This is a genomic window from Bacillus sp. FJAT-27231 (assembly GCF_001183975.1).
Lineage (GTDB): Bacteria > Bacillota > Bacilli > Bacillales > Domibacillaceae > Pseudobacillus > Pseudobacillus wudalianchiensis.
In genome coordinates, this window is the sequence record NZ_LFZU01000001.1 from 4,187 (window position 1) to 59,625 (window position 55,439).

At 42.6% G+C, this 55,439-nt stretch carries 70 protein-coding genes, 1 rRNA gene and 5 other annotated features (1 of these 76 cut by a window edge); of the genes, 70 read left to right on the forward strand and 1 reads right to left on the reverse strand.

Annotated features, from left to right (window positions below; all coding sequences use genetic code 11):
* The first annotated feature begins 12 nt into the window (after window positions 1-12).
* Window positions 13-158 (forward strand) — a sequence feature (23S ribosomal RNA rRNA prediction is too short).
* A 19-nt stretch (window positions 159-177) separates the two neighbouring features.
* Window positions 178-337, forward strand: a sequence feature (23S ribosomal RNA rRNA prediction is too short).
* A 19-nt stretch (window positions 338-356) separates the two neighbouring features.
* Window positions 357-618: a sequence feature (23S ribosomal RNA rRNA prediction is too short), on the forward strand.
* A 120-nt stretch (window positions 619-738) separates the two neighbouring features.
* The 67 genes from rrf (at window position 739) to rpsI (ending at window position 52,549) form a co-directional block, all read left to right on the forward strand.
* Window positions 739-854, forward strand: a 5S ribosomal RNA gene (gene rrf, locus AC623_RS00015).
* Window positions 855-1,145: 291 nt separating this feature from the next.
* A complete protein-coding gene (locus tag AC623_RS00020) occupies window positions 1,146-1,610 on the forward strand; it encodes a CtsR family transcriptional regulator (protein ID WP_442853519.1) in 465 nt (154 codons plus the stop codon).
* Window positions 1,611-1,632: 22 nt separating this feature from the next.
* Window positions 1,633-2,175 carry a UvrB/UvrC motif-containing protein gene (locus tag AC623_RS00025; RefSeq protein ID WP_049659301.1) on the forward strand — a complete coding sequence of 181 codons (543 nt, stop codon included), beginning with the start codon at window positions 1,633-1,635 and terminating at the stop codon, window positions 2,173-2,175.
* Window positions 2,175-3,230 carry a protein arginine kinase gene (locus AC623_RS00030; RefSeq protein ID WP_049659304.1) on the forward strand — a complete coding sequence of 352 codons (1,056 nt, stop codon included), beginning with the start codon at window positions 2,175-2,177 and terminating at the stop codon, window positions 3,228-3,230. The genes AC623_RS00025 and AC623_RS00030 overlap by 1 nt, the downstream gene beginning before the upstream one ends.
* A 20-nt stretch (window positions 3,231-3,250) precedes the next feature.
* A complete protein-coding gene (gene clpC, locus AC623_RS00035) occupies window positions 3,251-5,689 on the forward strand; it encodes an ATP-dependent protease ATP-binding subunit ClpC (RefSeq protein ID WP_049659306.1) in 2,439 nt (812 codons plus the stop codon).
* Window positions 5,690-5,817: 128 nt separating this feature from the next.
* Window positions 5,818-7,191 (forward strand): DNA repair protein RadA, encoded by a 1,374-nt coding sequence (radA, locus tag AC623_RS00040; protein WP_049659307.1) that lies wholly within the window; start codon window positions 5,818-5,820, stop codon window positions 7,189-7,191.
* 110 nt (window positions 7,192-7,301) lie between these two features.
* Entirely contained in the window at window positions 7,302-8,396 is a 1,095-nt protein-coding gene (locus AC623_RS00045; RefSeq protein ID WP_049659309.1) for a PIN/TRAM domain-containing protein, read from the forward strand.
* Window positions 8,397-8,410: 14 nt separating this feature from the next.
* Window positions 8,411-9,097: a 2-C-methyl-D-erythritol 4-phosphate cytidylyltransferase gene (ispD, locus tag AC623_RS00050; protein ID WP_049659311.1), complete on the forward strand. Its 687-nt coding sequence runs from the start codon at window positions 8,411-8,413 to the stop codon at window positions 9,095-9,097.
* A 19-nt stretch (window positions 9,098-9,116) separates the two neighbouring features.
* Window positions 9,117-9,614, forward strand: a complete 498-nt coding sequence (ispF, locus tag AC623_RS00055) for a 2-C-methyl-D-erythritol 2,4-cyclodiphosphate synthase (protein ID WP_049659313.1) — start codon at window positions 9,117-9,119, stop codon at window positions 9,612-9,614.
* 57 nt (window positions 9,615-9,671) lie between these two features.
* Window positions 9,672-11,132: a glutamate--tRNA ligase gene (gene gltX / locus AC623_RS00060; protein ID WP_049659316.1), complete on the forward strand. Its 1,461-nt coding sequence runs from the start codon at window positions 9,672-9,674 to the stop codon at window positions 11,130-11,132.
* A 44-nt stretch (window positions 11,133-11,176) separates the two neighbouring features.
* Window positions 11,177-11,406 (forward strand) — a binding site (T-box leader).
* A 45-nt stretch (window positions 11,407-11,451) separates the two neighbouring features.
* Window positions 11,452-12,123, forward strand: coding sequence for a serine O-acetyltransferase EpsC (gene epsC, locus AC623_RS00065; RefSeq protein ID WP_197090930.1), 672 nt, complete (start codon window positions 11,452-11,454; stop codon window positions 12,121-12,123).
* Window positions 12,104-13,507 (forward strand): cysteine--tRNA ligase, encoded by a 1,404-nt coding sequence (cysS, locus tag AC623_RS00070; protein ID WP_049659318.1) that lies wholly within the window; start codon window positions 12,104-12,106, stop codon window positions 13,505-13,507. The genes epsC and cysS overlap by 20 nt, the downstream gene beginning before the upstream one ends.
* On the forward strand, window positions 13,507-13,911 hold the full coding sequence (locus AC623_RS00075) for a Mini-ribonuclease 3 (protein ID WP_049659320.1): 405 nt from the start codon (window positions 13,507-13,509) through the stop codon (window positions 13,909-13,911). Before cysS ends, AC623_RS00075 begins: the two co-directional genes overlap by 1 nt.
* An 18-nt stretch (window positions 13,912-13,929) precedes the next feature.
* Window positions 13,930-14,673, forward strand: coding sequence for a 23S rRNA (guanosine(2251)-2'-O)-methyltransferase RlmB (rlmB, locus tag AC623_RS00080; RefSeq protein ID WP_049659322.1), 744 nt, complete (start codon window positions 13,930-13,932; stop codon window positions 14,671-14,673).
* A 2-nt stretch (window positions 14,674-14,675) separates the two neighbouring features.
* Window positions 14,676-15,185 carry an NYN domain-containing protein gene (locus tag AC623_RS00085; protein WP_049659324.1) on the forward strand — a complete coding sequence of 170 codons (510 nt, stop codon included), beginning with the start codon at window positions 14,676-14,678 and terminating at the stop codon, window positions 15,183-15,185.
* A 71-nt stretch (window positions 15,186-15,256) separates the two neighbouring features.
* On the forward strand, window positions 15,257-15,901 hold the full coding sequence (gene sigH, locus AC623_RS00090; protein ID WP_231603325.1) for an RNA polymerase sporulation sigma factor SigH: 645 nt from the start codon (window positions 15,257-15,259) through the stop codon (window positions 15,899-15,901).
* Window positions 15,902-15,969: 68 nt separating this feature from the next.
* Complete coding sequence (rpmG, locus tag AC623_RS20840; RefSeq protein WP_077247259.1) at window positions 15,970-16,116, forward strand: 50S ribosomal protein L33; 147 nt, start codon at window positions 15,970-15,972, stop codon at window positions 16,114-16,116.
* A gap of 191 nt (window positions 16,117-16,307) precedes the next feature.
* On the forward strand, window positions 16,308-16,493 hold the full coding sequence (secE, locus tag AC623_RS00095) for a preprotein translocase subunit SecE (protein WP_049659328.1): 186 nt from the start codon (window positions 16,308-16,310) through the stop codon (window positions 16,491-16,493).
* Window positions 16,494-16,640: 147 nt separating this feature from the next.
* A complete protein-coding gene (gene nusG, locus AC623_RS00100) occupies window positions 16,641-17,174 on the forward strand; it encodes a transcription termination/antitermination protein NusG (RefSeq protein WP_049659330.1) in 534 nt (177 codons plus the stop codon).
* Window positions 17,175-17,340: 166 nt separating this feature from the next.
* Window positions 17,341-17,766, forward strand: coding sequence for a 50S ribosomal protein L11 (gene rplK, locus AC623_RS00105; RefSeq protein ID WP_041101809.1), 426 nt, complete (start codon window positions 17,341-17,343; stop codon window positions 17,764-17,766).
* Between the two features lie 116 nt (window positions 17,767-17,882).
* Entirely contained in the window at window positions 17,883-18,584 is a 702-nt protein-coding gene (gene rplA, locus AC623_RS00110) for a 50S ribosomal protein L1 (RefSeq protein ID WP_049659332.1), read from the forward strand.
* Window positions 18,585-18,628: 44 nt separating this feature from the next.
* Window positions 18,629-18,772, forward strand: a sequence feature (ribosomal protein L10 leader region).
* Between the two features lie 71 nt (window positions 18,773-18,843).
* Window positions 18,844-19,344, forward strand: a complete 501-nt coding sequence (rplJ, locus tag AC623_RS00115; RefSeq protein WP_049659334.1) for a 50S ribosomal protein L10 — start codon at window positions 18,844-18,846, stop codon at window positions 19,342-19,344.
* A 65-nt stretch (window positions 19,345-19,409) separates the two neighbouring features.
* On the forward strand, window positions 19,410-19,775 hold the full coding sequence (rplL, locus tag AC623_RS00120) for a 50S ribosomal protein L7/L12 (protein ID WP_049659336.1): 366 nt from the start codon (window positions 19,410-19,412) through the stop codon (window positions 19,773-19,775).
* Window positions 19,776-19,947: 172 nt separating this feature from the next.
* Window positions 19,948-20,556, forward strand: coding sequence for a class I SAM-dependent methyltransferase (locus tag AC623_RS00125; RefSeq protein ID WP_049659338.1), 609 nt, complete (start codon window positions 19,948-19,950; stop codon window positions 20,554-20,556).
* Window positions 20,557-20,796: 240 nt separating this feature from the next.
* Complete coding sequence (rpoB, locus tag AC623_RS00130) at window positions 20,797-24,351, forward strand: DNA-directed RNA polymerase subunit beta (RefSeq protein ID WP_049659341.1); 3,555 nt, start codon at window positions 20,797-20,799, stop codon at window positions 24,349-24,351.
* 107 nt (window positions 24,352-24,458) lie between these two features.
* The gene (gene rpoC, locus AC623_RS00135) at window positions 24,459-28,052 is read left to right on the forward strand and encodes a DNA-directed RNA polymerase subunit beta' (RefSeq protein ID WP_049659343.1); all 3,594 of its coding nucleotides are present in this window, start codon (window positions 24,459-24,461) and stop codon (window positions 28,050-28,052) included.
* Between the two features lie 174 nt (window positions 28,053-28,226).
* A complete protein-coding gene (locus AC623_RS00140) occupies window positions 28,227-28,478 on the forward strand; it encodes a 50S ribosomal protein L7ae-like protein (protein WP_049659346.1) in 252 nt (83 codons plus the stop codon).
* A 94-nt stretch (window positions 28,479-28,572) separates the two neighbouring features.
* Window positions 28,573-28,995, forward strand: coding sequence for a 30S ribosomal protein S12 (rpsL, locus tag AC623_RS00145; protein WP_049659348.1), 423 nt, complete (start codon window positions 28,573-28,575; stop codon window positions 28,993-28,995).
* Window positions 28,996-29,043: 48 nt separating this feature from the next.
* Window positions 29,044-29,514, forward strand: a complete 471-nt coding sequence (rpsG, locus tag AC623_RS00150; RefSeq protein WP_049659349.1) for a 30S ribosomal protein S7 — start codon at window positions 29,044-29,046, stop codon at window positions 29,512-29,514.
* A 45-nt stretch (window positions 29,515-29,559) separates the two neighbouring features.
* Complete coding sequence (fusA, locus tag AC623_RS00155) at window positions 29,560-31,638, forward strand: elongation factor G (RefSeq protein ID WP_049659351.1); 2,079 nt, start codon at window positions 29,560-29,562, stop codon at window positions 31,636-31,638.
* A gap of 128 nt (window positions 31,639-31,766) precedes the next feature.
* Window positions 31,767-32,954, forward strand: a complete 1,188-nt coding sequence (gene tuf, locus AC623_RS00160) for an elongation factor Tu (protein ID WP_049659352.1) — start codon at window positions 31,767-31,769, stop codon at window positions 32,952-32,954.
* Between the two features lie 294 nt (window positions 32,955-33,248).
* Entirely contained in the window at window positions 33,249-33,557 is a 309-nt protein-coding gene (rpsJ, locus tag AC623_RS00165) for a 30S ribosomal protein S10 (RefSeq protein WP_019394071.1), read from the forward strand.
* Between the two features lie 37 nt (window positions 33,558-33,594).
* Complete coding sequence (rplC, locus tag AC623_RS00170) at window positions 33,595-34,221, forward strand: 50S ribosomal protein L3 (protein WP_049659355.1); 627 nt, start codon at window positions 33,595-33,597, stop codon at window positions 34,219-34,221.
* Window positions 34,222-34,251: 30 nt separating this feature from the next.
* Window positions 34,252-34,875 carry a 50S ribosomal protein L4 gene (gene rplD / locus AC623_RS00175; protein ID WP_049659357.1) on the forward strand — a complete coding sequence of 208 codons (624 nt, stop codon included), beginning with the start codon at window positions 34,252-34,254 and terminating at the stop codon, window positions 34,873-34,875.
* Window positions 34,875-35,159 carry a 50S ribosomal protein L23 gene (gene rplW / locus AC623_RS00180; protein WP_049659359.1) on the forward strand — a complete coding sequence of 95 codons (285 nt, stop codon included), beginning with the start codon at window positions 34,875-34,877 and terminating at the stop codon, window positions 35,157-35,159. The genes rplD and rplW overlap by 1 nt, the downstream gene beginning before the upstream one ends.
* A gap of 31 nt (window positions 35,160-35,190) precedes the next feature.
* Complete coding sequence (gene rplB, locus AC623_RS00185) at window positions 35,191-36,021, forward strand: 50S ribosomal protein L2 (RefSeq protein ID WP_049659360.1); 831 nt, start codon at window positions 35,191-35,193, stop codon at window positions 36,019-36,021.
* A 60-nt stretch (window positions 36,022-36,081) separates the two neighbouring features.
* On the forward strand, window positions 36,082-36,360 hold the full coding sequence (rpsS, locus tag AC623_RS00190; RefSeq protein WP_049659362.1) for a 30S ribosomal protein S19: 279 nt from the start codon (window positions 36,082-36,084) through the stop codon (window positions 36,358-36,360).
* Between the two features lie 18 nt (window positions 36,361-36,378).
* Window positions 36,379-36,720 carry a 50S ribosomal protein L22 gene (gene rplV, locus AC623_RS00195; RefSeq protein ID WP_049659365.1) on the forward strand — a complete coding sequence of 114 codons (342 nt, stop codon included), beginning with the start codon at window positions 36,379-36,381 and terminating at the stop codon, window positions 36,718-36,720.
* 3 nt (window positions 36,721-36,723) lie between these two features.
* Window positions 36,724-37,380 (forward strand): 30S ribosomal protein S3, encoded by a 657-nt coding sequence (gene rpsC, locus AC623_RS00200; RefSeq protein ID WP_049659366.1) that lies wholly within the window; start codon window positions 36,724-36,726, stop codon window positions 37,378-37,380.
* Window positions 37,381-37,382: 2 nt separating this feature from the next.
* Window positions 37,383-37,817: a 50S ribosomal protein L16 gene (gene rplP / locus AC623_RS00205; RefSeq protein WP_049659367.1), complete on the forward strand. Its 435-nt coding sequence runs from the start codon at window positions 37,383-37,385 to the stop codon at window positions 37,815-37,817.
* Entirely contained in the window at window positions 37,807-38,010 is a 204-nt protein-coding gene (gene rpmC / locus AC623_RS00210; protein ID WP_049659369.1) for a 50S ribosomal protein L29, read from the forward strand. The genes rplP and rpmC overlap by 11 nt, the downstream gene beginning before the upstream one ends.
* A gap of 19 nt (window positions 38,011-38,029) precedes the next feature.
* The gene (gene rpsQ, locus AC623_RS00215; RefSeq protein WP_049659371.1) at window positions 38,030-38,293 is read left to right on the forward strand and encodes a 30S ribosomal protein S17; all 264 of its coding nucleotides are present in this window, start codon (window positions 38,030-38,032) and stop codon (window positions 38,291-38,293) included.
* Window positions 38,294-38,340: 47 nt separating this feature from the next.
* Window positions 38,341-38,709: a 50S ribosomal protein L14 gene (gene rplN / locus AC623_RS00220; protein WP_041101762.1), complete on the forward strand. Its 369-nt coding sequence runs from the start codon at window positions 38,341-38,343 to the stop codon at window positions 38,707-38,709.
* A 47-nt stretch (window positions 38,710-38,756) separates the two neighbouring features.
* A complete protein-coding gene (gene rplX / locus AC623_RS00225; RefSeq protein WP_049659372.1) occupies window positions 38,757-39,068 on the forward strand; it encodes a 50S ribosomal protein L24 in 312 nt (103 codons plus the stop codon).
* Between the two features lie 30 nt (window positions 39,069-39,098).
* A complete protein-coding gene (gene rplE / locus AC623_RS00230) occupies window positions 39,099-39,638 on the forward strand; it encodes a 50S ribosomal protein L5 (RefSeq protein ID WP_049659374.1) in 540 nt (179 codons plus the stop codon).
* Between the two features lie 25 nt (window positions 39,639-39,663).
* Complete coding sequence (gene rpsN, locus AC623_RS00235; RefSeq protein ID WP_001085700.1) at window positions 39,664-39,849, forward strand: 30S ribosomal protein S14; 186 nt, start codon at window positions 39,664-39,666, stop codon at window positions 39,847-39,849.
* 29 nt (window positions 39,850-39,878) lie between these two features.
* Window positions 39,879-40,277, forward strand: coding sequence for a 30S ribosomal protein S8 (rpsH, locus tag AC623_RS00240; protein ID WP_049659376.1), 399 nt, complete (start codon window positions 39,879-39,881; stop codon window positions 40,275-40,277).
* A 30-nt stretch (window positions 40,278-40,307) separates the two neighbouring features.
* Window positions 40,308-40,844, forward strand: a complete 537-nt coding sequence (rplF, locus tag AC623_RS00245) for a 50S ribosomal protein L6 (RefSeq protein WP_049659377.1) — start codon at window positions 40,308-40,310, stop codon at window positions 40,842-40,844.
* A 32-nt stretch (window positions 40,845-40,876) separates the two neighbouring features.
* Window positions 40,877-41,239, forward strand: coding sequence for a 50S ribosomal protein L18 (rplR, locus tag AC623_RS00250; protein ID WP_049659378.1), 363 nt, complete (start codon window positions 40,877-40,879; stop codon window positions 41,237-41,239).
* 21 nt (window positions 41,240-41,260) lie between these two features.
* Window positions 41,261-41,761 carry a 30S ribosomal protein S5 gene (rpsE, locus tag AC623_RS00255; RefSeq protein ID WP_049659380.1) on the forward strand — a complete coding sequence of 167 codons (501 nt, stop codon included), beginning with the start codon at window positions 41,261-41,263 and terminating at the stop codon, window positions 41,759-41,761.
* 13 nt (window positions 41,762-41,774) lie between these two features.
* Window positions 41,775-41,957 (forward strand): 50S ribosomal protein L30, encoded by a 183-nt coding sequence (gene rpmD / locus AC623_RS00260; RefSeq protein WP_049659381.1) that lies wholly within the window; start codon window positions 41,775-41,777, stop codon window positions 41,955-41,957.
* Window positions 41,958-41,989: 32 nt separating this feature from the next.
* Window positions 41,990-42,430, forward strand: coding sequence for a 50S ribosomal protein L15 (rplO, locus tag AC623_RS00265; protein WP_049659383.1), 441 nt, complete (start codon window positions 41,990-41,992; stop codon window positions 42,428-42,430).
* The gene (gene secY, locus AC623_RS00270) at window positions 42,430-43,731 is read left to right on the forward strand and encodes a preprotein translocase subunit SecY (RefSeq protein ID WP_049659384.1); all 1,302 of its coding nucleotides are present in this window, start codon (window positions 42,430-42,432) and stop codon (window positions 43,729-43,731) included. Before rplO ends, secY begins: the two co-directional genes overlap by 1 nt.
* Before the next feature lie 47 nt (window positions 43,732-43,778).
* Complete coding sequence (locus tag AC623_RS00275; protein ID WP_049659387.1) at window positions 43,779-44,432, forward strand: adenylate kinase; 654 nt, start codon at window positions 43,779-43,781, stop codon at window positions 44,430-44,432.
* The gene (map, locus tag AC623_RS00280) at window positions 44,429-45,175 is read left to right on the forward strand and encodes a type I methionyl aminopeptidase (RefSeq protein ID WP_049659388.1); all 747 of its coding nucleotides are present in this window, start codon (window positions 44,429-44,431) and stop codon (window positions 45,173-45,175) included. The genes AC623_RS00275 and map overlap by 4 nt, the downstream gene beginning before the upstream one ends.
* 101 nt (window positions 45,176-45,276) lie before the next feature.
* Window positions 45,277-45,495, forward strand: a complete 219-nt coding sequence (gene infA / locus AC623_RS00285) for a translation initiation factor IF-1 (RefSeq protein ID WP_049659390.1) — start codon at window positions 45,277-45,279, stop codon at window positions 45,493-45,495.
* Between the two features lie 34 nt (window positions 45,496-45,529).
* Entirely contained in the window at window positions 45,530-45,643 is a 114-nt protein-coding gene (gene rpmJ / locus AC623_RS00290) for a 50S ribosomal protein L36 (RefSeq protein WP_000868344.1), read from the forward strand.
* A 24-nt stretch (window positions 45,644-45,667) separates the two neighbouring features.
* Window positions 45,668-46,033: a 30S ribosomal protein S13 gene (gene rpsM, locus AC623_RS00295; RefSeq protein ID WP_049659392.1), complete on the forward strand. Its 366-nt coding sequence runs from the start codon at window positions 45,668-45,670 to the stop codon at window positions 46,031-46,033.
* A gap of 25 nt (window positions 46,034-46,058) precedes the next feature.
* The gene (gene rpsK, locus AC623_RS00300) at window positions 46,059-46,448 is read left to right on the forward strand and encodes a 30S ribosomal protein S11 (RefSeq protein ID WP_041101845.1); all 390 of its coding nucleotides are present in this window, start codon (window positions 46,059-46,061) and stop codon (window positions 46,446-46,448) included.
* Between the two features lie 171 nt (window positions 46,449-46,619).
* Window positions 46,620-47,564: a DNA-directed RNA polymerase subunit alpha gene (locus tag AC623_RS00305; protein ID WP_049659393.1), complete on the forward strand. Its 945-nt coding sequence runs from the start codon at window positions 46,620-46,622 to the stop codon at window positions 47,562-47,564.
* 41 nt (window positions 47,565-47,605) lie between these two features.
* A complete protein-coding gene (rplQ, locus tag AC623_RS00310; protein WP_049659394.1) occupies window positions 47,606-48,001 on the forward strand; it encodes a 50S ribosomal protein L17 in 396 nt (131 codons plus the stop codon).
* A 270-nt stretch (window positions 48,002-48,271) separates the two neighbouring features.
* The gene (locus AC623_RS00315) at window positions 48,272-49,111 is read left to right on the forward strand and encodes an energy-coupling factor ABC transporter ATP-binding protein (protein ID WP_049659396.1); all 840 of its coding nucleotides are present in this window, start codon (window positions 48,272-48,274) and stop codon (window positions 49,109-49,111) included.
* Window positions 49,087-49,956: an energy-coupling factor ABC transporter ATP-binding protein gene (locus tag AC623_RS00320; protein WP_049659397.1), complete on the forward strand. Its 870-nt coding sequence runs from the start codon at window positions 49,087-49,089 to the stop codon at window positions 49,954-49,956. Before AC623_RS00315 ends, AC623_RS00320 begins: the two co-directional genes overlap by 25 nt.
* A complete protein-coding gene (locus AC623_RS00325; RefSeq protein ID WP_049659400.1) occupies window positions 49,953-50,750 on the forward strand; it encodes an energy-coupling factor transporter transmembrane component T family protein in 798 nt (265 codons plus the stop codon). Before AC623_RS00320 ends, AC623_RS00325 begins: the two co-directional genes overlap by 4 nt.
* Before the next feature lie 13 nt (window positions 50,751-50,763).
* Window positions 50,764-51,501: a tRNA pseudouridine(38-40) synthase TruA gene (gene truA / locus AC623_RS00330; RefSeq protein WP_049659402.1), complete on the forward strand. Its 738-nt coding sequence runs from the start codon at window positions 50,764-50,766 to the stop codon at window positions 51,499-51,501.
* A 195-nt stretch (window positions 51,502-51,696) separates the two neighbouring features.
* Window positions 51,697-52,134, forward strand: a complete 438-nt coding sequence (rplM, locus tag AC623_RS00335; protein WP_049659403.1) for a 50S ribosomal protein L13 — start codon at window positions 51,697-51,699, stop codon at window positions 52,132-52,134.
* A 22-nt stretch (window positions 52,135-52,156) separates the two neighbouring features.
* A complete protein-coding gene (gene rpsI / locus AC623_RS00340) occupies window positions 52,157-52,549 on the forward strand; it encodes a 30S ribosomal protein S9 (RefSeq protein WP_049659405.1) in 393 nt (130 codons plus the stop codon).
* A 121-nt stretch (window positions 52,550-52,670) separates the two neighbouring features.
* On the opposite strand, the gene AC623_RS00345 is transcribed toward rpsI, so the two are convergent.
* Window positions 52,671-53,942 (reverse strand): cation:dicarboxylate symporter family transporter, encoded by a 1,272-nt coding sequence (locus AC623_RS00345; protein WP_049659407.1) that lies wholly within the window; start codon window positions 53,940-53,942, stop codon window positions 52,671-52,673.
* A gap of 275 nt (window positions 53,943-54,217) precedes the next feature.
* Between AC623_RS00345 and AC623_RS00350 the strand changes: the two genes are divergently transcribed.
* The 3 genes from AC623_RS00350 to cwlD form a co-directional block, all read left to right on the forward strand.
* The gene (locus AC623_RS00350; protein WP_331456971.1) at window positions 54,218-54,688 is read left to right on the forward strand and encodes a staygreen family protein; all 471 of its coding nucleotides are present in this window, start codon (window positions 54,218-54,220) and stop codon (window positions 54,686-54,688) included.
* Between the two features lie 118 nt (window positions 54,689-54,806).
* Window positions 54,807-54,971, forward strand: coding sequence for a hypothetical protein (locus AC623_RS21660; RefSeq protein ID WP_176713644.1), 165 nt, complete (start codon window positions 54,807-54,809; stop codon window positions 54,969-54,971).
* A gap of 104 nt (window positions 54,972-55,075) precedes the next feature.
* Window positions 55,076-55,439 carry the 5' portion of an N-acetylmuramoyl-L-alanine amidase CwlD gene (gene cwlD, locus AC623_RS00355; protein ID WP_049659408.1) on the forward strand. Its footprint extends 341 nt past the window's final position, so the window shows 364 of its 705 coding nt (coding positions 1-364); its start codon is at window positions 55,076-55,078; its stop codon lies beyond the right edge, outside the window.

The following is a 55,439-nucleotide window of genomic DNA, read 5'->3' on the forward strand; positions in this document are numbered from 1 at the left end:
AGTAACGGAGGCGCCCAAAGGTTCCCTCAGAATGGTTGGAAATCATTCGCAGAGTGTAAAGGCACAAGGGAGCTTGACTGCGAGACCTACAAGTCGAGCAGGGACGAAAGTCGGGCTTAGTGATCCGGTGGTTCCGCATGGAAGGGCCATCGCTCAACGGATAAAAGCTACCCCGGGGATAACAGGCTTATCTCCCCCAAGAGTCCACATCGACGGGGAGGTTTGGCACCTCGATGTCGGCTCATCGCATCCTGGGGCTGTAGTCGGTCCCAAGGGTTGGGCTGTTCGCCCATTAAAGCGGTACGCGAGCTGGGTTCAGAACGTCGTGAGACAGTTCGGTCCCTATCCGTCGCGGGCGCAGGAAATTTGAGAGGAGCTGTCCTTAGTACGAGAGGACCGGGATGGACGCACCGCTGGTGTACCAGTTGTCTTGCCAAAGGCATCGCTGGGTAGCTATGTGCGGACGGGATAAGTGCTGAAAGCATCTAAGCATGAAGCCCCCCTCAAGATGAGATTTCCCATAGCGCAAGCTAGTAAGATCCCTGAAAGATGATCAGGTAGATAGGTTCGGGGTGGAAGCGTGGCGACACGTGGAGCTGACGAATACTAATCGATCGAGGACTTAACCAAGAACTAAACGCCGCACGGCGTAAAAGCAATAAACCATGGCACGGTATTGCCGGTTACTGAAACATATTATCCAGTTTTGAAAGAATAAACTCTTTCAACTTTATAGAGTCTGGTGGCGATAGCGAAGAGGTCACACCCGTTCCCATCCCGAACACGGAAGTTAAGCTCTTCAGCGCCGATGGTAGTGAGGGGCTTCCCCTTGTGAGAGTAGGACGTTGCCAGGCACCTGAAAAAAGAACAGCATTTAGCTGTTCTTTTTTTGTTGTTTTTAAAATTTTGTCGAATACCCTAAACTTGTCGAATTTTATCAAGCGCCTTTTCTAAAAATTTTATAAGTTTCTTTTTAGGTTTAGTTTGTCTTAAGGAGTGGAATATAGAAATATATTTTTAAAGAGGTTAAATTTTTTAAAAAGGGTCAAAAATGAACATCAAGTACATACATTAAAATTGCAAATCCTTCAAGTTTTCATGTATAATTAACGTCAAATATAGTCAAAGTCAGAAATGGAGGAGGTTTGATGCGTAATATATCTGATATTATCGAGGACTACTTAAAAAGGGTACTGGAAATGAGTGGAAGTGAAATCGTAGAAATTAAGAGAAACGAAATAGCTGAAAAGTTTCAGTGCGTTCCCTCGCAGATTAATTACGTGATCAATACACGCTTTACCATTGAAAAAGGATATGTGGTAGAGAGTAAGAGGGGTGGCGGAGGTTATATCCGTATTATTAAAGTAAAAGTGCATGACCAGTATGATTTAATTGAACAACTTGTTTCACTAGTAGGCAGCCAAATTTCACAGTCTGCGGCAGAAAATTTAATTTATCGCTTGGTGGAAGAGAAAGTAATCTCAGAGCGTGAAGCAAAAATTATGATTAGCGTAATGGATCGTTCTGTTTTATATATTGATCTTCCTGAAAGAGACGAACTACGGGCAAGAATGATTACTTCTATGCTAATGGCCTTGAAATATAAATAATCTATAAGGGAGGTGGTTCTCTTTGATTTGTCAAAGCTGTAAAGAGAGACCTGCTTCACTTCATTTCACTAAAGCAGTAAATGGTGAGAAGACAGAACTGCATTTATGTGAAAAGTGTGCACAAGAAAAAGGAGAGCAATATATGTTTAGCGAGCATCCTGATTTTTCTATAGGTAACTTGCTTGGGGGCTTATTCAACCTCAATACCCCTTTTTCATCGCAGCCTGCTCAGTATCCACAACAGAAGGTTTTAAAATGCGATAGCTGCCAAACTACTTTTCAACAATTTGTGAATAGAGGAAAGTTTGGCTGCGCTCATTGCTATGAAGCCTTTCAAGATCAACTTACTCCCATACTAAAAAGGTTGCAAAATGGCAATACCTTACACACAGGAAAAATACCAGCTAGAATTGGCGGTACCCTTTATTTGAAAAGGGAAATAGCTGAATTAAGAGGAAGACTTCAACAGGCGATCGCCGATGAAGAGTTTGAATTGGCAGCTGACATTCGCGATCAAATCCGCTCTCTCGAAAAAAAAGTGCTTTCTGAAGGAGGAGAGTCGTGATGTCTCTAGAAAAGTTTATTAACCAGGCTGTCAGCTCCTGGATGAACAATGAAGGGCCTCAGGCAGATATTGTTTTAAGCTCTAGAGTTCGTCTAGCGCGAAATCTAGAGGATTATCATTTCCCTTCACTTTTAAAAGCAGACCAAGCTGAAGAGATGATTGCCAGGATCAGTGAGGGGGTCCAGGAAGAGTATCTCCTGGAGTTATTAAAGATGGAGGACTTATCTTCATTACAACAAAGAGTGCTCGTAGAGAAGCATTTAATTAGTCCTTATTTAGCCGATACCTCTGCTTATGGCGCTGTTCTTCTTTCAGAATCAGAAGACATTAGTATTATGATTAATGAAGAAGATCATATTCGAATTCAATGCCTTTCTCCGGGCTTACAGTTAAAAGAAACACTCAAAAAAGCAAATGATCTTGATGATGCAATTGAAGCGAAAGTTAAGTATGCTTTTGATGAACAGAGAGGGTATTTAACGAGTTGTCCAACCAACGTGGGCACAGGCTTACGGGCATCTGTTATGATCCATTTGCCGGGACTCATATTAACTCAGCAGCTTAACCGGATTGTTCCTGCGATTAGCCAGCTTGGATTTGTGGTCAGAGGTATATACGGAGAAGGCAGTGAAGCTTTAGGCAATATTTTTCAAATATCGAACCAGTTAACACTGGGCAAGTCAGAAGCGGATATAGTAGAAGATTTGATCAGTATTGTCCACCAGATTATCGCGCATGAACAGTCAGCAAGAGAAGCGTTAGCCAACACATCTTCTATCCGTTTGGAAGACAAAGTATTCCGTTCTTATGGTGTATTAACAAATAGCCGCATTATCGAAACGAAAGAAGCTGCTCAGTGCTTATCAGATGTAAGATTAGGAATCGATATCGGTTATATTGATAATGTTTCTAGAAGTATTTTAAATGAGTTAATGATTTTGACACAACCGGGCTTTTTACAACAATATGCCGGCGGACCGCTCCGTCCTGAAGAAAGGGATATCCGGCGTGCAGCCTTGATAAGAGAGCGGCTACAGTTAGAAGAAAATTGTTGATGTAAAGGAGATGGATGGATATGATGTTTGGTCGTTTTACGGAAAGAGCACAGAAAGTATTAGCGCTTGCACAGGAAGAAGCACTTCGTCTAGGACACAGCAATATTGGCACAGAGCATATTTTATTAGGTCTAGTGCGTGAAGGAGAAGGCATTGCAGCGAAAGCACTTTATGGGCTTGGACTCAGCGCAGAGAAAATTCAAGAAGAAGTCGAGAATTTAATCGGCAGAGGAGAAGGAAGCTCTCAAACGGTTCATTACACTCCTCGCGCTAAAAAGGTAACAGAATTATCAATGGACGAAGCAAGAAAGCTCGGTCATTCTTATGTTGGAACAGAACACATATTACTTGGATTAATCCGCGAAGGAGAAGGTGTAGCGGCTCGTGTTCTGAGCAACTTGGGTGTTAGCTTAAATAAAGCACGGCAGCAGGTTCTTCAGCTGCTCGGCAACAATGAAACAAATGGCCACCAAGGCGGCTCTACATCGAATGCTAATACGCCTACACTTGATGGCTTGGCTCGCGATTTAACCGTCATTGCAAGAGAAGGCAGCTTAGACCCTGTAATTGGGCGCAGCAAGGAAATACAGCGTGTTATTGAGGTTCTAAGCAGAAGAACGAAAAATAACCCAGTCCTGATTGGGGAGCCTGGTGTAGGTAAAACAGCGATTGCCGAAGGTCTCGCTCAACAAATTGTTAATAATGAAGTACCGGAAACGCTTCGTAATAAGCGTGTCATGACACTTGATATGGGTACTGTTGTAGCAGGAACAAAATATCGCGGTGAATTTGAGGATCGCTTAAAGAAAGTAATGGACGAAATCCGCCAGGCAGGCAATATTATTTTATTCATTGATGAGCTTCATACGTTGATTGGAGCAGGCGGCGCAGAAGGAGCTATTGATGCTTCTAACATTCTGAAACCGTCTCTCGCTCGCGGTGAATTGCAATGTATCGGTGCGACAACGCTTGATGAATACCGCAAATACATTGAAAAAGATGCAGCTCTTGAACGACGCTTCCAGCCAATCCAAGTGGATGAGCCAACATTAGAAGAGTCAATTCAAATATTAAAAGGATTAAGAGATCGCTACGAAGCGCATCACCGTGTTTCGATTACGGATGAAGCGATCGATGCAGCTGTTAAAATGTCTGACCGTTATATTTCCGACCGCTTCCTTCCTGATAAAGCGATCGACTTAATTGATGAAGCTGGTTCAAAAGTTCGTTTGCGCTCGTTTACTACTCCCCCTAATTTGAAAGAGCTGGAGGTAAAACTAGAAGGCATTCGCAAGGAAAAAGATGCGGCTGTTCAAAGCCAAGAGTTTGAAAAGGCGGCTTCTCTCCGTGATGCCGAGCAAAAGCTGCGGGAAGAGTTAGAGAAAACGAAAAATAGCTGGAAAGAAAAGCAAGGTAAAGAAAACAGTGAAGTAACAGTAGAGGATATCGCCAAGGTTGTATCAAGCTGGACGGGAATCCCGGTTTCGAAATTAGCTCAAACAGAAACAGAGCGCTTGCTTAAGTTGGAAGAAATCTTGCACTCTCGCCTGATTGGTCAAGAAGAGGCCGTAAAAGCTGTTTCTAAAGCTGTCCGCCGGGCAAGAGCAGGATTGAAAGATCCGAAACGTCCAATTGGTTCTTTCATCTTTCTGGGACCTACAGGAGTCGGTAAAACCGAGCTCGCTAAAGCGTTAGCTGAATCCATGTTTGGTGATGAAGATGCGATGATTCGTATCGACATGTCCGAGTACATGGAGAAACATTCGACATCCCGACTCGTCGGATCACCTCCAGGTTATGTAGGTTATGATGAAGGCGGCCAGCTTACTGAAAAAGTTCGCCGCAAACCATATTCCGTTATTTTGCTCGATGAAATTGAAAAGGCTCACCCGGATGTTTTCAACATTTTATTGCAAGTATTAGAAGATGGTCGTTTAACGGATTCGAAAGGGCGCACAGTAGACTTCCGCAATACCGTATTGATTATGACATCAAATGTTGGAGCGGATTCATTACGCCGCAATAAATTTGTCGGATTCAACATTCAAGATGATGAGCAGGATTTCAAAGATATGAAAGGAAAAGTAATGGAAGAATTAAAACGGGCATTCCGTCCTGAATTCATCAACCGTATTGATGAAATCATCGTCTTCCATGCTTTAGAGAAGAAGCATCTAAAAGAAATTGTTACGTTAATGGCTGACCAATTGACGAAGCGTCTGAAAGAACAAGATATCATTGTCGATTTATCTGATCGTGCGAAGGAGAAAATTGCCGATGAGGGCTATGATCCAGAGTATGGAGCACGCCCATTGCGTCGTGCCCTGCAAAAGCAGGTGGAAGACCGCTTGTCAGAAGAATTGCTGAAAGGTAAGGTTTTAGCAGGCCAGCAAGTATTAGTAGATGTAGAAGACGGCGAATTTGTTGTAAGAACTAAAGAACCATCGACTGCAAAATAAAGAGGCTGTCCCATAATGCCCGGCTCCTCCTATACGAGTTGCTATTTATAGCAGCGCTAGGGGGCGCCAGGCTTTTTGTTATGGAGCCGGCTTCTTTGGAAGGAATTATATAAAGAGGTGGAACAAACATGGCGAAGAAAAAAACAAAATTCATTTGCCAATCTTGTGGTTATGAGTCGGCAAAGTGGATGGGGCGCTGTCCAGGTTGTGGCGAATGGAATCAAATGGTGGAGGAAGTAGCGATTACTGGAACGCCTAAAAGGACTTTTATGCATTCAGAACAGACGACTGCTTCCAAACCAACGAAGCTCTCAAATGTAGAAACGATTCAAGAACCCCGTGTGAAAACGAAGCTAAAAGAATTTAACCGAGTGCTCGGTGGAGGAGTCGTTCCTGGTTCACTCGTTTTAATTGGCGGCGACCCAGGGATCGGGAAATCTACCCTGTTGTTACAAGTTTCTGCTCAACTATCAGCAAATAAAAGCAGGGTATTATACATTTCCGGCGAAGAATCTGTTAAGCAGACTAAATTAAGAGCGGAAAGATTAGCTGTAAGGGAAGAAGAACTCTTTATCTATTCAGAAACGAATCTACAGTTAATTCACACGGCGATTGAGCAGCTCTCCCCATCCTTCGTGATTATTGACTCTATTCAGACGGTCTATCACCCAGAGGTAACCTCAGCGCCTGGAAGTGTCTCTCAAGTAAGAGAATGTACGGCCGAGTTAATGAGAATAGCTAAAATGAATGGCATTGCCATTTTTATCGTGGGGCACGTTACGAAAGAAGGATCTATTGCTGGACCCAGATTATTGGAGCATATGGTGGATACTGTGTTATATTTTGAGGGAGAACGTCATCATACGTACCGAATTTTAAGAGCGGTGAAGAATCGCTTCGGTTCTACGAATGAAATGGGGATCTTTGAAATGAAAGAGGAAGGATTAGAGGAAGTAGAAAACCCTTCAGAAATCTTTCTTGAAGAGCGTTCCCAAGGTTCTTCGGGGTCAACGGTAGTGGCTTCTATGGAGGGAACAAGACCGGTCCTCGTTGAAATTCAGGCCCTCGTTTCACCAACTGTTTTTGGAAATCCAAGGCGAATGGCGACTGGAATCGATCATAACCGTGTAACACTTTTAATGGCTGTTCTGGAAAAGCGTGTGGGGCTTTTATTGCAAAATCAAGATGCTTATTTAAAAGTGGCCGGTGGTGTAAAGCTTGATGAACCAGCGATTGATCTTGCTGTTGCTGTAAGTATTGCTTCTAGCTTTCGTGATCAGCCGACGAATCCAGCTGATTGTTTTATAGGGGAAGTTGGCCTGACAGGAGAAGTAAGACGTGTTTCAAGAATAGAACAAAGAGTCAATGAAGCAGTCAAACTTGGATTTACTAGAATTATTCTTCCTGCTAATAATCTTGGTGGCTGGAAAGTACCAGAAGGAGTAGAAACAGTCGGCGTTTCTACTGTTAACGAAGCATTACAGTTTGTATTTGGCAAGTGATCTTGCAGATTGGCCTGTAGGGCTATCCGCAGGCTTTTAGGCATTTTTTCAAAAAAACGATTGTATCTGGAAGAAAGTGTTTATAATAATAACAGGGAGGTGAAGTCAGGATGTTGAAGCGTCTCGTGCAGGCGGGTTTTATTATTTTAGGGGGAACACTTGGCATTATTCTTATTCCGGACTTATTAAGGCTTATTCATTTAGATCATTTAACTTTAATTAATAATCCATACGTTGCAGTCGTCATAGGGGCGATCATTTTCTATATGCTAACGTTTTGGGCTGTAGATTATATTATTGATTTTGTTAAATGGATGGAAGATCGAATTGTCACGGCCCCGTTAACTGACATTCTTTCAGGGAGCTTAGGGCTTATTTTAGGATTGATCGTGGCTTTTCTAGCCGGAAATACATTGAACTCCATCGAAATACCGATCGTCAATACAGTAGCCCCCATTTTTTTAACAATATTATTGGGGTATCTTGGCTTCCAGGTTGGCTTCAAGAAACGTGATGAAATGACGAATTTATTCACGATTAATAGAGGTAACAGGAAGAAAGAAGCAGAGACGATGGATAACCCGCCTTTGGAACAAAAGTCATTTAAACTATTGGATACGAGCGTTATTATTGATGGCAGAATCGCTGACATCTGCCAAACAGGTTTTTTAGAAGGCTGCTTAATTATCCCGCAATTTGTATTAGAAGAGCTGCAGCACATTGCAGATTCCTCTGATACACTTAAGCGTACGAAGGGCCGGAGAGGGCTTGATATTTTGAATCGCATTCAAAAAGACATCCCGGTCGATGTAGAAATTGTGGAGAGGGACTTTGAAGATGTTCAGGAAGTGGACAGCAAGCTGGTGAAGCTGGCAAAAGAAATGAACGGCATTGTCGTCACGAATGACTTTAACTTAAATAAGGTGTGTGAGCTGCAAAAGGTACAGGTCCTAAATATTAACGATCTCGCTAATGCGGTAAAACCATTGGTCATCCCGGGAGAAGAAATGAAAGTTCTCGTGATTAAAGACGGAAAAGAACAGCGGCAAGGAATTGCTTATTTAGATGATGGAACGATGATCGTCGTAGAAGAGGGCCGTGATTACATTGGCAAGCAAATCGATGTAATTGTGACAAGTGTGCTGCAAACATCGGCTGGCCGAATGATCTTTGCTAAGCCGAAGCTAATAGAAAAAGCGCTTTAAAGGAGCAGGGGAATATGAATTATCAAGTAGTCATTCCAGCTGCCGGCCGGGGAACGAGAATGAAAGCAGACAAAAACAAGCTGCTGCTCTTGCTGCGTGGCCGTCCAGTTATCATTCATACGCTGGAGGTTTTTGAGAAAGATCCTAGTTGTAATGGCATTATCCTTGTTGTTCAGCCAGAGGAAGCATCTATGTTCGCGAATTTAGTTTCTGAGTACGATGTTTCTAAAGTAAAGAAGTTAGTTCATGGCGGTGCTGAGCGGCAGGAGAGTGTGTATAACGGCTTAAAGGAAGCAAACTTGACTGATATTGTACTTGTTCATGATGGAGCAAGACCCTTTATCACGATACCGATCATTAGCCGGCTAGTAGAAAAAGCAGCGCAAGCAGGAGCAGCCATTGCGGCTGTTCCTGTAAAAGATACGATTAAGCGTGTAGAAGGCGGAATAGTTGCTGAGACAGTTGAACGCTCAAGCTTGTGGTCCGTTCAGACACCACAAGCTTTTCGTATGCCATTGATTATGCAGGCTCATGAAAAGGCTCAGGTGGACCACTATGTTGGTACAGATGAGGCCTCCTTGGCCGAAAGAGCTAACATACCGGTTCAAATTGTAGAAGGTGACTATGATAATATAAAATTGACAACACCAGAGGATCTGGTTTTTGCAGAAGCGATTATTCAAAAAAGAAAATCACTATAGAGGTTGAAGGAGAAAAAGTATGTTTCGAATTGGACAAGGCTTTGACGTACATGAATTTGCGGAAAATCGCCCGCTAATTGTTGGGGGAGTAACCATCCCGCATGAGAAAGGGTTAATTGGCCACTCAGATGCGGATGTTCTATTGCACACGGTAACAGACGCTGTTCTTGGAGCGATAGGAGAGGGGGATATTGGCCGTCATTTTCCGGATACAGATCCGACGTTTAAAGACGCTGACTCGGCTGTTTTACTTGAGCATGTATGGAAGATCGTGAAGGAAAAAGGATTTGTTCTCGGTAACGTAGACTGTACGATTATGGCGCAAAGACCTAAAATGGCACCTTATATCGGACAAATGCGGGAAAGAATCGCCGGGTTACTAAAAGCAGATATTTCCCAGGTAAATGTGAAGGCAACGACAACAGAGAAACTAGGATTTGTTGGCAGGGAAGAAGGAATAGCTGCCCAGGCGGTTGTTTTATTAATAGCAAAAGAAGGGCAACCCTCTTCCTTCTAAGAAAAGCTGGTGGTAAAATAAAAAAAGTTACACGAACGATTTGAGGAGGAACATAAGATGGCAAACGATATTCGCGTGCGTTATGCGCCAAGTCCGACAGGTCATTTACATATTGGTAACGCGCGCACGGCGCTTTTTAACTACTTATTTGCCCGGAATCAAGGCGGGGAGTTTATTATCAGAATTGAAGATACCGATCAAAAGCGAAACATTGAGGGCGGGGAAGAAAGCCAGCTCAAGTATTTGCAATGGCTCGGTATCGATTGGGACGAAAGTGTCGACAAAGAAGGCGAATTTGGTCCTTACCGCCAATCGGAGCGGAATGATATTTATAAAAAATATTATGATCAATTGTTAGAAGAAGGAAAAGCCTATAAATGCTATTGTACGGAAGAAGAGCTTGAAGCCGAACGGGAAGCGCAGCAGGCAGAAGGAAAAGACATGGCTGGCTACTCTGGCAAGTGCCGCCATTTAACGCCTGAAGAAAGAGCTGAAAGAGAAGCGGAGGGACGAAAGCCAAGTATCCGTATTAAAGTCCCTGCCGGGGAAATGCTCACATTCAATGATATGGTAAAAGGACAAGTTTCCTTTGAATCGGATGGTATTAGCGATTATGTTATCGTGAAAAAAGACGGAACACCGACTTATAACTTTGCTGTAGCGATCGATGATCATTTAATGAAGATGACTCATGTACTGCGTGGAGATGACCATATTTCTAATACACCAAAACAACTGCTCGTTTATAATGCGCTTGGCTGGGAGCCGCCAACTTTCGGTCATATGACATTGATTGTGAACGAAAGCCGTAAAAAGCTAAGTAAGCGTGACGAGTCTATTATTCAATTTATAGAGCAATATAAAGAGCTTGGTTATTTGCCAGAAGCGCTGTTTAATTTTATTGCCTTATTAGGCTGGTCTCCCGCTGGTGAAGAAGAGATTTTCTCTAAAGAAGAGTTTATTGAGATGTTTGATGCCAACCGCTTGTCTAAGTCTCCGGCTTTATTCGATCAGCAGAAGCTGGCATGGATGAATAATCAATACATGAAAAAGGTAGATTTAGACCGTGTGGTAGAGCTTGCGGTGCCTCACCTTGTAAAAGCCGGCCGGATTGCCGCCGAACGTTCTCCTGAACAAGAAGAATGGGTACGCGAGTTAGTCGGGCTTTACCAGGAAAAAATGAGCTTTGGTGCAGAAATTGTAGAAATGTCAGAGCTGTTCTTTAGAGAGGACATTCGTTATGAAGACGAAGCAAAGACTGTTCTTGAAGAAGAGCAAGTGCCTGAAGTGATGGCTTCATTCTTGGAAAAAGTTGAAGCGATGGATGAATTTAAAGCAGAAGAAATTAAGAAAGCCATGAAGGCCGTTCAAAAAGAAACGGGCCATAAAGGCAAAAAATTATTCATGCCGATCCGTGCAGCTGTTACGGGCCAAACACATGGACCTGACTTGCCAAAAGCGATTGAATTGCTTGGCAAGGAAAAAGTTGTCGAGCGTCTTCGTAAGATAGGTAGTTAACATTTTAACCAAAATATAATATATTAAAGATACACCATATTTATACACTAGCGTTGATGAGGAGAAGTAAATAATTGATGCTTTACAGAGAGAACCGTCACCGGCTGCGAACGGTTTAAGCCGCTCAATTATTGAAATGCCCCTCTGAGTCCGCTGCTGAAAGGTATACGAGTAAGCAGCGGCGGGAACACCCGTTATCAGTTTAGAGTTGAATAAACGGACAGTAGTCTGTTTTTCAAACAGAGTGGAACCGCGTCGATAAAACGCCTCTGTCTATACAGAGGCGTTTTTATTTTGTTTTTCTAAAAGGAGGATAGCAATGGGAGTGTTTAAAGTACTGAAAGAAGACATTGATACGATTTTTGAGCAGGATCCTGCTGCGCGCAGTTATTTGGAAGTGATCTTAACCTATTCTGGATTGCATGCGATTTGGGGGCATCGGCTGGCTCATGGTTTTTATAAAAGAAAATTTTTCTTTCTTGCCCGCCTTATTTCTCAAATTAGCCGCTTTTTTACCGGTATAGAAATTCATCCGGGTGCTCAGATTGGCCGCCGTCTCTTCATTGACCATGGGATGGGCGTTGTGATTGGAGAAACGTGTGAAATAGGTGACAATGTAACCTTGTACCAAGGTGTTACACTTGGAGGTACAGGTAAAGAAAAAGGGAAGCGGCATCCAACGGTTAAAGACAATGCGTTAATTGCATCAGGTGCCAAAGTGCTTGGTTCTATTACAATTGGGGAAAACTCTAAAATTGGAGCAGGTTCGGTTGTTTTAAGAGATGTGCCTCCAAACTCAACGGTTGTGGGGATCCCAGGGAAGATTGTTATCCGTGATGGGAAAAAGGTACAAAAAGATCTTAATCACCATGACTTACCGGATCCAATTGCAGACCGCCTTTCTTCAATGGAAAGAGAAATCACCAGACTGCAGCAAGAGCTTCAAGAAGCAAAGAAGGGAGAGCGTGTAAATGACCATTCGCCTTTATAATACATTGACGAGGCAAAAAGAGGATTTTGTTCCTTTAGAAGAGGGAAAAATAAAAATGTATGTATGCGGCCCGACCGTATATAACTATATTCACATAGGTAACGCCCGTCCAGCTATCGTATTTGATACGGTCCGCCGCTATTTTCAATACAGCGGTTACGACGTTACGTATGTTTCTAATTTCACCGATGTCGATGACAAGCTGATCAAAGCAGCTAATGAATTAGGCGAAGAAGTTCCGGTAATCGCTGAACGCTTTATCAACGCTTATTTTGAAGATACAGGAGCGCTTGGCTGCCAAAAAGCTGACGTGCATCCGCGTGTAACTGAAAATATTGATATCATTATTGAGTTTATTGAGACTCTAATCGAAAAAGGCTACGCCTATGCTTCTGAAGGAGACGTATATTATCGCACAAGAAAGTTTGCAGAGTACGGAAAGCTCTCTCACCAATCGATAGACGAATTAAAGGTTGGGGCAAGAATTGGGGTAGGCGAAAAGAAAGAGGATGAACTAGATTTTGCTTTATGGAAAGCAGCAAAAGAAGGCGAGATTTATTGGGAAAGCCCATGGGGAAAAGGACGCCCGGGCTGGCACATTGAGTGCTCCGCCATGGCAAGAAAATACTTGGGCGATACAATAGATATACATGCCGGAGGACAGGACTTAACTTTCCCTCATCATGAAAACGAGATTGCGCAATCAGAGGCACTAACGGAAAAGCCATTTGCCCGCTACTGGCTGCACAATGGTTATATCAACATCGACAACGAAAAAATGTCAAAATCACTTGGCAATTTTGTTCTCGTACACGACATTATTCAACAAATTGATCCGCAAGTACTTCGCTTTTTCATGTTGTCTGTTCATTACAGACACCCGATTAATTACAACGAAGAATTGCTGGAAAATGCTAAGACAGCTCTCGACCGCTTAAGAACTGCTTATGAAAATTTAAAGCACCGTAAGCAATCGAGCACGAACCTAACAGAGAATGATGAGCAATGGCTAGAGAAAATAAAGGAGCTTCATCAAGCGTTTACGAAGGAAATGGATGATGATTTTAATACAGCGAATGCCATCTCTGTCTTATTTGAACTTTCTAAGCAGGCCAATTATTATTTGATGGAAAAAAATACGTCCGAACAGGTTATTGATGCTTTTCTAAAAGAATTTGAAGATTTATTCTTCGTACTTGGCTTAAAGTTGGAAGTAGAAGAAGCGCTTTTAGATGAAGAAGTGGAAGCCTTAATCGAACAACGTATTCAAGCGAGAAAAGACCGTAATTTTCAGCTTGCGGACGAGATTCGTGATAAGCTAAAAGAAATGAACATTATTTTAGAAGACACACCGCAAGGCACGCGTTGGAAAAGAGGATCATAATGCTGGAGTTTAAACCATTAAAAGAGGCTGCTCAGATGAATAGCCTTGCTCTTGCCTATATGGGGGATGCGATTTATGAAGTATATATCCGCCATCACTTATTGGAGCTTGGGAAAGTGAAACCGAATCAACTTCATAGAGGGGCGACCCATTATGTTTCTGCAAAAGCGCAAGCGACTTTGCTGTATCGCATGATCGAAAGCGGCTTTTTATCGGAGGAGGAGCTGGCTATCGTTAAAAGAGGACGAAATGCAAAGTCAGGGACCATACCGAAAAATACAGACGTGCAAACCTACCGGCACAGCACCGCCTTTGAAGCGCTGATTGGCATGTTATTTTTAACAGGAGAAGAACAACGGCTTGCGGAAATCATCGATTTTTGTCTGCAACCCGAAAATAAATAAGAAAGGAGGAGACTTGAGGTGTCCAAAGAGTTTATTGCAGGCAGAAACCCTGTGCTGGAAGCGTTAAGATCTGATAGAGAAATCAACAAGATCTGGATAGCGGAGGGTGCACAAAAAGGACCGGTACAACAAATTATCAAAAAAGCGAAAGAAAGAAATGTTCTCGTTCAGTTTGTACCGAAACAGAAGATTGACCAAATGAGTGATGAGAATCATCAAGGTATTGTGGCTTCCGTGGCCGCATATGACTATGCGGAGCTTGATGATTTATTTGCCAATGCTGAAAAGAGCGGAGAGGAACCGTTTTTTCTTCTGCTAGATGAAATTGAAGACCCGCATAACTTAGGATCAATTATGCGAACGGCTGATGCAGTAGGTGTTCATGGGATTATTATTCCAAAGCGCCGGGCAGTAGGATTAACAGCTGCCGTCGCAAAAGCATCCACCGGAGCGATTGAATATATTCCGGTTGTGCGGGTAACTAATTTGTCACGTACCATTGATGAATTGAAAGAGCGCGGTGTATGGATTGCTGGCACAGATGCAAAAGGAGCGGAGGACTACCGACGATTTGACGGAAAGATGCCGCTCGGGTTAGTCATCGGCAGTGAAGGAAAAGGAATAGGGCGCTTAATTAGAGAAAAATGTGACTTCTTGATTCAGCTTCCAATGGCTGGGCGTGTCACATCTCTTAATGCCTCTGTAGCAGCTGGCGTATTGATGTATGAAGTGTACAGAAGGCGGCATCCTCTAGGGGAGTAACGATGAACATCCTCATAGTTGACGGCTACAATATTATTGGTGCTTGGCCGGAACTTCAAAAGCTAAAAAAACACGATCTTGCCTCTGCCCGTGACCGTCTCGTTCAGCTGATGGCTGAATACCAAGGGTTCACGGGCCGACGGGTCATTGTTGTTTTTGATGCTCATTATGTTAAAGGAACAGAAAAAAAGTATAAGGATTCCAAAGTAGAAGTCATTTTTACAAGGGAGAATGAGTCGGCCGATGAGCGCATTGAAAAACTAGCCATCGAATTAAATAATATTAAAAATCAAATTTCTGTAGCGACTTCTGATTTTACAGAACAGTGGGTTATTTTTGGCCAAGGTGCTTTGCGTATTTCTGCACGAGAACTGCTGGTAGAATTAGAACATACAAACAAAAAGATCGGGAAAAGCGTTAAGAAATTTAATGAAAAAAAGGTGAATTCAAAAATTTCTCTTACCGACGAGGTGGCAGAAATTTTCGAAAAGTGGCGTCGTGGTGAGAAATGAAAGATTGACGTTCGAAAAATTCGTACTGTATAATGTTGCTATCTATGGCTTTGCAGGCGGAGGGGATGTGTGTGGGTTTGAACCGTTCAAGCAATACAACATTGGAAACGCTTCAAGATGAGCACCTCATAGAACTTGTTCATAATGGGAATAGCGATGCTCTAGATTATTTGATTCATAAGTATAAAAATTTTGTCCGTGCAAAAGCACGCTCATATTTTTTAATTGGAGCCGATAGGGAAGATATTGTCCAAGAGGGGATGATTGGACTTTATAAAGCTATCCGCGATTACCGGGAAGACAAGCTTACCACGTTTAAAGCTTTTGCTGAACTTTGCATTACAAGACAAATTATTACTGCCATTAAAACAGCCACAAGACAGAAGCATATTCCATTAAATTCCTACATTTCACTTGATAAGCCAATTTATGATGAAGAATCCGATCGAACGTTAATGGACGTCATCACAGGCGCAAAGATTATGAATCCCGAAGAATTGATCATTAATCGTGAACAGTTTAATAGTATTGAAGATAAGATGAATGAACTATTAAGCGACCTGGAGCGAAAAGTGCTCGCTTTATATTTGGATGGGCAGTCGTATCAGGAAATCTCTGAAGAGCTTAACCGCCACGTCAAATCAATTGATAATGCGCTGCAGCGGGTTAAGAGAAAGCTCGAGCGTTATCTTGAGTTTAAAGAAATCACGTTGTAGGCAATGACTTGACTAGTTCCACTGATAATGTTATTTTTTACAATTGAGATAGATAAGGTGGACTTAAAATGACAAAAAAGAGAATATTAGCTTGTTCCGAGTGCGGTTCAAGAAATTATTCCACTCACAGCAAAGCCAACAGCGAAGAACGTCTAGAGATAAAGAAATTTTGCCGAACATGTAACAGCCATACAATCCATAAACAGACTAAATAAGTGGAGCCGCTGTTCAAATCTTGGCAGAGATTGAAAGAATCGCTGAAAAGGTCATCTTTGCCGCGTGTGCTTAGACTTAAATTTTTGGCCGCTGCGGCTAGGTGGAGTGAAAGCGAACAAGCTGGCGTTCATAGCCAGCCAACAACTAATCACCTTTGAGAAAAGTTGATTTCACCTTTGGAGGGTTCGAAATGTCGAGCATAACACAATTTTTCCGCAACGTTGGGTCGGAAATTAGAAAAGTCAGCTGGCCAAAGAAAAAAGAGCTGACAGGATATACGATCACAGTTATCACAACTGTGTTTTTCTTGGCCATCTTTTTTACGGTGGTTGATTTAGGTATCTCATCTCTTGTACGATGGGTTTTGTCTCTATAATTTTCAACTTTGCCGTTTAGTTTTGAATATACTGTTTTTTGATATGGTATAATGAAACATCATAGAGAAGAAAAAAAAGCCCGCTTCAACGGGTTTTTTCATTTGCTTTTCAAAAGTAAAGGAGGGAAGGACGCTTAGTCCCTTTCTATGGAGAAGAATTGGTATGTTGTACACACATATTCAGGATATGAAAATAAAGTAAAAGCTAACCTGGAAAAACGCGTAGAATCCATGGGTATGCAAGATAAAATCTTCCGTGTGATCGTTCCGGAAGAAGAAGAAACTGATATTAAAAACGGCAAAAAGAAAGTAACAAAGCGAAAAGTATTCCCGGGATACGTTTTAGTTGAAATTGTCATGACAGATGATTCCTGGTATGTTGTTCGTAATACACCTGGGGTAACTGGATTTGTTGGTTCTTCTGGTCATGGGTCAAAACCAACGCCATTGCTGCCGGATGAAGTGAAGAATATTTTAAAACAAATGGGTATGGATGAAAAACGTAAGGACGTTGACTTTGAAGTGAACGAAACAGTAGTGGTAAACGAAGGCCCATTTGCAAACTTCGAAGGAACAGTAGAAGAAATCGACTATGACAAAGCCAAATTGAAAGTGCTCGTAAATATGTTTGGCCGCGAAACTCCAGTTGAGCTTGATTTTAACCAAGTAGATAAATTATAATGGAAAACATCTTGAAATATTAAGGAAATAATGATAATATTTTTAAGTCAGTATGTCTTAAAGACAGACTAATTCTAATTGACCATCTTTATTATATATAAAGGTGTTATTGAGTGGGAGGGGAAATCCCCAAATACCACATCACGGACTTAAGGAGGTGTGTCTCGTGGCTAAAAAAGTTATTAAAGTTGTTAAGTTGCAAATCCCTGCAGGCAAAGCAAACCCTGCGCCGCCGGTTGGTCCTGCACTTGGTCAAGCTGGTGTTAACATCATGGGATTCTGTAAGGAGTTTAACGCACGTACAGCGGATCAAGCTGGTTTGATCATTCCAGTTGAAATTTCGGTTTTTGAAGACCGTTCATTTACATTCATCACAAAAACTCCGCCGGCTGCTGTACTTCTTAAGAAAGCAGCAGGTATTGAGTCTGGTTCCGGTGAACCAAACCGCAATAAAGTAGCGACAGTAAAACGCGATAAAGTTCGCGAAATCGCTGAAACAAAAATGCCTGACCTTAACGCAGCTAGTGTTGAAGCAGCTATGCGCATGGTTGAGGGAACTGCCCGCAGCATGGGTATTGTGATTGAAGACTAATTGTTCTTAGACGTTGTTCAAGGGTTGCGCTGTGAATGTATTTCGTAATTACTTCACACGCAACCTTTATTCGTGGGAGGTTATTCCGCTAAAACCACATAAGGAGGAAGTTTTAAATGGCTAAAAAAGGTAAAAAGTTTCAAGAAGCAGCGAAGCTTGTTGATCGTACAGCAACTTACGCTATTGACGAAGCAGTTGAATTAGTAAAGAAAACAAACTTTGCGAAATTTGATGCAACAGTAGAGGCAGCTTTCCGTCTTGGAGTAGATCCAAAGAAAGCTGATCAACAAATCCGTGGAGCAGTTGTGCTTCCAAACGGAACTGGTAAAACACAAAAAGTTTTAGTGTTTGCGAAAGGTGAAAAAGCGAAAGAAGCAGAAGCAGCTGGAGCAGATTATGTAGGAGATGCAGACTATATCAACAAGATTCAACAAGGTTGGTTCGAGTTTGATGTAATCGTAGCTACTCCTGACATGATGGGTGAAGTTGGTAAGCTTGGTCGTGTGCTTGGACCTAAAGGTCTTATGCCAAACCCTAAAACTGGAACAGTTACTTTTGATGTAACGAAAGCTGTTCAAGAAATTAAAGCAGGTAAAGTAGAATACCGTGTTGATAAAGCTGGTAACATCCATGTGCCAATTGGTAAAGTTTCTTTTGACAACCAAAAGTTAATTGAAAACTTCAACACAATTTTTGACACAATGTTAAAAGCTAAACCATCTGCAGCAAAAGGCACATACATGAAGAATGTTACAATCACTTCAACAATGGGTCCTGGCGTCAAGGTAGATCCTTCTTCTGTAGCTGTTGCAAAATAAGTTGACAACAGATTTCGAATTTGATATAATTCATTTTGTTGCAAAATAATTGAACATTTATACCGTAGACAGCAGGTGCTGAAAAGCTTAATTTCCCGCCGAGGTAATACGAATATATAGAGTGTGGCTCTGTGCTGTACTTTTCGTAACCTCCATGTCTACTGACGTGGAGGTTTTTTACTTTCATCTAAGGTATGAATGGACAAGCAGAATAGCAAATTATTTGTTTTGCTATAGAAATCTACAGGAGGTGTAAAAGATGAGCAGTGTAATCGAGCAAAAGAAACAGTTAGTAAACGACATCGCTGACAAGTTTAAAAACAGTGCATCTACAGTAATCGTAGACTACCGTGGATTAACAGTTAGCCAAGTAACTGAACTTCGTAAGCAGCTTCGTGAAGCTGGTGTTGAATTTAAAGTATACAAAAACACTTTAACTCGCCGTGCAGCTGAAACTGCGGAGATTTCTGGATTAGATGAATTCTTAACTGGCCCGAATGCAATTGCATTCAGTACAGAAGACGTTATCGCACCAGCAAAAATTCTTAACAGCTTCGCTAAAGCAAACGAAGCATTGGAAATTAAAGCGGGTGTTCTAGAAGGAAACGTTGTAACGGTAGAAGAAGTGAAAGCTCTTGCTGAACTTCCATCTCGCGAAGGACTTCTTTCTATGCTACTCAGCGTACTACAAGCTCCAATGCGCAACTTCGCTCTTGCAGCGAAAGCAGTTGCAGATCAAAAAGAAGAACAAGGCGCGTAAGCTGATTTTTTCAGAAACAGCCTAAACGAATAAAAAGAAAGTAAAAACAAGGAGGAAACTTTAAAATGACTAAAGAACAAATCATTGATGCGATTAAAGAAATGTCCGTTCTTGAATTGAACGACTTAGTAAAAGCAATTGAAGAAGAATTTGGTGTAACTGCAGCTGCTCCAGTAGCAGTAGCAGGCGGAGCTGCTGGCGGAGAAGCTGCAGCTGAGAAAACTGAGTTTGACGTTGTGCTTACTGAAGCAGGCGCTCAAAAAATCAAAGTTATCAAAGTTGTTCGTGAAGTTACAGGTCTTGGCCTTAAAGAAGCGAAAGAGCTTGTTGATAACACTCCGAAACCAGTTAAAGAAGGAGCTTCTAAAGAAGAAGCTGAAGAAATCAAAGCTAAACTTGAAGAAGTTGGCGCTGGCGTAGAAGTTAAGTAATTAAGTAGTAAAGATACAAAGCCCGCTGGATCCAGCGGGCTTTTATTTATGAACGGGCGCTTCTGTTTTCTGTTGTGTAGCTGTTCAAAGTCATGAGCCTGTCTTATGCCTGTTGCAGCGAGTCAAGGCGCTTCCGCTTTTCTAAATAAATTGTTAGGATGGAGGGGCAGATATGACCAATCATTATTTTTCACAGACACCCGGCAGTGAGAGTGATCCGCGGTTTTGGGAATATACTTTAAAGGGCCGGAAATTTCGCTTTAAAACAGATACAGGTGTTTTCTCTAAAAAAGAAGTAGATTTTGGTTCGCGTCTTTTAATTGAAACGTTTGAGTCTCCTGAAGTAGAAGGGCCATTTCTTGACGCTGGTTGTGGATATGGGCCGATCGGTCTTTCTATTGCTTCCGCTTTTCCTGATAGAACTGTTCACATGATCGATGTAAATCAGCGAGCTCTTTCATTAGCGAAGGAAAATGCAGCTCTTAACCAGATTGGGAACGTTAAAATTTATGAAAGCGACCGCCTAGAAGAAGTTAATGAACAGGGGTTTGCTGCTGTGCTGACAAATCCGCCTATACGGGCAGGTAAAAAAGTGGTGTTTGATTTTTTTCATCAAAGCTATGAGAAGCTTGCTGAAGGTGGAGTGTTGTGGGTTGTTATTCAAAAAAAGCAAGGGGCTCCTTCTGCTTTGAAAGAAATAGAATCACTCTTTGGAAATGCTGAAATGATTGATCGTTCAAAAGGGTATTATATTATCAAGGCGGAAAAAGTTGACTCGTAAATGGCTCTATGTTATTATTATAAAATGCCAGAATAATAATTGTGACCATTTTTGCTATAATTTCTTTTAGATAGTATAATTAGTGGTTGAAATGGCTACGATGCTAAAATAATAGTTCATCACGCGTAAAATGAGGTTTTCTTTGAAAAAACCTTTTTCTTTTTGTCTTACAGTAAGGCTGAATGCCTGCTATAAGAAGCATATAGGCAACTAAAACGCTTGATTTGAGGGGTGAATCAGTTGGTAGGTCAACTAGTTCAGTATGGACGACACCGCCAGCGCAGAAGCTATGCGCGCATTAGTGAAGTTTTAGAATTACCAAATCTCATTGAAATTCAAACATCCTCCTATCAGTGGTTTCTTGATGAGGGCTTGAGAGAGATGTTTCAGGATATTTCTCCTATTGAAGATTTCACTGGTAACCTTGCATTGGAGTTTATCGATTACAGTCTCGGAGAACCGAAATATCCGGTGGATGAGTCTAAGGAGCGCGATGTCACGTATTCTGCTCCGCTTCGAGTAAAGGTCCGTCTTTTAAATAAAGAGACTGGTGAAGTGAAGGATCAGGAAGTGTTCATGGGGGACTTCCCACTCATGACTGAAACAGGAACATTTATTATTAATGGAGCAGAGCGCGTTATCGTCTCCCAGCTTGTTCGTTCCCCAAGTGTGTATTACAGCGGGAAAATGGACAAAAACGGGAAGCGCGGATTTACTGCTACTGTTATTCCGAACCGCGGAGCCTGGTTGGAGTATGAAACAGATGCAAAGGATATTGTATATGTTCGTATTGACCGTACACGTAAATTACCAGTTACTGTGTTGTTGCGTGCTCTCGGGTTTGGCTCTGATCAAGAAATCATTGATCTTATAGGTGACAACGAATATATCCGCAATACGCTCGAAAAAGACAATACGGAGAGCACGGAAAAAGCACTTATTGAAATTTATGAGCGCTTGCGTCCGGGCGAACCGCCAACAGTCGAAAATGCTAAGAGTTTGCTGATTTCTCGTTTCTTTGATCCGAAACGCTACGATTTGGCTAGTGTGGGACGCTACAAAATGAACAAAAAACTCCACACAAAAAATCGTCTCTTCGGACAACGTCTTGCTGAAACATTGGCAGACCCAGAGACTGGTGAAATTATTGCGGAAAAAGGAACGCTTCTTGACCGCCGCGCACTTGATAAGATTATACCAAACCTTGAAAACGGTGTAGGCTTCAAAACTTATCGTCAATCAGGCGGGGTAGTAGAAGAAGATGTTGTTGTTCAATCTATTAAGATTTATGCCCCGAACAATGAAGATGAAAAGATCATTAATGTTATTGGAAATGGCTTCCCAGATGTGAATGTAAAACATATCACACCAGCTGATATCATCGCATCTATCGGTTATTTCTTTAACTTGCTATATGGAGTAGGGGACACAGATGACATTGATCACCTGGGTAACCGTCGTCTTCGTTCTGTCGGCGAATTGCTCCAAAATCAATTCCGTATTGGATTATCTCGTATGGAGCGTGTTGTTCGCGAACGGATGTCCATTCAGGATACAAACACGATTACACCACAGCAGTTAATTAATATCCGGCCGGTTATTGCGTCGATCAAAGAGTTCTTTGGAAGCTCTCAGCTTTCACAGTTCATGGATCAAACAAATCCGCTGGCAGAATTAACACATAAGCGTCGTTTATCAGCGCTTGGACCTGGTGGATTAACAAGGGAACGTGCAGGCTTTGAAGTGCGTGACGTTCACTATTCCCACTATGGCCGTATGTGTCCGATTGAAACGCCTGAGGGACCGAATATCGGATTGATTAACTCATTATCTACTTATGCAAAGGTTAATCGTTTCGGCTTTATTGAAACGCCATACCGGAAAGTAGATCCTGATACAGGAAGAGTTACAGACCGAATTGATTATTTGACAGCTGACGAAGAAGATAACTACGTAGTAGCGCAAGCGAACGTCCGGCTTAACCCAGACGGCTCGTTTGCCGATGAAGAAGTAGTTGCCCGCTTCCGAAGTGAAAACACAGTGGTGAAACGTGAGCGTGTAGACTATATGGACGTATCACCAAAACAGGTAGTATCTGCTGCGACAGCTTGTATTCCGTTCTTGGAAAACGATGACTCGAACCGTGCATTAATGGGAGCGAACATGCAGCGTCAAGCCGTGCCTTTAATGCAGCCGGAAGCCCCAATTGTCGGTACTGGAATGGAGTACGTTTCAGGTAAAGACTCTGGAGCCGCCGTTATTTGTAAACGAGCAGGAATTGTTGAGCATGTAGAAGCGAGAGAAATCTGGGTACGTCGTATAGAGGAAGTAGACGGAAAAGAAGTAAAAGGTGACCTTGATAAGTATCGCCTGCTTAAGTTCATCCGTTCTAACCAAGGTACATGTTACAACCAGCGCCCAATCGTAAGCGTAGGTGACCGCGTAACAAAAGGTGAGATTCTTGCTGACGGACCTTCTATGGAAAAAGGCGAGCTTGCTTTAGGACGCAACGTAATGGTCGGCTTCATGACTTGGGACGGCTATAACTACGAGGATGCCATCATCATGAGCGAACGTCTTGTGAAAGATGATGTCTATACGTCTATTCATATTGAAGAATATGAATCAGAATCACGTGATACAAAACTTGGACCAGAAGAGATCACTCGTGATATTCCAAACGTTGGAGAAGATGCGCTTCGCAATCTTGACGAACGTGGAATTATCCGTATTGGAGCCGAGGTAAAAGATGGCGATCTTCTTGTTGGGAAAGTAACGCCAAAAGGTGTCACTGAATTAACTGCAGAAGAACGGCTTTTACATGCGATCTTCGGAGAAAAAGCACGTGAAGTGCGTGACACGTCTTTACGGGTACCACATGGAGGCGGCGGAATCGTCCTTGATGTGAAAGTATTCAACCGTGAAGATGGTGACGAATTGCCACCAGGCGTTAATCAGCTTGTTCGTGTGTATATCGTCCAAAAACGTAAAATCTCTGAAGGGGATAAAATGGCCGGACGTCACGGAAACAAAGGGGTTATCTCCCGAATTTTACCGGAAGAAGACATGCCTTATCTTCCTGACGGCACGCCAATCGATATCATGTTAAACCCATTAGGGGTACCTTCACGTATGAACATCGGACAGGTAATGGAGCTGCACTTAGGTATGGCTGCCCGTTATTTAGGAATGCACGTAGCAACTCCGGTATTCGATGGAGCAACAGAAGATGATGTATGGGAAACAATTGAAGAAGCAGGCATGTCACGTGACGCGAAAACTGTCCTTTATGATGGTCGCAGCGGAGAGCCGTTTGATAACCGTGTATCTGTCGGTATCATGTATATGATCAAACTGGCTCACATGGTTGACGATAAACTTCATGCCCGTTCAACAGGTCCTTACTCTCTCGTTACTCAGCAGCCGCTTGGAGGTAAAGCTCAATTCGGTGGTCAGCGTTTTGGAGAGATGGAAGTGTGGGCGCTTGAAGCTTATGGTGCTGCTTATACACTTCAAGAAATTCTTACTGTCAAATCCGATGACATTGTTGGTCGTGTAAAAACATATGAAGCGATTGTCAAAGGCGAAAATGTTCCGGAGCCAGGAGTTCCTGAATCATTTAAAGTCTTGATTAAAGAACTTCAAAGTTTGGGAATGGACGTTAAGATTATGTCTGGAGACGACCAGGAAATTGAAATGCGTGATTTGGAAGACGAGGATGACATTCAACAGGCAGATACATTAAATATCGCCCCCGAAGAAAACTTGTCTGAAAAAGTAAGTTCAACGGATTAATCTATTAGCAGGCCGGGGAATTCCAACAGCTTTCTCCGGCTGTCTTTAATAAATAGCAGTTTAAGCATACTGGTTAGAACCTGTAGACTGAAAGGGAGGTAGGCCCCTTGCTAGATGTAAACAATTTCGAATACATGAAAATCGGTCTGGCATCACCTGATAAAATTAGATCTTGGTCATATGGTGAAGTGAAAAAACCGGAAACGATTAACTATCGTACATTAAAACCAGAAAAAGATGGATTGTTTTGTGAGCGTATTTTCGGACCTACAAAAGACTGGGAATGTCATTGTGGGAAATATAAGAGAGTTCGTTATAAAGGCGTTGTCTGTGACCGCTGTGGTGTAGAAGTAACAAAAGCCAAAGTGCGTCGTGAACGTATGGGTCACATTGAATTGGCGGCTCCTGTTTCACATATCTGGTATTTTAAAGGAATTCCAAGTCGTATGGGACTCGTTCTCGATATGTCCCCGCGTGCGCTGGAGGAAGTGATCTACTTTGCTTCTTACGTAGTAACAGAAGCTGGTGATACGGCGCTTGAGAAGAAGCAGCTGCTTTCTGAAAAAGAATACCGTGCGTACCGTGAAAAATACGGAAATAAGTTCCAAGCATCTATGGGTGCAGAAGCGATTAAAAAGCTGCTTCAAGATATTGATCTTGAAAAAGAAGTAGATTTTCTTAAAGAAGAATTAAAGAGTGCACAAGGCCAGCGTCGTACAAGAGCGATTAAGCGTCTAGAAGTGATTGAGGCGTTCCGTCACTCTGGAAATAATCCAAGCTGGATGATTTTAGACGTGCTTCCTGTTATCCCGCCAGAACTTCGTCCAATGGTACAGTTGGATGGCGGTCGTTTTGCGACTTCCGATTTAAATGACCTGTATCGTCGGGTAATCAACCGGAACAATCGTTTGAAGCGTTTGCTTGATCTTGGTGCACCAAGCATCATCGTGCAAAATGAAAAGCGGATGCTGCAAGAAGCAGTAGATGCTCTAATCGATAATGGTCGTCGTGGTCGTCCTGTTACAGGTCCTGGTAACCGTCCGTTAAAATCACTTTCACACATGTTGAAAGGAAAGCAAGGCCGTTTCCGTCAAAACTTGTTAGGAAAGCGTGTTGACTACTCAGGCCGTTCCGTTATCGTCGTTGGACCTAACCTGAAAATGTATCAGTGTGGTCTTCCGAAAGAAATGGCACTTGAATTGTTCAAGCCATTTGTTATGAAGGAGCTTGTTGAAAAAGGACTTGCTCATAACATTAAGAGTGCAAAACGTAAAATTGAACGCGTACAGCCAGAAGTATGGGATGTACTTGAAGAGGTTATTAAGGAACACCCAGTTCTTTTAAACCGGGCACCAACTCTTCACCGTCTCGGTATTCAGGCGTTTGAGCCTACACTAGTAGAAGGGCGTGCAATTCGTCTTCATCCGCTCGTTTGTACAGCATACAATGCTGACTTCGATGGAGACCAGATGGCCGTTCACGTACCGCTATCAGCAGAAGCACAAGCAGAAGCGCGTATGCTCATGCTAGCAGCCCAAAACATCTTGAATCCAAAAGACGGAAAGCCAGTTGTTACTCCATCTCAGGACATGGTATTAGGAAACTATTACTTAACTCTTGAGCGTGAAGACGCAATTGGTGAAGGCATGATTTTTAAAGATGTGAATGAAGCATTGATTGCCTATCAAAATGGCTATGTCCATCTTCATACGAGAGTAGCTGTCGCTGCTTCCGCTTTAAATAATCAAACGTTTACTGAAGAGCAAAACAAGAAGCTTCTTATTACAACAGTCGGAAAGATGGTCTTTAATGAAATTCTTCCGGACACCTTCCCTTACATCAATGAGCCAACAAATACCAACCTGGTAGAGAAGACACCAGAAAAGTATTTTGTTGAGCCGACTGAAAATGTAAGAGAGCATATTAAGAAGCAAGAGTTGATTGCTCCATTTAAGAAAAAAATCCTTGGAAACATCATCGCAGAAGTATTTAAACGCTTCAAAATTACTGAAACATCTAAAATGCTTGACCGCATGAAAGATCTAGGATTTAAGCATTCAACTAAAGCCGGTATCACAGTAGGTGTCGCGGACATCGTGGTATTAGGCGAAAAAGAACAAATTCTGAAAGAAGCACAATTAAAAGTTGATAATGTCATGAAGCAGTTCAGACGTGGTTTAATTACCGAGGAAGAACGTTACGATCGCGTTATTTCTGTCTGGAGCGCGGCAAAAGACACGATTCAAGGTAAATTGATGGCTTCATTAGATAAGCGGAACCCAATCTTCATGATGAGTGATTCAGGTGCCCGTGGTAACGCGTCTAACTTTACGCAGCTTGCGGGGATGCGTGGTCTGATGGCCAACCCGGCTGGGCGGATCATTGAACTTCCAATCAAATCAAGTTTCCGTGAAGGTTTAACCGTATTGGAATACTTTATTTCTACACATGGAGCGCGTAAAGGTCTGGCGGATACAGCTCTTAAAACAGCTGACTCTGGTTACTTGACTCGTCGTCTTGTCGATGTTGCCCAAGATGTTATTGTTCGTGAGGATGACTGTGGAACAGATCGTGGTCTTCTGATCCGTTCAATTAAAGAGGGAACTGAAATTATTGAACCATTGGAAGAGCGCCTTGTTGGCCGTTACGCTAGAAAAACAATTGCTAATCCTGAAACTGGCGAAATCATTGCAAGAGAGAATGATCTAATAGATGAGGACATGTCGAATGTTATTATCAATGCAGGTATTGAAGAAGTGTGGATTCGCTCTGCCTTTACTTGTAATACTCGCCACGGCGTATGTAAAAAATGTTACGGCCGCAACCTTGCAACTGGCCAGCAGGTAGAGGTTGGCGAAGCGGTTGGTATCATTGCTGCCCAATCAATTGGAGAGCCTGGTACACAGTTAACAATGCGTACATTCCATACAGGTGGGGTAGCTGGAGACGATATCACTCAAGGTTTGCCTCGTATCCAGGAATTGTTCGAAGCGCGTAATCCGAAAGGGCAAGCGGTTATTTCTGAAATTGACGGCGTCGTCACAGCAATTAATGAAGGGCGCGACCGTCAGCAGGAAATCGTTGTACAAAGCGATGTAGAAAGCCGCACGTACACGGCTCCTTATACAGCACGACTAAAAGTAACTGTTAATGATCAAGTGAAGCGTGGTCAAGAGCTGACAGAAGGTTCTATCGATCCGAAAGAATACTTGAAAATTACCGATGTTTCTTCTGTTCAAGAATATTTGCTGCGTGAAGTACAAAAGGTATATCGTATGCAAGGGGTAGAAATTGGTGACAAGCATATTGAGGTAATGGTACGTCAAATGCTTCGTAAAGTACGGGTAATTGATGCTGGAGAAACAGATGTATTACCAGGAAGCTTACTTGAAATTCACCAATTCAGAGATGCCAATGAACAAGCGTTGCTTGAAGGCAAGATACCAGCAACAGGCCGACCTGTTCTTCTCGGTATCACGAAGGCGTCCTTAGAAACTGATTCCTTCTTGTCTGCAGCATCCTTCCAGGAAACAACTCGCGTATTAACTGATGCGGCTATCAAAGGAAAACGCGATGAACTTCTAGGCTTGAAAGAAAACGTTATTATCGGAAAACTCGTTCCAGCAGGAACAGGTATGCAAAGATATCGTAATTCTGAGCCGGTTTTAGCGACGTCTGAAGAATCCGTAACAGTAGAATAATAAGCGCGTGCTAAAAGGGACCGCACATACGAGACTTTTTAGCAAATTATATGTCCGGGGCCGGCTTTTCCGGCTCCGGCATAATAATTTATTTTCATAGTTGACATTTAAAAACATGAGTGATAATATAATCAAGGTGCTCCTATGAACCTTGTTACTTTGGAGGATGTTTATATGTCTTATGATAAAGTAGCGAAGGCACAAAGCTTGGCAATAGGAACAAAACAAACAGTGAGAGCTCTTGAAAGAAATCAAGCTCAGCAAGTAATGATCGCTGCTGATGCCAGTCCCTTTTTAATGAAAAAGGTAGAAGAACTGGCCGAGCAAAAAGCAGTGCCGGTTACTTATGTGGATTCTATGCTAAAGCTAGGAAAAACATGTGGAATTGATGTCAAGGCCGCCGCTGTTGCTATTATTAATGAATAATGTTTTTGCATGAAAGTGCAAAGACTTTGTTTTTAATTTAAAATGGTCCACCTGGATGTGTGGGCTTAAGAAAAAAGGAAGGGAGGATTTTCATATGCCTACTATTAACCAGTTAGTGCGTAAACCTCGTAAATCAAAAACAACTAAATCCAAATCACCAGCGCTTAACAAAGGCTATAACAGCTTTAAAAAAGCGCAAACGGATATTAATTCACCGCAAAAACGTGGAGTTTGTACTCGTGTTGGTACAATGACACCGAAAAAGCCTAACTCGGCTTTGCGTAAATATGCCCGTGTTCGTTTGAGCAACGGTATCGAAGTGAATGCTTATATTCCTGGTATTGGACATAACCTTCAAGAGCACAGCGTTGTGTTGATTCGTGGAGGAAGAGTAAAAGATTTACCAGGGGTTCGTTATCACATCGTTCGTGGTGCGCTTGATACTGCCGGCGTAGAATCTCGTCGTCAAGGCCGTTCTAAATACGGAATGAAGCGTCCAAAAGAAGCTAAAAAATAAGAATCATTAACTTTATAATTGAAGGAATATATGAAAGGAGGAATTTACATGCCACGTAAAGGTCCTGTAGCGAAAAGAGATGTACTTCCAGATCCAATGTACAACTCTAAATTAGTTACTCGTCTCATCAACAAAATGATGGTTGACGGTAAAAGAGGTAAATCTCAAGCCATTCTTTATGCAGCATTCGATCTTATCCGCGAACGTACGGGTAAAGATCCAATGGAAGTATTTGATCAAGCCATTAAAAACATCATGCCAGTATTAGAGGTTAGAGCACGCCGTGTAGGTGGTGCAAACTACCAAGTACCAGTTGAGGTTCGTCCTGAGCGTCGTACAACTCTTGGTCTTCGCTGGTTAGTGAACTATTCTCGTCTTCGTGGGGAGAAAACAATGGAAGAACGCCTTGCAGGTGAAATCCTTGATGCAGCTAACAACACTGGTGCTTCAGTTAAGAAGCGTGAAGATACTCATAAAATGGCGGAAGCAAACAAAGCATTTGCTCATTACCGCTGGTAAGATTACTTTTAAAATATCTTAACTTAAGGAAGGAGAAAGACATACATGGCAAGAGAGTTCTCCTTAGAAAACACTCGAAATATCGGTATCATGGCGCACATCGATGCCGGTAAAACGACGACTACTGAGCGTATTCTTTACTACACAGGCCGTATCCATAAAATTGGTGAGACTCATGAAGGTGCGTCTCAAATGGACTGGATGGAACAAGAACAAGAACGTGGTATTACAATCACTTCTGCTGCGACAACTGCTCAGTGGAAAGGCCATCGTGTAAACATCATTGACACACCAGGACACGTAGACTTCACTGTTGAAGTTGAACGTTCCCTTCGTGTTCTTGATGGTGCAGTAACTGTACTTGATGCTCAATCTGGTGTTGAGCCGCAAACAGAAACTGTTTGGCGCCAAGCAACTACGTACGGCGTTCCACGTATCGTGTTTGTTAACAAAATGGATAAGATTGGTGCAGACTTCATTTACTCTGTCGGCACAATCCATGACCGTTTAATGGCAAACGCTCATCCAATTCAACTTCCAATCGGTGCTGAAGATCAATTCCGCGGCATCATTGACTTAATTGAAATGAAAGCTACGTTCTACGGAAATGACCTTGGAACTGAAATCGAAGAAGGGGAAATCCCAGAAGATATGCAAGACCAAGCGGAAGAATACCGTGAGAAACTAATCGAAGCTATTTCAGAATTCGATGAAGAAATCATGGAAAAATATCTTGGCGGCGAAGAAATCACAATCCCAGAAATCAAAGCCGCTATCCGTAAAGGTACAGTTAACGTTGAGTTCTTCCCTGTGCTTTGTGGAACAGCGTTCAAAAACAAAGGTGTTCAATTAATGCTAGATGCTGTTATTGATTATCTTCCTGCTCCAACAGATGTACCTAACATTAAAGGTACTTTACCGGACAGCGATGAAGAAGTAACTCGTCCATCATCTGATGACGCACCATTCTCAGCTTTAGCGTTTAAAGTTATGACTGACCCTTACGTTGGTAAGTTGACGTTCTTCCGTGTGTATTCTGGTATTTTACAATCTGGTTCATACGTACAGAACTCTACTAAAGGCAAGCGTGAGCGTGTAGGTCGTATTCTTCAAATGCATGCGAACTCTCGTGAAGAAATCTCTGAAGTGCATGCAGGGGATATCGCTGCTGCAGTTGGTCTAAAAGACACAACTACAGGAGACACTCTTTGTGACGAGAAGAACCTCGTTATTTTAGAGTCTATGGAATTCCCAGAGCCGGTTATCTCTTTGTCAGTTGAGCCGAAATCAAAAGGCGACCAAGACAAAATGACAACTGCTCTACAAAAACTTCAAGAGGAAGACCCAACTTTCCGTGCAGAAACAAATCCTGAAACAGGACAAGTTGTTATCTCCGGTATGGGTGAGCTTCACTTAGATATCATCGTAGACCGTATGCGTCGTGAATTTAAAGTAGAAGCAAACGTGGGTGCTCCACAAGTAGCTTACCGTGAAACTTTCCGTGGTTCTGCTCAAGTAGAAGGGAAGTTTGCCCGCCAATCTGGTGGACGCGGACAATACGGTCACGTATGGATCGAGTTTTCACCTAACGAAGAGGGTGCTGGTTTTGAATTTGAAAACGGCATCGTCGGTGGGGTTGTTCCTCGTGAATATATCCCAGCTGTTCAAGCTGGTCTTCAAGATGCATTGCAAAACGGTGTTATTGCTGGCTATCCATTAATCGACATTAAAGCAAGACTGTTTGACGGTTCTTACCATGATGTTGACTCCAGTGAGATGGCGTTCAAAATTGCAGCATCTATGGCATTGAAAAATGCAGCTTCTAAATGTAATCCGGTTCTTCTTGAGCCAATGATGAAAGTAGAAGTTGTTATTCCTGATGAATACCTTGGAGATATTATGGGTGACATCACTTCCCGTCGTGGACGTGTAGAAGGTATGGAAGCCCGCGGTAACGCTCAAGTAGTAAAAGCATTCGTTCCACTTTCTGAAATGTTTGGTTACGCTACTTCACTACGTTCCAATACACAAGGTCGCGGAACTTATTCTATGCACTTTGACCACTATGAAGAAGTGCCAAAATCAGTTTCCGAAGAAATCATCAAGAAAAATAAAGGTCAATAATTGATTTATGCTTCTTAATGAAGTATAAATACAATGTAAGCTTTGGTATCTTTGAAGTCGGAAACCTTTCCGCCTTCAAAGTCCCTATATAAATTAATTAATTTGACAATTCAAAGGAGGATTTCCTAATGGCTAAGGAAAAATTCGACCGTTCCAAAACACATGCGAATATCGGTACAATTGGTCACGTTGACCATGGTAAAACAACTTTAACAGCAGCAATCACAACTGTTCTTGCTAAAAAAGGCGGCAGTGAAGCACGTGGTTACGACCAAATCGACAACGCTCCAGAAGAGCGCGAGCGCGGTATCACAATCAATACTTCTCACGTTGAATATGAAACTGAAAATCGTCACTATGCACACGTTGACTGCCCAGGACATGCTGACTACGTTAAAAACATGATCACTGGTGCTGCACAAATGGACGGCGGTATCCTAGTAGTATCTGCTGCTGACGGTCCAATGCCACAAACTCGTGAGCACATCCTTCTTTCTCGCCAAGTAGGTGTTCCTTACCTTGTAGTATTCTTAAACAAATGCGACATGGTAGACGACGAAGAGCTTCTTGAGCTTGTAGAAATGGAAGTACGTGACCTTCTTTCTGAGTACGAATTCCCTGGAGATGACGTACCAGTAATCAAAGGTTCTGCTCTTAAAGCACTTGAAGGTGAAGCTGAGTGGGAAGAAAAAATCATCGAGCTTATGGACGCTGTTGATGAGTACATCCCAACTCCAGAACGTGACACTGAAAAACCATTCATGATGCCTGTTGAGGATGTATTCTCAATCACTGGCCGTGGTACAGTTGCAACTGGACGTGTTGAGCGTGGACAAGTTAAAGTCGGTGACGTTATCGAAATCATCGGTTTAACTGAAGAGCCAAAATCTACTACTGTAACTGGTGTAGAAATGTTCCGTAAGCTTCTTGACTATGCTGAAGCTGGTGACAACATCGGTGCCCTTCTTCGTGGTGTAGCACGTGAAGAAATCCAACGTGGACAAGTACTTGCTAAGCCAGGTTCAATCACTCCACACACTAACTTCAAAGCTGAAGTTTACGTTTTATCTAAAGAAGAGGGTGGACGTCATACTCCATTCTTCTCAAACTACCGTCCACAGTTCTACTTCCGTACAACTGATGTAACTGGTATCGTTCAACTTCCTGAAGGCGTAGAAATGGTTATGCCTGGAGACAACGTTGAAATGACAGTAGAACTTATTTCTCCGATCGCGATCGAAGAAGGTACAAAGTTCTCTATCCGTGAAGGCGGCCGTACAGTAGGCGCTGGCGTTGTAGCTTCAATCCAAAAATAATAACTGTTTAAAAAGCAGGCGGCTCTCGCCTGCTTTTTTTATTTAAAAGACTCTATTTCTTCTATTGATATGCAGCCATAATGTGTGTATAATAGTAAAAGTGTGCTAGAGAAGAAATATAGCAAATACAGTTGCATACATCAAAAACTTCGTGTATAATTAACAACGTTGGTTTTTGACAGCGATGATGCAGAAGGTTGCTGACACACCCGGCCGCTTTGCCATGGCGAGTGTCGCCAGGATATTTCTGCGGAGAATGTCTATTAGCAAATAGGCGGAAAAGGAGGGAAAATAATGGCAAAAGAAAAAATTCGTATTCGTTTGAAAGCATATGATCACAGAATTTTAGATCAATCAGCAGAAAAGATTGTTGAAACAGCAAAACGTTCTGGTGCTAACGTATCGGGTCCAATCCCTTTACCAACAGAGAAATCTGTTTACACAATCTTACGTGCGGTTCATAAGTACAAAGATTCTCGTGAGCAATTCGAGATGCGTACTCATAAACGTTTAATCGATATTGTGAATCCAACACCACAAACTGTTGATTCATTAATGCGTTTAGACTTGCCATCAGGCGTTGATATTGAAATTAAACTTTAATTATTATAAAAAATTATTAATTCAGGAGGTGTGACTCATGACCAAAGGAATCTTAGGAAGAAAAATCGGTATGACTCAAGTATTTGCTGAAAACGGTGAACTAATTCCAGTTACTGTGATTGAAGCAACGCCTAACGTTGTACTGCAAAAGAAAACGATCGAAAGCGACGGCTATGAAGCTATTCAGTTAGGTTTCGACGACAAGCGCGAAAAGCTTGCGAACAAACCAGCTAAAGGTCACGTTGCAAAAGCTAACACTGCACCTAAGCGCTTCATTCGTGAGTTCCGTAACTTCGGTGAAGAAGTAGAAGTTGGTCAAGAGGTTAAGGTTGATGTTTTCGCTGAAGGAGATATCATCGACGTAACAGGAGTATCAAAAGGTAAAGGATTCCAAGGTGCGATTAAGCGCCACGGACAAAGCCGCGGACCTATGTCTCACGGTTCTCGTTACCATCGTCGCCCAGGTTCTATGGGACCAGTTGCTCCAAACCGTGTATTCAAAAATAAATTACTTCCAGGCCGTATGGGTGGCGAACAAATCACTATCCAAAACCTGCAAGTAGTGAAAGTTGATACAGAGCGCAACGTAATCCTAGTTAAAGGTAACGTACCTGGACCTAAAAAATCTTTAGTGAAAATCCAAAGTGGATTGAAAGCGAAATAATCGATTTTTTCTAGAAAGGAGGAAACAAGAATGCCAAAAGTTACAGTATTAAACCAAAGCGGAGCTGAAGTTGGTGAAATCGAACTGAACGATTCCGTTTTCGGTATTGAACCTAATCAACATGTTTTATTTGAAGCAGTAATGATGCAGCGTGCGTCTTTACGTCAAGGAACAAGCAAAGTTAAAAACCGTTCTGAAGTGAGTGGCGGCGGCCGCAAACCGTGGCGTCAAAAAGGTACTGGACGTGCTCGTCAAGGATCTATTCGTTCTCCACAATGGCGCGGAGGCGGAACAGTTTTTGGACCAGTTCCACGTAGCTACAGCTACAAATTACCGAAAAAAGTTCGTCGCTTAGCGATCAAATCTGCCCTTTCTTCTAAAGTTAAAGAGCAAAATATCATTGTATTGGAAGCATTAGCTTTTGACGCTCCAAAAACAAAAGAGTTCGCAAGCGTATTGAAAAATCTTTCTGTGAACAGCAAAGCGCTAGTTGTAACAGAAGCATTAAACGAAAATGTTGCACTATCTGCACGCAATATTCCTGGTGTTACAGTAGTAGATGCAAGCGGCGTTAGTGTATTAGACGTTCTTGGACACGAGAAACTTATTATCACTAAAGCAGCTGTTGAAAAAGTAGAGGAGGTGCTTGCATAATGGATGCTCGCGATATCATTAAGCGCCCCGTTATTACAGAACATTCAACTGAAATCATGGCTGATAAAAAATATACGTTTGAAGTTGATGTAAAAGCTAACAAAACTCAAGTTAAAGATGCTATCGAAGAAATCTTTGGCGTGAAAGTAGCAAAAGTCAACATCTTGAACTACAAAGGTAAATTCAAGCGTATGGGTCGTTATGCAGGTTATACAAACAAACGCCGTAAAGCGGTTGTTACATTAACTCAAGACAGCAAAGAAATCGAACTATTTGAAGTTTAATTCAACATTTTAAGAAGAGGAGGGAAATGACATGGCGATTAAAAAGTATAAACCAACGTCAAACGGCCGTCGTAATATGACGTCATTAGATTTTGCTGAGCTTACAACTGACAAGCCAGAAAAATCATTATTGGCGCCTCTTAAAAAGAAAGGCGGTCGCAACAACCAAGGTAGAACTACAGTTCGTCATCAAGGTGGCGGCCATAAGCGTCAGTACCGTATTATCGATTTCAAACGCGATAAAGATGGTATACCAGGACGCGTTGCCACAATCGAGTATGATCCAAACCGTTCAGCAAACATTGCTTTGATCAATTATGTAGACGGTGAAAAACGTTACATCTTAGCACCAAAAAACCTTAAAGTCGGAATGGAAGTTATGTCCGGACCAGAAGCAGATATTAAAACAGGTAACGCTCTTCCTTTAGTTAACATTCCTGTAGGTACAGTTGTTCACAACATCGAGTTGAAGCCTGGTAAAGGTGGACAATTAGTGCGTTCAGCTGGTACATCTGCACAAGTGTTAGGTAAAGAAGGAAAATACGTTCTTGTTCGTTTGAATTCTGGTGAGGTTCGCATGATTCTTGCTACTTGCCGTGCAACTGTTGGCCAAGTGGGCAATGAGCAGCATGAACTTGTTAACATCGGTAAAGCAGGTCGCTCACGCTGGTTAGGCAAGAAGCCAACTGTTCGTGGATCTGTAATGAACCCGAATGACCATCCACACGGTGGTGGTGAAGGACGTTCGCCAATCGGACGTAAATCACCTGTTACACCTTGGGGCAAACCAACTCTTGGTTACAAAACTCGTAAGAAAACAAACAAAAGCGACAAGTTTATCGTTCGTAGTCGTAAAAAATAACGTGATTGCACTACGGTTCCGCTTGCGAACCGTAGACCAATTACGAAGGGAGGTACCAAAATGGGCCGTAGCTTGAAAAAAGGACCTTTTGTTGATGATCATTTATTCAATAAAATTGAAAAATTAAATGAAACTGAAAAGAAACAAGTTATAAAAACTTGGTCTCGCCGTTCAACAATCTTCCCAGCTTTTATCGGTCACACAATTGCTGTGTATGATGGCCGTAAGCATGTTCCTGTTTATGTAACAGAAGATATGGTAGGACACAAACTTGGTGAGTTTGCACCAACACGCACGTACAAAGGTCACGCTAGTGACGATAAAAAGACAAGACGTTAATGAGAGGAGGGTATCCTAATGGAAGCAAAAGCTGTCGTAAGAACAGTTCGTATTGCTCCTCGTAAAGCACGTTTAGTGGTAGATTTGATTCGAGGAAAGCAAGTGGGAGAAGCAATCGCTATTTTGCGTCATACACCAAAAGCTGCATCTCCGGTCGTTGAAAAATTACTCAACTCTGCAATTGCTAACGCAGAGCACAATTATGATATGGACGTTAACAACCTTGTTGTTAACAAAGTGTTTGTTGACGAAGGTCCAACTTTAAAACGTTTCCGTCCACGTGCAATGGGACGCGCAAGCGCAATTAATAAACGCACAAGCCACATCACAATCGTGGTATCAGAAAAGAAGGAGGGATAATTCGTGGGTCAAAAAGTACATCCTAATGGTTTACGTGTCGGTATCATCCGTGACTGGGATTCAAAATGGTACGCGGAAAAAGATTACGCAAGCCTTTTACATGAAGATCTTAAAGTTCGTGAATATATCGAAAGCCGTTTAAAAGATGCTTCTGTATCTCGAATTGAAATTGAGCGTGCTGCTAACCGCATCAACATCACTATTCATACAGCGAAGCCTGGTATGGTTATTGGTAAAGGTGGTTCTGAGGTTGAAGCACTTCGTAAGTCTTTAAACCAATTAACTGGCAAACGTGTTCATATTAACATCGTTGAAATTAAAAGAGCTGATTTAGATGCTAAACTTGTAGCAGAAAATATCGCTCGTCAATTAGAAAATCGTGTATCTTTCCGTCGTGCGCAAAAGCAAGCGATCCAACGCACAATCCGTGCTGGTGCAAAAGGAATTAAAACACAGGTTTCTGGACGTCTTGGCGGCGCAGATATCGCTCGTGCTGAGCACTACAGTGAAGGAACAGTTCCACTTCATACACTTCGCGCGGACATCGACTATGCGCATGTTGAAGCTGATACTACTTATGGTAAGCTTGGCGTGAAAGTATGGATTTATCGTGGAGAGGTTCTTCCTACGAAGAAGAAGTCTGAGGAAGGAGGAAAATAATCATGTTATTGCCTAAACGTGTGAAATACCGTCGTGTACACCGTGGAAAAATGCGCGGTCAAGCAAAAGGCGGCACAGAAGTAGCATTTGGTGAATACGGTCTACAAGCTCTTGAAGCTTCATGGATCACAAACCGTCAAATCGAAGCTGCCCGTATTGCGATGACTCGTTATATGAAACGTGGCGGTAAAGTATGGATCAAAATTTTCCCACATAAGCCTTACACTGCAAAACCTCTTGAAGTTCGGATGGGTTCCGGTAAAGGTGCTCCAGAAGGATGGGTAGCTGTAGTGAAACCAGGGAAAATCATGTTTGAAATTGCTGGGGTTCCTGAAGAAGTAGCTCGTGAAGCACTTCGTCTTGCAGCACACAAATTACCGGTTAAATGTAAATTTGTAAAACGAGAAGAAATTGGTGGTGAATCAAATGAAGGCTAATGAGATTGTTGAATTAACCACTACCGAAATTGAACAAAAACTTAAGTCTTTAAAAGAAGAGCTTTTTAATCTTCGTTTCCAATTAGCGACTGGTCAACTTGAAAACACTGCTCGCATCCGTGAAGTACGCAAAGCGATCGCTCGTATGAAAACTGTTATTCGTCAAAGAGAGATCGATGTTAACAATCGATAATTGAGAGGAGGTTTGCACAATGAGTGAACGTAATCAACGTAAAGTTTATACTGGACGTGTTGTCTCTGACAAAATGGACAAAACTGTCACTGTTCTTGTAGAAACTTACAAAAAGCACTCTCTTTACGGCAAACGCGTTAAGTACTCTAAAAAATTCAAAGCTCATGATGAGCTGAATGAAGCAAAAACTGGTGATGTTGTCCGCATCATGGAAACTCGCCCGTTATCTGCTACAAAACGCTTCCGTTTAGTTGAAGTTGTAGAAAAAGCAGTTATTATCTAATTCATTATTGTTCGGATAGAAAGTGAATCCGAAGGGAGGTAACATAAATGATCCAACAAGAATCTCGTTTAAAAGTAGCTGACAATTCAGGAGCACGTGAAGTGTTAACGATCAAAGTTCTTGGTGGCTCTGGCCGTAAAACTGCAAATGTCGGAGACATCATCGTCTGCACGGTGAAACAAGCAACACCAGGCGGCGTTGTCAAGAAGGGTGACGTAGTAAAAGCTGTTATCGTACGTACAAAACGTGGAATGCGCCGTAACGACGGATCTTATATCCGTTTCGATGAAAATGCGTGCGTAATCATTAAAGATGACAAGAGCCCTCGTGGAACTCGTATCTTTGGCCCAGTTGCACGTGAATTACGTGACAGCAACTTTATGAAAATTGTTTCTCTTGCTCCGGAAGTAATCTAATATAAAAGCAATTTTATCAACTTGGCCATTCAAGGAGGTGCGATAAAATGAATGTTAAAAAAGGCGATAAAGTAATGGTCATCACGGGCAAAGACAAAGGAAAAACAGGCATCGTGCTTGCAGCATTTCCTAAAAAAGACCGTGTGCTTGTAGAAGGGATTAATATCGTGAAAAAACATGCGAAACCTTCACAAGTAAATCCGCAAGGCGGAATTATTAGCCAGGAGGCACCTATTCACGTTTCTAACGTCATGCTTTTAGACCCGAAAACAAACGAACCTACTCGCGTAGGATACACAGTGGTTGACGGTAAAAAAGTACGTGTAGCAAAAAAATCTGGTGAAACTTTAGATAAATAATAAGCCTGTTAATGAAGGGAGGTACACTATATGAACCGCCTTAAAGCAAAGTTTAATGAAGAAATTACACCTGCTTTAATGAATAAATTTAATTACAAATCAGTAATGCAAGTACCGAAAGTTGAAAAGATCGTAGTTAATATGGGGGTAGGCGATGCTGTTCAAAATGCGAAAGCACTTGACACAGCTGTTGAAGAATTAGCATTAATCACTGGTCAAAAGCCAATGATTACTCGTGCGAAAAATTCGATCGCAGGCTTCCGTCTTCGTGAAGGTATGCCTATCGGAGCGAAAGTTACACTACGCGGTGAGCGTATGTACGAATTCCTCGATAAATTAATCGCTGTATCACTTCCACGTGTGCGTGACTTCCGTGGTGTTTCTAAAAAAGCATTTGACGGACGTGGCAACTACACACTTGGTGTGAAAGAGCAATTGATCTTCCCTGAAATTGATTACGATAAAGTAAGCAAAATCCGCGGTATGGATATCGTAATTGTAACAACTGCGAACACTGATGAAGAAGCTCGCGAATTGTTAACTCAACTTGGAATGCCGTTCCAAAAGTAATCTCTATAAAAAGGGAGGCGAAAATGTGGCTAAAAAATCAATGATTGCGAAGCAAAAGCGCACACCTAAATTTAAGGTGCAAGAGTATACACGCTGCGAACGTTGTGGGCGTCCACACTCTGTATACCGCAAATTTAAGCTTTGCCGTATTTGTTTCCGTGAACTTGCATATAAAGGACAAATTCCTGGTGTTAAAAAAGCTAGCTGGTAATACCCCGAATTGGGAAGGAGGTAAATAGAATGGTTATGACAGATCCTATTGCAGATTTGTTGACTCGCATTCGTAATGCGAATATGGTGCGTCACGAGAAGTTAGAAGTTCCTGCTTCTAATATCAAGAAAGAAATCGCTGAAATCTTAAAGCGTGAAGGTTTCGTACGCGATGTAGAATTCATCGAAGACAACAAGCAAGGCGTAATTCGTATTTTCTTAAAATACGGTGCGAACAACGAACGCGTTATCACTGGCTTAAAACGTATCAGTAAACCTGGTTTGCGCGTATACGCAAAAGCTGATGAAATGCCAAAAGTACTTAACGGCTTAGGTATTGCTCTTGTGTCAACATCTAATGGCGTATTAACAGATAAAGAAGCCCGTGCTAAGCAAGTGGGCGGCGAAGTATTAGCATACGTTTGGTAATATTCTTGTAATGAATGGAGGTGCAACATAATGTCTCGTGTAGGAAAAAAACCTATTGAGCTTCCAGAAGGCGTAACAGTAACAAACGATAACAACACAGTTACTGTAAAAGGACCAAAAGGTGAGCTTGTTAGAACATTTAACAAAGATATGAAAATTGAGATCGAAGGCAATGTCGTTACAGTCGTTCGTCCTTCTGAATCTAAAGAACACCGCACTATCCATGGTACGACTCGTGCGCTTTTATCTAACATGGTAGAAGGTGTATCTAAAGGTTTCGAAAAATCTCTTGAGTTAATCGGGGTTGGATACCGTGCTCAAAAACAAGGAAACAAACTTGTTCTGAACGTGGGTTACTCTCATCCGGTTGAAATGGAGCCAGAACAAGGCGTAGAAGTTGAAGTTCCTTCTAACACAAAAGTAATCGTTAGAGGTATCAGCAAAGAACGCGTTGGTGCTTTCGCTGCGAATGTTCGTGCAACACGTCCACCAGAGCCTTATAAAGGCAAAGGGATCCGTTATGAAGGCGAACACGTACGTCGTAAAGAAGGTAAGACAGGTAAGTAATGTCGCTTAAGTAAACGAAAGGAGTGACCACAATGATTACGAAGCAAGATAAGAATAAAACGCGTAAAAAGAGACATGTCCGTGTTCGTTCAAAAATCAGCGGTACTGCGTCTCGTCCACGCTTAAATATCTTCCGTTCTAATCAGCACTTGTACGCACAAGTAATTGATGATGTGAACGGTGTAACAATTGCCAGTGCTTCTACAATTGAAAAAGACTTCGGTTTAGAAAAAACAGGCAACACTGAAGCAGCTGCCAAAGTTGGCGAATTAGTTGCTAAAAGAGCGAGCGAAAAAGGCATCACATCCGTAGTATTTGACCGCGGAGGTTACTTATACCATGGTCGTGTAAAAGCTTTAGCAGAAGCAGCTCGCGAAAACGGACTAGAATTCTAATAAAGAAGGAGGGACAAATTAATGCGTCGCATTGATCCAAATAAACTTGAACTTGAAGAACGTGTAGTTACGGTCAATCGTGTAGCAAAAGTAGTAAAGGGCGGACGTCGTTTCCGTTTTACTGCGCTAGTGGTTGTTGGTGACAAGAACGGACACGTAGGCTTTGGAACGGGTAAAGCTCAAGAAGTACCTGATGCTATCCGCAAAGCAATTGAAGATGCAAAGAAAAACCTAATTGCTATTCCGATCGTTGGAACAACTATTCCACATGAAGTAATTGGCCGTTTTGGCGGTGGCGAAATCCTCTTGAAGCCTGCTTCTGAAGGTACTGGGGTTATCGCTGGTGGACCAGTTCGTGCGGTGCTTGAACTTGGCGGAGTAGAAAACATTCTTTCTAAATCACATGGTTCAAACACACCAATCAACATGGTACGCGCTACTCTTGAAGGAATTAAACAATTGAAGCGTGCAGAGGACGTTGCTAAATTACGCGGAAAATCAGTAGAAGAACTGTTAGGATAAGGAGGGATTTACAATGGCTGAAAAATTAACAATTACCCTCACTCGCAGCTTGATCGGTCGTCCGAAAGATCAACGTGAAACAGTTAACGCTCTTGGTCTTCGCAAAATGCATCAAACAGTGGAACACCAAGATAACGCAGCAATCAGAGGTATGATTAAAAAAGTATCTCACTTAGTAACTGTCAACGAACAATAATTTTAATCTAGAGAATAAGGAGGTGCACGAATATGAAACTTCATGAATTAAAACCTGCTGAAGGTTCTCGTAAATCTCGCAATCGCGTTGGACGTGGTACTGGTTCTGGCAATGGTAAAACTGCCGGTAAAGGACACAAAGGACAAAAAGCTCGTTCCGGCGGTGGTGTACGTCTAGGATTTGAAGGGGGACAAACTCCTTTATTCCGTCGCTTGCCGAAACGTGGTTTCACTAACATCAACAGAAAAGAATATGCGATCGTTAACCTTGATGCATTAAATCGCTTTGATGAAGGCACAGAAGTCACACCAGAGCTTCTTATTGAAACTGGTGTTGTCAGCAGCGAAAAAGCAGGAATCAAAATTCTTGCTAAAGGCAAAGTTGAGAAGAAATTGACTGTAAAAGCTCATAAATTCTCTTCTGCTGCTCAAGAAGCCATTGAAGCTGCCGGCGGTAAGACTGAGGTGATTTAATGTTTCGCACAATCTCCAATTTTATGCGCGTGGGTGATATAAGAAGAAAAATTATATTCACCCTCCTTATGTTAATCGTTTTCCGTATCGGCACATTTATTCCTGTTCCGTTTGTGAATGCAGATGTGCTGAAGATGCAGGAGCAGGCAGGATTAATTGGTTTCCTTAATACCTTTGGAGGGGGAGCACTTAAAAACTTCTCCATTCTTGCTATGGGAATTATGCCTTATATCACTGCTTCTATCATCGTTCAGCTTTTGCAAATGGATGTGATTCCTAAGTTCACAGAGTGGTCAAAGCAAGGAGAGGTTGGCCGACGCAAGCTCGCACAATTTACAAGATATTTTACAATAGTACTTGGTTTCATCCAGGCACTAGGGATGTCTTATGGCTTCAACCGCTTGTATGGCGGTATGCTAGTTGAGAGTAATAGCGTAGCCGCTTATCTCCTTATTGCACTCGTGTTAACCGCGGGTACAGCTTTTCTTATGTGGCTTGGTGAATTAATCACTTCTAAAGGTGTCGGTAATGGAATATCGGTTATCATCTTTGCTGGGATTGTTGCAGCACTACCAAATGTAGCAAACCAAATTTACGCACAGCAAATTGAAGGAGCGGGCGAGCAGCTCTTCCTGCGAATTGTCGTGCTATTACTGATTGTTTTGGCTGTGCTGGCGATTGTTGTCGGTGTTATCTTCTTTCAGCAGGCATTGCGTAAAATTCCAATTCAATATGCCAAGCGTGTAACAGGAGAGGGCGGAATCGGTGCACGAGGTGCTCAATCAACACATTTACCTTTAAAAGTAAATGCTGCTGGAGTTATTCCTGTTATTTTTGCAGTAGCCTTTTTGGTTACACCGCAAACCCTATCGTCCTTCTTTGGTTCGAATGATGTAACAACGACAATTCAAAACATCTTTGACTATCATAAGCCGATCGGTATGACTATTTATATAGCATTGATTGTGGCATTTACGTATTTCTATGCGTTTATTCAAGTCAATCCGGAGCAATTAGCCGATAATTTGAAGAAACAAGGTGGATACATTCCAGGCATTCGCCCTGGAAAAAACACGCAGGATTATCTAACAAGCGTTTTATATCGCTTAACATTTGTTGGAGCAATATTCCTGTCTGTCATCTCCATTCTTCCTGTATTCTTTATTAAATTTGCAGGTCTTCCACCAGCTGCCCAAATTGGCGGTACGAGCTTGCTAATCGTCGTTGGGGTTGCATTGGAAACAATGAAGCAATTGGAAGCCCAGCTTGTCAAACGCCATTACAAAGGCTTTATAAAATAAAAGGCAAGTTGTTGCATGTCTCGAATCAGACTGAGGGGGGTATACAAATGAATCTAGTATTAATGGGGCTGCCAGGTGCCGGAAAAGGCACGCAGGCCGAACGAATTGTTGAAAAATATGGCATTCCGCATATTTCTACGGGCGACATGTTCCGTGCAGCTATGAAAGAAGGAACGGAACTTGGGTTGAAAGCTAAATCCTTTATGGATGCAGGCGCTCTTGTCCCTGATGAAGTGACGATCGGAATTGTTCGCGAAAGATTGAGCAAATTAGATTGTCAAGACGGCTTTCTTCTCGATGGATTTCCAAGAACAGTTGCCCAGGCAGAAGCGCTTGAAGGCATTTTAGAAGCTCTTGGAAAGAAAATCGATTATGTTATCAATGTTGAGGTTGATAAAGATATTCTTATGGCACGTTTAACAGGTCGTCGTATTTGTAAAAGCTGCGGAGCTACTTACCATCTCGTATTTAATCCGCCGGCTGCTGAAGGCAAATGTGACCGTTGCGGCGGGGAACTTTATCAACGTGCAGATGATAATGAAGAAACTGTTCAAAATCGTCTGGATGTCAATTTAAAGCAAACCGAACCATTACTAGATTTCTATCGGCAAAAAGGTTATTTGAAAGATATTAATGGCCAGCAGGAAATCGGCAAGGTCTTCGAAGACATTGATCAACTTCTGAAAGGCTTAAATGAATGATCATTTGCAAAACCCCTCGAGAGATAGAGATTATGAAAGAAGCAGGACGGATTGTGGCCTTAACACACAAGGAGCTGCAGAGGTTTATCTCTCCTGGTGTAAGCACGAAACAGTTAGATGAAATTGCGGAGAAATTTATTAGACAGCATAATGCAATTCCTTCTTTTAAAGGGTATAATGGTTTTCGTGGCAGCATTTGTACATCTGTTAACGAAGAGCTGGTTCACGGCATTCCCGGAGACCGAGTTTTAAAAGAGGGCGATATCATTAGTCTGGATATTGGCGCTAATTATAGGGGATATCATGGCGATTCTGCGTGGACTTACCCTGTTGGCACCGTTTCTTCTGAAGTCCAGAAGCTGTTGAAAGTGACTGAGGACTCGCTTTTTGTTGGTTTAGAGGAAGCGAAGCCGGGTGAACGTCTTTCAAACATCTCCCATGCGATTCAAACATATGTAGAATCTTACGGCTTTTCAATAGTGCGCGAGTATGTAGGACACGGGATTGGTCAAGACTTGCATGAGGATCCACAAATTCCTCATTACGGTCCGCCTGGCAAAGGTCCAAAGCTCAAACCTGGAATGGTGCTTGCAATCGAGCCGATGGTGAATGCTGGAAGCCGCTATGTAAAAACACTTGGTGATAACTGGACAGTTGTGACCCAAGACGGGAAAATGTGTGCTCACTTTGAACATACAGTTGCAATTACCGAAACAGGTTTTGAGATTTTAACTAAAGCCTAACACATATGTGCTGCTCCAGAAGTTGGTTCAAGTAGAGTCTAATAACCAGGGCCGCCTGATTTGCAGCGGGTTCTGTATGAAAAGAGAAGGGAGAGTAAAGAATGGCGAAAGACGATGTAATTGAAATTGAAGGTACTGTAGTTGAAACTTTGCCTAACGCTATGTTTAAGGTAGAGTTGGAAAATGGTCATACAGTTCTTGCCCATGTATCTGGAAAGATCCGTATGCACTTTATTCGTATTCTGCCTGGAGATAAGGTAACAGTTGAACTTTCTCCTTACGATTTAACTCGCGGCCGTATTACTTACCGCTATAAATAACTTATGCACTCCGGACTATAAGGAGGTTGGAAAAATGAAAGTGAGACCATCAGTTAAGCCAATCTGTGAGAAATGTAAAGTCATTCGCAGACGCGGCAAAGTAATGGTTATTTGTGAAAACCCTAAACATAAACAAAAACAAGGTTAATTTGAATAGGAGGTGCACATTCATATGGCACGTGTAGCAGGTGTTGATATTCCACGCGACAAGCGTGTAGTTATCTCATTAACTTACATCTACGGTATTGGCAGATCAACTGCCCAAAAAATCCTGGCGGAAGCTGGTGTTTCTGAAGACACTCGTGTACGTGATTTAACAGAAGACGAATTAAATAAAATTCGTGAGATCATTGACAAATTAAAAGTTGAGGGTGATCTTCGTCGTGAAGTATCTCTTAACATTAAACGTTTAATGGAGATCGGTTCTTACCGTGGTATCCGTCACCGTCGTGGTTTACCAGTTCGTGGACAAAATACGAAGAACAATGCTCGTACTCGTAAAGGTCCTCGTAAAACTGTAGCTAACAAGAAAAAATAATTGGTAAAGGAGGTCAATGTTAAACATGGCTCGTAAACAACAATCTCGTAAGCGTCGTGTGAAAAAGAATATTGAATTAGGTATTGCACACATTCGCTCAACATTTAACAATACAATCGTAACAATTACAGACGTTCATGGTAATGCTCTCGCTTGGTCTAGTGCAGGTGCCCTTGGATTTAGAGGCTCCCGTAAATCTACTCCATTCGCGGCTCAAATGGCTGCTGAAACAGCTGCCAAAGCATCTATGGAACATGGCATGAAATCTCTTGAAGTAACAGTTAAAGGTCCTGGTTCTGGCCGTGAAGCTGCTATCCGTGCTTTACAAGCTGCAGGTCTTGAAGTAACTGCTATCAAAGACGTTACTCCTGTTCCTCACAACGGATGCCGCCCTCCAAAACGTCGCCGTGTTTAATTTTCCTGTATAATAATTATATCTTTGGCAATAATGGGATATAATTGAATGTTGCGCTCGTTACAGGACTACTAAACCAGTTGTGGTGCACAGTCGGGAACGTAAACATGGGGAAATTTCGGTTGGACCATCCAAGCCGGAGTTTCGACGTAATGAAGGAGGTATAATTGAATGATCGAAATTGAAAAGCCAAAAATTGAAACGGTCGAGATCAGCGATGATGCCACTCATGGGAAATTCGTCGTAGAACCACTTGAGCGTGGGTATGGTACAACTTTGGGTAACTCCTTACGTCGTATACTATTATCTTCACTTCCAGGTGCTGCGGTTACTTCTATTCAAATTGATGGAGTACTGCATGAGTTCTCAACGATTGAAGGTGTCGTGGAAGATGTAACATCTATTATCTTAAACATTAAGAAACTGGCGCTCAAAATCTACTCAGATGAAGAGAAAACGCTAGAAATAGATGTACAAGGAAGCGGCGTGGTGACAGCTGCTGATATTACGCATGACAGTGATGTGGAGATTTTAAATCCTGATTTGCATATTGCTACTTTAGGAGAGAATGCTCATTTCCGCATGCGTCTTACTGCACAGCGTGGAAGAGGCTATAATCCAGCTGATCAAAATAAAAAGGAAGATCATCCAATTGGTGTCATTCCAGTTGACTCCATCTACACTCCGGTTGCCCGTGTAAACTATCAAGTGGAAAGCACACGCGTGGGGCAGTTGACAAATTATGATAAACTCTCATTGGATGTGTGGACTGATGGCAGTATCGGCCCGAAAGAAGCTATTTCTTTAGGTGCCAAAATTTTAAGTGAACACTTAAATATCTTCGTCGGCTTAACAGATGAAGCTCAAAATGCTGAAATTATGGTAGAAAAAGAAGAAGACCAAAAAGAAAAAGTTCTAGAAATGACAATTGAAGAACTTGATCTTTCCGTCCGTTCTTACAACTGCTTAAAGCGTGCTGGCATCAATACGGTGCAAGAGCTTGCTAATAAGAGTGAAGAAGATATGATGAAGGTCCGAAATCTTGGCCGTAAATCACTTGAAGAAGTGAAAGCAAAGCTGGATGAGCTCGGATTAGGCTTAAGAAAAGAAGATTAAAAATCGAATAAAAGTAAAATTCAACAAAGGAGGGTATCTTCATGGCTTACAGAAAGCTAGGACGTACAAGCGCTCAGCGTAAAGCGATGCTTCGTGACTTGACAACTGATTTAATCATCAGTGAGCGTATTGAAACAACTGAAGCACGTGCAAAAGAGCTTCGCTCAGTTGTCGAAAAAATGATTACACTTGGTAAACGCGGTGATTTACACGCACGCCGCCAAGCAGCTGCATTCCTTCGCAACGAAGTAGCATCAACTGTTGAAGTTGAAGGTAAAGACGGCAAGACAAAAGAAAAACCAGTTTATGCATTGCAAAAACTTTTCTCTGATGTGGCTCCTCGTTACAGCGAGCGCCAAGGCGGTTACACGCGCATCATGAAAATCGGTCCTCGTCGTGGTGACGGTGCACCAATGGTTATTATTGAGCTTGTTTAATTTTCAGTAAAACCACTACAAGGGCAGAACCTTCCAGCGCGGTTGTGTTTTGCCCTTTTCTCATAATTTTCGCTGAAGACTGAGCATTTGAAGCTAGAGCGTTACGATGAGCATTTTTTAGATGACTCGTCTAGCTCATGTACCCCTTCCACTCTTAATCCGTTTAAGAGGCCCTTTTGCGGGCAGGAATTTTTCTTTGGAATGGGGTGCGGGCTTTTTTTGTATTCAGAATCTTTTGACCGTCTACTCAGCTGAGAAAAGAGGGAAGTCATGAAAGAGAACATAATTTCCATCAATCACGTCCATTTTCGTTACCCAGGGCAAACGGCATATGCTCTAAAAGACGTTAGCTTGAATGTAGCGAAAGGAGAATGGTTGGCTATTGTGGGGCATAACGGCTCAGGGAAGTCGACGCTTGCGAAAATGTTAAATGGCCTCCATTATCCAGAAGAAGGCCAAGTAACGATCTGTAATTTTCCTTTAAAAGATGAATTTGTTTGGGATATACGTAGACGTCTTGGCATGGTTTTTCAAAACCCCGATAACCAGTTTGTTGGCACAACAGTACAAGATGATGTGGCTTTTGGGTTAGAAAACAATGGAATACCTCATGAAGTGATGGTAGAACGAGTAAAAACATCCCTTCAACGCGTAGGCATGCTTGATTTTCTGAATCAAGAGCCGCACCATCTTTCCGGTGGACAAAAGCAGCGTGTAGCGATTGCCGGCGTGATTGCCCTTCAGCCAGACATTATTTTATTGGACGAAGCCACATCGATGCTCGATCCGCGTGGAAGAGAAGAAGTGCTTCGAACTGTTCGACAGTTAAAGGAAGAGCAAGATTTAACGGTCATCTCGATCACCCACGACCTGGAAGAAGCCTCTCGTGCTGATCGTATTATTGTGTTGAATAAAGGGTCCGTTTACCGGGAGGGGACACCTGAAGAAATTTTTCAAATGAATGAGGAATTAATTAAATTAGGTCTTGACGTGCCTTTTCCAGTCAAGCTAAGTGAGATCCTCCGTTTGCAAGATTTCGAGATTGCGAGTAATTATTTATCAGAAGAAGAGCTGGTGAGAGAGCTATGGACATCCAACTTCAAGAAGTAGAATACCGCTATGCAGCAGGAACACCTTTTGAACGCCTCGCTATTGAGGACGTTAGCTTTGCCATTCCAGAAGGAGTATTCTTAGCGGTAGTCGGTCATACGGGCTCTGGAAAGTCAACGATTATCCAGCACTTGAATGCTTTACTGCGACCGACAAAGGGACAAGTTGTCATTGGAGATCGGGTTATTTCAGCAGGGAAGAAAGAAAAAAACTTGAAGTCCGTTCGCAAAAAAGTAGGAACCGTCTTTCAGTTTCCTGAACATCAGCTATTTGAAGAAACGGTTGAGAAAGATATTTGCTATGGGCCGATTAATTTCGGAATACCAGAGGAAGAAGCAAAAAAGCGAGCCCGTTCATTAATTAGCCAAGTAGGCCTGCCCGAAGAGGTGCTGCAAAAGTCTCCTTTTGATTTATCAGGCGGCCAAATGAGACGGGTAGCGATTGCCGGTGTCCTGGCGATGGAGCCGGAAGTTCTTGTGCTTGATGAGCCGACAGCTGGCTTGGATCCCCGGGGGCGAAAAGAAATTATGGATATGTTCTATACTCTTCATCAAGAGCGTGGACTTTCTACTATATTAGTTACCCACAGCATGGAGGATGCGGCTTTATATGCCGATGAGATGATTGTCATGCATAAAGGGAGAGTACAGAAGCAAGGAAAACCGAGAGATCTGTTTTCACAGCCGGATGAACTCGCTGCCTTCGGACTCAGTGTTCCGGAAGTAGTCCGGTTCCAACATCGCTTTGAAGCGTTAGCTGGCATGAAGCTCGACAGGACCTGCTTAACGATCGAGGAGTTGGCTGAGGAGCTAGCACGCGCAAAAAAGCGGGGTGAAGACAGATGATGGAAAAAATGATTTTTGGCCGTTATTTGCCGCTTCAATCACCTGTTCATGAGCTGGATCCGCGGGCAAAGCTATTATTTATCTTCGGCTTTGTGATTGTTGTTTTTCTAGCAAACAATATTCTGTCCTATGGGATATTAGCGTTTTTTACTCTTCTGTGCATTTATCTATCAAGAATAAATATCCGCTTTTTGCTTTCTGGGCTGAAGCCGGTCATTTGGATTATCGCTTTCACTTTTTTGCTCCATATCTTTTTAACAAAAGAGGGAGATGTACTGTTTAATATTGGTTTCTTAAAGATCTATGAAGGCGGAGTTAGACAGGGGGCATTTATTTCCCTGCGGTTTTTACTCTTAATTTTGGTTACGTCCTTGCTGACGTTAACTACTTCCCCTATTTCGATTACGGACGGGCTGGAAAGCTTACTGAACCCATTTAAAAAGCTGAAGCTGCCGGTACATGAATTGGCGCTTATGATGTCGATTTCCTTGCGTTTTATTCCAACCTTAATGGATGAAACGGATAAGATTATGAAAGCCCAAATCGCAAGAGGAGCCGACTTTTCAAGCGGTCCAATCAAGGAGCGGGTAAAAGCGGTTGTTCCTTTGCTAATCCCCTTATTTGTCAGCTCGTTTAAGCGGGCTGAAGAGTTAGCCGTAGCGATGGAAGCGCGTGGCTACCGTGGAGGAGAGGGACGGACAAAATACCGCCTGCTGCATTGGCAGGGAAAAGACAGTGCTGCCCTTGTGCTGCTGCTTGTGTTGGCTGCCCTTTTATGGTGGGCAAGAAGTTAATGGAGTGGATGATATGCCGCGAGTAAAGTGTACGATCGCTTATGATGGGGCAAAATTTTCTGGTTATCAAGTTCAGCCGAATAGCCGAACCGTGCAAGAAGAGCTGGAGAAAGCACTAGCTCTTATCCATAAAGGCTCGGAGATAAAAGTAACGGCGTCTGGCCGGACAGATGCGGGTGTGCACGCCAGAGGACAAGTGATCCATTTTGATACATCACTGGCTATTCCCGACGCTCGCTGGCCGTCAGCTCTTAATAGCCGTCTTCCAGGGGATATAGCTGTGAAACAAGCTGAAACGGTTCCTGACTCCTTTCACGCCCGTTTTTCGGCTGTAGGCAAGGAATACCGCTATAAGATTTATCAGGATCAAGTCCGTGACCCGTTTAACCGTTTTTATGCATGCCATTCTCCAGTGAAATTGAATACGTCCCTTATGGAAGAAGCAGGCCGCCAGTTAATCGGTACTTATGATTTTACGAGCTTCTGTTCAGCAAAGACAGAAGTCGAGGATAAAGTGAGGACCATTACGAAATTAGAGGTGGTCGAAAAGGGAGAAGAGATTGAACTGCGAGTGGCAGGGAGCGGATTTTTATATAATATGGTCCGGATCATTGCGGGGACGTTAATGGAGGCAGGAAAGGGAAAAATCAGTCCTGACGATATTTCCTCTATTTTAGCGGGGCGAGACCGGTCGCTAGCGGGAAAAACAGCACCAGCAGAAGGGCTGTTTTTGTGGAAAGTGTTTTATTAGCGCTTTTTAGGCCGCTGTGGTCATGGCAACTAGCCCGGGTGTCACATTTTTTCTTGACATTGACTTCTGGAAGTTATATTATATCCTATGGTACGTTATTTAACCCCACGATAAGCCCCGGAAACTTATTCGTGATATAAATAAAATACAATGAACAATGAAACAATTAATAAATTTTTAGGAGGACAAATACCAATGCGTACGACTTATATGGCGAAAGCAAGCGAAATCGAACGTAAATGGTACGTGATCGACGCTGCAGGTCAAACACTTGGCCGTCTTTCCAGCGAAGTTGCGTCAATTTTACGCGGTAAACATAAACCAACATTCACACCACACGTTGACACTGGTGATCACGTAATCATCATCAATGCAGAAAAAATCGAATTAACAGGTAACAAATTAGCGGACAAAATCTACTACCGTCACAGCATGTATCCAGGCGGTTTAAAAACTCGTACTGCTAACGAAATGCGTACAAACTACCCTGAAAGAATGCTTGAGCTTGCTATCAAAGGCATGCTTCCAAAAGGCTCTTTAGGTCGTCAAATGGCTAAAAAATTACATGTATACGCTGGTCCTGAACATAAGCACCAAGCACAACAACCGGAAGTTTACGAACTTCGCGGCTAATTATTAAGAGGAGGTTATTATCTTGGCACAAGTTCAATATATCGGAACAGGTCGCCGCAAGAGCTCTGTTGCTCGCGTGCGCTTAGTACCTGGAGACGGCAAAATCGTCATCAATGGTCGTGACGTAGAAAACTATATCCCATTCGAAGCATTACGCACAGTAATCAAGCAGCCGCTTGTAGCAACTGAAACAACTGGCAGCTATGATGTACTTGTAAACGTACACGGAGGCGGCTACACTGGTCAAGCTGGAGCAATCCGTCATGGTATCGCACGTGCGCTTCTTAATGTAGATCCTGAATACCGTGCTGTATTAAAGCGTGCTGGCTACTTAACTCGTGATGCCCGCATGAAAGAACGTAAAAAATACGGTCTTAAAGCAGCTCGTCGTGCACCTCAGTTCTCAAAACGTTAATTTTGGCGTTTCAAAAACTCTCAACCATTTTGGTTGGGGGTTTTTTTATTTGTCCGCAGGAGGAGAAGAGCTTTTAAATAAAAAAAGTCCGGCTTTCCTTATAGAAAGCCGGACGATCTACTTATTTGTAGGTTTCATAGTAGGCCGCTCGCTTCAGATCATTGAAGCGGTGTTCCCACTTGGAGATCACGATGGTTGCCAGAGAGTTCCCAACCACATTGACGACAGTACGAGCCATATCGAGCAGCCGATCGATTCCGGCGATGAAGGCAAGTCCTTCGAGCGGGATGCCGACCGAACCAAGCGTGGCTAACAGAACGACAAATGAGACACCTGGCACACCAGCGATCCCCTTCGAAGTGACCATGAGAACCAGAACGAGGGTAATCTGGTGTACAATACTCAAATGAATATCATACATCTGGGCGATGAATAGTGCAGCAATCGCTTGGTAAAGTGTAGAACCATCCAAATTAAATGAGTAGCCCGTTGGAATAACAAACGAGACAATGTCTTTGGGGCTCCCGAACTTTTCCATTTTTTCGATAATCTTTGGCAATACGGTCTCCGAGCTTGACGTTGAGTAGGCGAGCAGCAGCTCATCCTTTAAAACTCGAAGAAGGTGGAAGATATTAATACCTATTAGTTTGGCAATCCCGCCAAGCACGACCAGAATGAAGAAGATCATGGTGGCATAGACGAGAATCATTAGCTTTCCGAGCGGCACTAGCGAAGCCAGGCCGAATTTGGAGACTGTCACGGCGATTAGTCCGAATACGCCAAACGGTGCAAATCTCATAATCAGATTTGTCACCCAGAACATCGCATCGGCTACCCCCTCAAAGAAGGCCAGCACGGGTTTCCCTTTATCGCCGATCGCTGCAATTCCCAATCCGAAGAGGACAGTGAAGAAAATAATTTGCAGCATATTGGTGTTTGCCATTGAGTCGACAATGTTTGTGGGAACGATATTTACGAGGGTCTGTAGGGCGCCGTGATCCTCACTTTCTACTTCTTTCGTGGTTTTTACATATTGGTCGATATCCCCTTTTTCTAAGCTCGACATATCAACGCCAGAGCCAGGGTGGAACAGGTTCGCAGCCAGCAGACCGACCAGAATGGCAACGGTCGTTACCGCCTCAAAATAGAGAATGGTCTTTCCGCCAATTTTACCTAACTGTTTCAGGTCTCCCGTGCCTGCCACCCCTAAAACGAGTGTAGATACGATAATCGGCACAACAATCATTTTAATCATATTCAGGAATATCGTTCCGAGCGGCTGCAAATACTTCTCCACACCTGGGTGTCCGTAAAATACCGCTCCGACGATAATCCCTAAAATTAAACCGGCTAAAATTTGATAAGCCAGTGAAAATCTAAATTTCTTTCTCATATTGATACCCTACTTTCTCATCCACTTTAATCCTAATCTTGCACCTTTTCTTTTCTTCCCTGTTTTAAATTTTTTCACACCTGTCAAAAAAATATTTTAGTAAAAAGCCGGGCAATACATATGTTTACTATGTAAGGTTCCTTGAGAAAGCTCTTAAACACCCGCTGGCCTTGAGCAAACGGAGGAAAAGGCCGTTCTATTATGAAGGAGCGGAAGATATGCTAGGTGTATAAAGGTCAAGAGGTCATTTATTGACAAAGGGAGGCTCGATATCTATGTTTGATCCACAGAAATTATCCGTGCAGCTTTTATCTCCCGCTACGTCTATGCAGCCGGTAGAAGGAAGAAAATATACGCTCACTCATTCGGATGTAACAGGGGAATTGTTTTTGGCTACTGGGTATGTATATAACTACAAGGCCATTAACTGGAAAATGCGGGATGAGGTGCTGGCTGAATGGAAAAAAGATCGTGAAGGGCGGCTTCGGTTAGCCGGAAAGGCGTATGTCGACGGTGGAGAATTCGGAAAGGAGGCGTCGGGTCTCCGGTTTAATATCTTTCAGAAGGAAATGGGTACAGCGATCAAAGGGATCGTATACGGCGATTTGCAGTTTTACCATCACTATCCGGCTTTGCTTGATGCTCCTATCTTTATCCATTATGAGTCCGCTTATCCGCCATACAATAAAATCTTTTACTATGGCACCCCACACCAGTACATAAACCAAATCACTCAAGGTTCCTAAGCGAGCGCTGACTTCTTTGGCCAGGGCTTTTTTGTATTGAGGCTAGCCGTTGAATATGAAGTCGGAGAACAGGGGACGCTACTATTAACCATCATAGTGAAAAGGAAGAGGTGATGAGATGGCTAAACGTAAAGCGGAGAAAAATGCAGTAGAAAAGTATGCCAAAACGCCGAAAAAGAATATCGAAGAAGCGGATTATTCTGTAGAGTTTGCGGCAGGAGAAGATCCGATGAAAGGGGCTAACCGTAACTCCAACCATGGCCGGGAAGGCAGAGGCAACTAACCGTGAAGAGGGTGTTTTAATAACATCCTCTTTTTTGTGCCTGCATTCATAATTCCTTGTCTTGTCCCATATGATGACAACAGGAGGGGAAAAGGGGGAGTTGGATGAAAGGATGGAAAAGGTGGATTGCTTTTTTAATGGGCAGTGCCATCCTTGTTTTCGTCATTCAATTTTTAAATGAAAATTATATGTCTTGGAAGCCGTGGAGCATGCCGCTTTCAGGGAAAATTATTTACTTAGACGCCGGGCATGGAGGACCTGATGGCGGAGCAGGAGATCAAGAAGCACTTGAGAAAGATATTGCCCTGTCTATTACGAAGAAAGTACGAGATTATTTGCAGGGGCAGGGGGCGATTGTATTAATGACGAGAGAAAAAGATGTAGATCTTGCTCCTGCCGATATGCAGACCTATCGCTCGCGCAAAACGGAAGATTTAAAAAAGAGGCTGCAATTGATCAACGAGTCGG

Coding starts and splice junctions, on each gene's coding strand:
- AC623_RS00030 (WP_049659304.1), top strand. CDS start 2,175: ATGTCTCTAGAAAAGTTTATTAACCAGGCTGTCAGCTCCTGGATGAAC.
- clpC (WP_049659306.1), top strand. CDS start 3,251: ATGATGTTTGGTCGTTTTACGGAAAGAGCACAGAAAGTATTAGCGCTT.
- radA (WP_049659307.1), top strand. CDS start 5,818: ATGGCGAAGAAAAAAACAAAATTCATTTGCCAATCTTGTGGTTATGAG.
- AC623_RS00045 (WP_049659309.1), top strand. CDS start 7,302: ATGTTGAAGCGTCTCGTGCAGGCGGGTTTTATTATTTTAGGGGGAACA.
- ispD (WP_049659311.1), top strand. CDS start 8,411: ATGAATTATCAAGTAGTCATTCCAGCTGCCGGCCGGGGAACGAGAATG.
- ispF (WP_049659313.1), top strand. CDS start 9,117: ATGTTTCGAATTGGACAAGGCTTTGACGTACATGAATTTGCGGAAAAT.
- gltX (WP_049659316.1), top strand. CDS start 9,672: ATGGCAAACGATATTCGCGTGCGTTATGCGCCAAGTCCGACAGGTCAT.
- epsC (WP_197090930.1), top strand. CDS start 11,452: ATGGGAGTGTTTAAAGTACTGAAAGAAGACATTGATACGATTTTTGAG.
- cysS (WP_049659318.1), top strand. CDS start 12,104: ATGACCATTCGCCTTTATAATACATTGACGAGGCAAAAAGAGGATTTT.
- AC623_RS00075 (WP_049659320.1), top strand. CDS start 13,507: ATGCTGGAGTTTAAACCATTAAAAGAGGCTGCTCAGATGAATAGCCTT.
- AC623_RS00085 (WP_049659324.1), top strand. CDS start 14,676: ATGAACATCCTCATAGTTGACGGCTACAATATTATTGGTGCTTGGCCG.
- rpmG (WP_077247259.1), top strand. CDS start 15,970: ATGACAAAAAAGAGAATATTAGCTTGTTCCGAGTGCGGTTCAAGAAAT.
- secE (WP_049659328.1), top strand. CDS start 16,308: ATGTCGAGCATAACACAATTTTTCCGCAACGTTGGGTCGGAAATTAGA.
- nusG (WP_049659330.1), top strand. CDS start 16,641: ATGGAGAAGAATTGGTATGTTGTACACACATATTCAGGATATGAAAAT.
- rplA (WP_049659332.1), top strand. CDS start 17,883: ATGGCTAAAAAAGGTAAAAAGTTTCAAGAAGCAGCGAAGCTTGTTGAT.
- rplJ (WP_049659334.1), top strand. CDS start 18,844: ATGAGCAGTGTAATCGAGCAAAAGAAACAGTTAGTAAACGACATCGCT.
- rplL (WP_049659336.1), top strand. CDS start 19,410: ATGACTAAAGAACAAATCATTGATGCGATTAAAGAAATGTCCGTTCTT.
- AC623_RS00125 (WP_049659338.1), top strand. CDS start 19,948: ATGACCAATCATTATTTTTCACAGACACCCGGCAGTGAGAGTGATCCG.
- AC623_RS00140 (WP_049659346.1), top strand. CDS start 28,227: ATGTCTTATGATAAAGTAGCGAAGGCACAAAGCTTGGCAATAGGAACA.
- rpsL (WP_049659348.1), top strand. CDS start 28,573: ATGCCTACTATTAACCAGTTAGTGCGTAAACCTCGTAAATCAAAAACA.
- rpsG (WP_049659349.1), top strand. CDS start 29,044: ATGCCACGTAAAGGTCCTGTAGCGAAAAGAGATGTACTTCCAGATCCA.
- fusA (WP_049659351.1), top strand. CDS start 29,560: ATGGCAAGAGAGTTCTCCTTAGAAAACACTCGAAATATCGGTATCATG.
- tuf (WP_049659352.1), top strand. CDS start 31,767: ATGGCTAAGGAAAAATTCGACCGTTCCAAAACACATGCGAATATCGGT.
- rpsJ (WP_019394071.1), top strand. CDS start 33,249: ATGGCAAAAGAAAAAATTCGTATTCGTTTGAAAGCATATGATCACAGA.
- rplC (WP_049659355.1), top strand. CDS start 33,595: ATGACCAAAGGAATCTTAGGAAGAAAAATCGGTATGACTCAAGTATTT.
- rplD (WP_049659357.1), top strand. CDS start 34,252: ATGCCAAAAGTTACAGTATTAAACCAAAGCGGAGCTGAAGTTGGTGAA.
- rplW (WP_049659359.1), top strand. CDS start 34,875: ATGGATGCTCGCGATATCATTAAGCGCCCCGTTATTACAGAACATTCA.
- rplB (WP_049659360.1), top strand. CDS start 35,191: ATGGCGATTAAAAAGTATAAACCAACGTCAAACGGCCGTCGTAATATG.
- rpsS (WP_049659362.1), top strand. CDS start 36,082: ATGGGCCGTAGCTTGAAAAAAGGACCTTTTGTTGATGATCATTTATTC.
- rplV (WP_049659365.1), top strand. CDS start 36,379: ATGGAAGCAAAAGCTGTCGTAAGAACAGTTCGTATTGCTCCTCGTAAA.
- rplP (WP_049659367.1), top strand. CDS start 37,383: ATGTTATTGCCTAAACGTGTGAAATACCGTCGTGTACACCGTGGAAAA.
- rpmC (WP_049659369.1), top strand. CDS start 37,807: ATGAAGGCTAATGAGATTGTTGAATTAACCACTACCGAAATTGAACAA.
- rpsQ (WP_049659371.1), top strand. CDS start 38,030: ATGAGTGAACGTAATCAACGTAAAGTTTATACTGGACGTGTTGTCTCT.
- rplN (WP_041101762.1), top strand. CDS start 38,341: ATGATCCAACAAGAATCTCGTTTAAAAGTAGCTGACAATTCAGGAGCA.
- rplX (WP_049659372.1), top strand. CDS start 38,757: ATGAATGTTAAAAAAGGCGATAAAGTAATGGTCATCACGGGCAAAGAC.
- rplE (WP_049659374.1), top strand. CDS start 39,099: ATGAACCGCCTTAAAGCAAAGTTTAATGAAGAAATTACACCTGCTTTA.
- rpsH (WP_049659376.1), top strand. CDS start 39,879: ATGGTTATGACAGATCCTATTGCAGATTTGTTGACTCGCATTCGTAAT.
- rplF (WP_049659377.1), top strand. CDS start 40,308: ATGTCTCGTGTAGGAAAAAAACCTATTGAGCTTCCAGAAGGCGTAACA.
- rplR (WP_049659378.1), top strand. CDS start 40,877: ATGATTACGAAGCAAGATAAGAATAAAACGCGTAAAAAGAGACATGTC.
- rpsE (WP_049659380.1), top strand. CDS start 41,261: ATGCGTCGCATTGATCCAAATAAACTTGAACTTGAAGAACGTGTAGTT.
- rpmD (WP_049659381.1), top strand. CDS start 41,775: ATGGCTGAAAAATTAACAATTACCCTCACTCGCAGCTTGATCGGTCGT.
- rplO (WP_049659383.1), top strand. CDS start 41,990: ATGAAACTTCATGAATTAAAACCTGCTGAAGGTTCTCGTAAATCTCGC.
- secY (WP_049659384.1), top strand. CDS start 42,430: ATGTTTCGCACAATCTCCAATTTTATGCGCGTGGGTGATATAAGAAGA.
- AC623_RS00275 (WP_049659387.1), top strand. CDS start 43,779: ATGAATCTAGTATTAATGGGGCTGCCAGGTGCCGGAAAAGGCACGCAG.
- map (WP_049659388.1), top strand. CDS start 44,429: ATGATCATTTGCAAAACCCCTCGAGAGATAGAGATTATGAAAGAAGCA.
- infA (WP_049659390.1), top strand. CDS start 45,277: ATGGCGAAAGACGATGTAATTGAAATTGAAGGTACTGTAGTTGAAACT.
- rpmJ (WP_000868344.1), top strand. CDS start 45,530: ATGAAAGTGAGACCATCAGTTAAGCCAATCTGTGAGAAATGTAAAGTC.
- rpsM (WP_049659392.1), top strand. CDS start 45,668: ATGGCACGTGTAGCAGGTGTTGATATTCCACGCGACAAGCGTGTAGTT.
- rpsK (WP_041101845.1), top strand. CDS start 46,059: ATGGCTCGTAAACAACAATCTCGTAAGCGTCGTGTGAAAAAGAATATT.
- AC623_RS00305 (WP_049659393.1), top strand. CDS start 46,620: ATGATCGAAATTGAAAAGCCAAAAATTGAAACGGTCGAGATCAGCGAT.
- rplQ (WP_049659394.1), top strand. CDS start 47,606: ATGGCTTACAGAAAGCTAGGACGTACAAGCGCTCAGCGTAAAGCGATG.
- AC623_RS00315 (WP_049659396.1), top strand. CDS start 48,272: ATGAAAGAGAACATAATTTCCATCAATCACGTCCATTTTCGTTACCCA.
- AC623_RS00320 (WP_049659397.1), top strand. CDS start 49,087: ATGGACATCCAACTTCAAGAAGTAGAATACCGCTATGCAGCAGGAACA.
- AC623_RS00325 (WP_049659400.1), top strand. CDS start 49,953: ATGATGGAAAAAATGATTTTTGGCCGTTATTTGCCGCTTCAATCACCT.
- truA (WP_049659402.1), top strand. CDS start 50,764: ATGCCGCGAGTAAAGTGTACGATCGCTTATGATGGGGCAAAATTTTCT.
- rplM (WP_049659403.1), top strand. CDS start 51,697: ATGCGTACGACTTATATGGCGAAAGCAAGCGAAATCGAACGTAAATGG.
- AC623_RS00345 (WP_049659407.1), bottom strand. CDS start 53,942: ATGAGAAAGAAATTTAGATTTTCACTGGCTTATCAAATTTTAGCCGGT.
- AC623_RS00350 (WP_331456971.1), top strand. CDS start 54,218: ATGTTTGATCCACAGAAATTATCCGTGCAGCTTTTATCTCCCGCTACG.
- AC623_RS21660 (WP_176713644.1), top strand. CDS start 54,807: ATGGCTAAACGTAAAGCGGAGAAAAATGCAGTAGAAAAGTATGCCAAA.